General features: G+C 66.7%; 46 protein-coding genes and 2 pseudogenes (2 of these 48 only partly in view). 28 read left to right on the forward strand and 20 right to left on the reverse strand.

The annotated features are described in order from the left end of the window. The 6 genes from GFY24_RS22330 to GFY24_RS22355 all read left to right on the forward strand — a co-directional run. A protein-coding gene (locus tag GFY24_RS22330; protein WP_153807035.1) for an alpha/beta fold hydrolase crosses the window boundary here: on the forward strand, window positions 1–312 show its final stretch. The gene continues 471 nt to the left of window position 1, outside the view; the window shows 312 of its 783 coding nt (coding positions 472–783); its start codon lies off the left edge, out of view; the stop codon is at window positions 310–312. A 90-nt stretch (window positions 313–402) separates the two neighbouring features. After that, window positions 403–1,998: an amidohydrolase gene (locus GFY24_RS22335; protein ID WP_309231181.1), complete on the forward strand. Its 1,596-nt coding sequence runs from the start codon at window positions 403–405 to the stop codon at window positions 1,996–1,998. Between the two features lie 348 nt (window positions 1,999–2,346). Further along, entirely contained in the window at window positions 2,347–4,011 is a 1,665-nt protein-coding gene (lnt, locus tag GFY24_RS22340) for an apolipoprotein N-acyltransferase (RefSeq protein ID WP_309231213.1), read from the forward strand. A 348-nt stretch (window positions 4,012–4,359) separates the two neighbouring features. Further along, window positions 4,360–18,051 (forward strand): non-ribosomal peptide synthetase, encoded by a 13,692-nt coding sequence (locus GFY24_RS22345; RefSeq protein ID WP_153807036.1) that lies wholly within the window; start codon window positions 4,360–4,362, stop codon window positions 18,049–18,051. Beyond that, window positions 18,048–19,040: an ATP-binding cassette domain-containing protein gene (locus GFY24_RS22350; RefSeq protein WP_153807037.1), complete on the forward strand. Its 993-nt coding sequence runs from the start codon at window positions 18,048–18,050 to the stop codon at window positions 19,038–19,040. Before GFY24_RS22345 ends, GFY24_RS22350 begins: the two co-directional genes overlap by 4 nt. After that, window positions 19,037–19,897: an ABC transporter permease gene (locus GFY24_RS22355; RefSeq protein WP_375336080.1), complete on the forward strand. Its 861-nt coding sequence runs from the start codon at window positions 19,037–19,039 to the stop codon at window positions 19,895–19,897. The genes GFY24_RS22350 and GFY24_RS22355 overlap by 4 nt, the downstream gene beginning before the upstream one ends. A gap of 121 nt (window positions 19,898–20,018) precedes the next feature. On the opposite strand, the gene GFY24_RS22360 is transcribed toward GFY24_RS22355, so the two are convergent. Next, window positions 20,019–20,354, reverse strand: coding sequence for an RNA polymerase-binding protein RbpA (locus tag GFY24_RS22360; protein ID WP_153807038.1), 336 nt, complete (start codon window positions 20,352–20,354; stop codon window positions 20,019–20,021). Window positions 20,355–20,545: 191 nt separating this feature from the next. On the opposite strand from GFY24_RS22360, the gene GFY24_RS22365 reads away from it, so the two are divergent. Continuing rightward, window positions 20,546–20,869 (forward strand): hypothetical protein, encoded by a 324-nt coding sequence (locus tag GFY24_RS22365; protein ID WP_153807039.1) that lies wholly within the window; start codon window positions 20,546–20,548, stop codon window positions 20,867–20,869. Here GFY24_RS22365 and GFY24_RS22370 read toward each other — a convergent pair. After that, complete coding sequence (locus GFY24_RS22370) at window positions 20,820–21,875, reverse strand: hypothetical protein (protein WP_153807040.1); 1,056 nt, start codon at window positions 21,873–21,875, stop codon at window positions 20,820–20,822. The two genes, GFY24_RS22365 and GFY24_RS22370, sit on opposite strands and share 50 nt — an antisense overlap. 216 nt (window positions 21,876–22,091) lie before the next feature. Here GFY24_RS22370 and GFY24_RS22375 point away from each other — a divergent pair, with 216 nt between their 5' ends. Together GFY24_RS22375 and GFY24_RS22380 are read left to right on the forward strand one after the other, a co-directional pair. Continuing rightward, on the forward strand, window positions 22,092–23,006 hold the full coding sequence (locus GFY24_RS22375; protein WP_309231182.1) for an alpha/beta hydrolase: 915 nt from the start codon (window positions 22,092–22,094) through the stop codon (window positions 23,004–23,006). Continuing rightward, a complete protein-coding gene (locus GFY24_RS22380) occupies window positions 22,987–24,108 on the forward strand; it encodes a GlxA family transcriptional regulator (RefSeq protein WP_153807041.1) in 1,122 nt (373 codons plus the stop codon). The genes GFY24_RS22375 and GFY24_RS22380 overlap by 20 nt, the downstream gene beginning before the upstream one ends. Before the next feature lie 97 nt (window positions 24,109–24,205). Here the strand turns inward: GFY24_RS22380 and GFY24_RS22385 are convergent, their stop codons facing one another. Further along, window positions 24,206–24,895: a M23 family metallopeptidase gene (locus tag GFY24_RS22385; protein WP_153807042.1), complete on the reverse strand. Its 690-nt coding sequence runs from the start codon at window positions 24,893–24,895 to the stop codon at window positions 24,206–24,208. Between the two features lie 182 nt (window positions 24,896–25,077). Between GFY24_RS22385 and GFY24_RS22390 the strand changes: the two genes are divergently transcribed. Further along, complete coding sequence (locus GFY24_RS22390) at window positions 25,078–25,404, forward strand: metalloregulator ArsR/SmtB family transcription factor (protein ID WP_309231183.1); 327 nt, start codon at window positions 25,078–25,080, stop codon at window positions 25,402–25,404. Between the two features lie 42 nt (window positions 25,405–25,446). On the opposite strand, the gene GFY24_RS22395 is transcribed toward GFY24_RS22390, so the two are convergent. Further along, complete coding sequence (locus tag GFY24_RS22395; protein WP_309231184.1) at window positions 25,447–26,436, reverse strand: glycosyltransferase family 9 protein; 990 nt, start codon at window positions 26,434–26,436, stop codon at window positions 25,447–25,449. A gap of 338 nt (window positions 26,437–26,774) precedes the next feature. On the opposite strand from GFY24_RS22395, the gene GFY24_RS22400 reads away from it, so the two are divergent. Further along, window positions 26,775–27,125 (forward strand): hypothetical protein, encoded by a 351-nt coding sequence (locus tag GFY24_RS22400; RefSeq protein ID WP_153807043.1) that lies wholly within the window; start codon window positions 26,775–26,777, stop codon window positions 27,123–27,125. 1 nt (window position 27,126) lies between these two features. Here the strand turns inward: GFY24_RS22400 and GFY24_RS22405 are convergent, their stop codons facing one another. Next, on the reverse strand, window positions 27,127–27,846 hold the full coding sequence (locus GFY24_RS22405; protein ID WP_153807044.1) for an SGNH/GDSL hydrolase family protein: 720 nt from the start codon (window positions 27,844–27,846) through the stop codon (window positions 27,127–27,129). After that, window positions 27,843–29,294 carry an MFS transporter gene (locus tag GFY24_RS22410; RefSeq protein ID WP_153807045.1) on the reverse strand — a complete coding sequence of 484 codons (1,452 nt, stop codon included), beginning with the start codon at window positions 29,292–29,294 and terminating at the stop codon, window positions 27,843–27,845. Before GFY24_RS22410 ends, GFY24_RS22405 begins: the two co-directional genes overlap by 4 nt. A gap of 114 nt (window positions 29,295–29,408) precedes the next feature. On the opposite strand from GFY24_RS22410, the gene GFY24_RS22415 reads away from it, so the two are divergent. Continuing rightward, entirely contained in the window at window positions 29,409–30,041 is a 633-nt protein-coding gene (locus GFY24_RS22415; RefSeq protein ID WP_153807046.1) for a TetR/AcrR family transcriptional regulator, read from the forward strand. A gap of 114 nt (window positions 30,042–30,155) precedes the next feature. On the opposite strand, the gene GFY24_RS22420 is transcribed toward GFY24_RS22415, so the two are convergent. From GFY24_RS22420 to GFY24_RS22435, 4 genes are all read right to left on the reverse strand, one after another. Further along, window positions 30,156–30,491: a YnfA family protein gene (locus GFY24_RS22420; RefSeq protein ID WP_153807047.1), complete on the reverse strand. Its 336-nt coding sequence runs from the start codon at window positions 30,489–30,491 to the stop codon at window positions 30,156–30,158. Window positions 30,492–30,601: 110 nt separating this feature from the next. Continuing rightward, window positions 30,602–31,846 carry a Dyp-type peroxidase gene (locus GFY24_RS22425; RefSeq protein WP_153807048.1) on the reverse strand — a complete coding sequence of 415 codons (1,245 nt, stop codon included), beginning with the start codon at window positions 31,844–31,846 and terminating at the stop codon, window positions 30,602–30,604. Continuing rightward, a complete protein-coding gene (locus GFY24_RS22430; RefSeq protein ID WP_153807162.1) occupies window positions 31,827–32,315 on the reverse strand; it encodes a copper chaperone PCu(A)C in 489 nt (162 codons plus the stop codon). Before GFY24_RS22430 ends, GFY24_RS22425 begins: the two co-directional genes overlap by 20 nt. 380 nt (window positions 32,316–32,695) lie before the next feature. Next, on the reverse strand, window positions 32,696–33,247 hold the full coding sequence (locus tag GFY24_RS22435) for a hypothetical protein (protein WP_194852977.1): 552 nt from the start codon (window positions 33,245–33,247) through the stop codon (window positions 32,696–32,698). A 237-nt stretch (window positions 33,248–33,484) separates the two neighbouring features. On the opposite strand from GFY24_RS22435, the gene GFY24_RS22440 reads away from it, so the two are divergent. From GFY24_RS22440 to GFY24_RS22450, 3 genes are all read left to right on the forward strand, one after another. Further along, the gene (locus tag GFY24_RS22440) at window positions 33,485–34,174 is read left to right on the forward strand and encodes a response regulator transcription factor (protein WP_194852978.1); all 690 of its coding nucleotides are present in this window, start codon (window positions 33,485–33,487) and stop codon (window positions 34,172–34,174) included. A 316-nt stretch (window positions 34,175–34,490) separates the two neighbouring features. Then, entirely contained in the window at window positions 34,491–35,525 is a 1,035-nt protein-coding gene (locus GFY24_RS22445; protein ID WP_153807164.1) for an ATP-binding protein, read from the forward strand. A 121-nt stretch (window positions 35,526–35,646) separates the two neighbouring features. Further along, window positions 35,647–37,530, forward strand: a complete 1,884-nt coding sequence (locus tag GFY24_RS22450; RefSeq protein ID WP_228566558.1) for a DUF4153 domain-containing protein — start codon at window positions 35,647–35,649, stop codon at window positions 37,528–37,530. 1 nt (window position 37,531) lies between these two features. Here the strand turns inward: GFY24_RS22450 and GFY24_RS22455 are convergent, their stop codons facing one another. Continuing rightward, window positions 37,532–37,882 carry an iron chaperone gene (locus GFY24_RS22455; protein ID WP_153807049.1) on the reverse strand — a complete coding sequence of 117 codons (351 nt, stop codon included), beginning with the start codon at window positions 37,880–37,882 and terminating at the stop codon, window positions 37,532–37,534. Window positions 37,883–38,010: 128 nt separating this feature from the next. Between GFY24_RS22455 and GFY24_RS22460 the strand changes: the two are divergent. From GFY24_RS22460 to GFY24_RS22470, 3 genes and pseudogenes are all read left to right on the forward strand, one after another. Next, window positions 38,011–38,322 (forward strand): annotated as a pseudogene (locus GFY24_RS22460) (DapH/DapD/GlmU-related protein); the annotation flags it as partial. Between the two features lie 80 nt (window positions 38,323–38,402). Then, the gene (locus tag GFY24_RS22465; protein WP_153807050.1) at window positions 38,403–39,194 is read left to right on the forward strand and encodes a helix-turn-helix domain-containing protein; all 792 of its coding nucleotides are present in this window, start codon (window positions 38,403–38,405) and stop codon (window positions 39,192–39,194) included. A gap of 38 nt (window positions 39,195–39,232) precedes the next feature. After that, window positions 39,233–40,171 (forward strand): fructosamine kinase family protein, encoded by a 939-nt coding sequence (locus GFY24_RS22470; RefSeq protein ID WP_153807051.1) that lies wholly within the window; start codon window positions 39,233–39,235, stop codon window positions 40,169–40,171. Between the two features lie 7 nt (window positions 40,172–40,178). Here the strand turns inward: GFY24_RS22470 and GFY24_RS22475 are convergent, their stop codons facing one another. Continuing rightward, window positions 40,179–41,570, reverse strand: a complete 1,392-nt coding sequence (locus GFY24_RS22475) for a family 1 glycosylhydrolase (RefSeq protein ID WP_153807052.1) — start codon at window positions 41,568–41,570, stop codon at window positions 40,179–40,181. Between the two features lie 376 nt (window positions 41,571–41,946). Between GFY24_RS22475 and GFY24_RS22480 the strand changes: the two genes are divergently transcribed. Together GFY24_RS22480 and GFY24_RS22485 are read left to right on the forward strand one after the other, a co-directional pair. Beyond that, on the forward strand, window positions 41,947–42,333 hold the full coding sequence (locus GFY24_RS22480) for a VOC family protein (protein ID WP_309231187.1): 387 nt from the start codon (window positions 41,947–41,949) through the stop codon (window positions 42,331–42,333). 190 nt (window positions 42,334–42,523) lie between these two features. Further along, entirely contained in the window at window positions 42,524–43,015 is a 492-nt protein-coding gene (locus GFY24_RS22485) for a peptidylprolyl isomerase (protein WP_153807054.1), read from the forward strand. A gap of 74 nt (window positions 43,016–43,089) precedes the next feature. Here the strand turns inward: GFY24_RS22485 and GFY24_RS22490 are convergent, their stop codons facing one another. Genes GFY24_RS22490 through GFY24_RS22500 form a run of 3 tightly spaced genes read right to left on the reverse strand, consistent with a single transcriptional unit; the run spans window position 43,090 to window position 44,658 of the window. Next, window positions 43,090–43,584, reverse strand: coding sequence for a phosphoribosyltransferase (locus tag GFY24_RS22490; RefSeq protein WP_153807055.1), 495 nt, complete (start codon window positions 43,582–43,584; stop codon window positions 43,090–43,092). A gap of 50 nt (window positions 43,585–43,634) precedes the next feature. After that, window positions 43,635–44,345: a metal-dependent hydrolase gene (locus GFY24_RS22495; protein ID WP_309231188.1), complete on the reverse strand. Its 711-nt coding sequence runs from the start codon at window positions 44,343–44,345 to the stop codon at window positions 43,635–43,637. Between the two features lie 10 nt (window positions 44,346–44,355). Continuing rightward, complete coding sequence (locus tag GFY24_RS22500) at window positions 44,356–44,658, reverse strand: hypothetical protein (protein ID WP_153807057.1); 303 nt, start codon at window positions 44,656–44,658, stop codon at window positions 44,356–44,358. A gap of 156 nt (window positions 44,659–44,814) precedes the next feature. Between GFY24_RS22500 and GFY24_RS22505 the strand changes: the two genes are divergently transcribed. Both GFY24_RS22505 and GFY24_RS22510 read left to right on the forward strand, forming a co-directional pair. After that, window positions 44,815–45,561 carry a hypothetical protein gene (locus tag GFY24_RS22505; RefSeq protein ID WP_153807058.1) on the forward strand — a complete coding sequence of 249 codons (747 nt, stop codon included), beginning with the start codon at window positions 44,815–44,817 and terminating at the stop codon, window positions 45,559–45,561. 1 nt (window position 45,562) lies between these two features. After that, window positions 45,563–46,078 carry a hypothetical protein gene (locus tag GFY24_RS22510; protein WP_228566559.1) on the forward strand — a complete coding sequence of 172 codons (516 nt, stop codon included), beginning with the start codon at window positions 45,563–45,565 and terminating at the stop codon, window positions 46,076–46,078. Between the two features lie 39 nt (window positions 46,079–46,117). On the opposite strand, the gene GFY24_RS22515 is transcribed toward GFY24_RS22510, so the two are convergent. Continuing rightward, entirely contained in the window at window positions 46,118–46,972 is an 855-nt protein-coding gene (locus tag GFY24_RS22515; protein ID WP_309231189.1) for an alpha/beta hydrolase, read from the reverse strand. Window positions 46,973–47,048: 76 nt separating this feature from the next. Here GFY24_RS22515 and GFY24_RS22520 point away from each other — a divergent pair, with 76 nt between their 5' ends. Together GFY24_RS22520 and GFY24_RS22525 are read left to right on the forward strand one after the other, a co-directional pair. Beyond that, window positions 47,049–47,921 (forward strand): endonuclease/exonuclease/phosphatase family protein, encoded by an 873-nt coding sequence (locus GFY24_RS22520; protein WP_194852979.1) that lies wholly within the window; start codon window positions 47,049–47,051, stop codon window positions 47,919–47,921. An 82-nt stretch (window positions 47,922–48,003) separates the two neighbouring features. Next, window positions 48,004–49,512 (forward strand): hypothetical protein, encoded by a 1,509-nt coding sequence (locus GFY24_RS22525; protein WP_153807061.1) that lies wholly within the window; start codon window positions 48,004–48,006, stop codon window positions 49,510–49,512. An 869-nt stretch (window positions 49,513–50,381) separates the two neighbouring features. Here the strand turns inward: GFY24_RS22525 and GFY24_RS22530 are convergent. Continuing rightward, window positions 50,382–50,777, reverse strand: a complete 396-nt coding sequence (locus GFY24_RS22530) for a hypothetical protein (protein ID WP_153807062.1) — start codon at window positions 50,775–50,777, stop codon at window positions 50,382–50,384. Window positions 50,778–52,171: 1,394 nt separating this feature from the next. Here GFY24_RS22530 and GFY24_RS22535 point away from each other — a divergent pair. The 3 genes and pseudogenes from GFY24_RS22535 to GFY24_RS22540 form a co-directional block, all read left to right on the forward strand. Continuing rightward, a complete protein-coding gene (locus tag GFY24_RS22535) occupies window positions 52,172–52,735 on the forward strand; it encodes a site-specific integrase (protein ID WP_309231190.1) in 564 nt (187 codons plus the stop codon). A 336-nt stretch (window positions 52,736–53,071) separates the two neighbouring features. Then, on the forward strand, window positions 53,072–53,710 hold the full coding sequence (locus tag GFY24_RS43790) for a glycine zipper family protein (protein WP_194852980.1): 639 nt from the start codon (window positions 53,072–53,074) through the stop codon (window positions 53,708–53,710). Window positions 53,711–53,715: 5 nt separating this feature from the next. Next, a pseudogene (locus GFY24_RS22540) lies at window positions 53,716–55,312 on the forward strand (AMP-binding protein); the annotation flags it as partial. A 62-nt stretch (window positions 55,313–55,374) separates the two neighbouring features. Here the strand turns inward: GFY24_RS22540 and GFY24_RS22545 are convergent. Then, complete coding sequence (locus GFY24_RS22545; RefSeq protein ID WP_153807063.1) at window positions 55,375–56,208, reverse strand: class I SAM-dependent methyltransferase; 834 nt, start codon at window positions 56,206–56,208, stop codon at window positions 55,375–55,377. 77 nt (window positions 56,209–56,285) lie between these two features. On the opposite strand from GFY24_RS22545, the gene GFY24_RS22550 reads away from it, so the two are divergent. After that, entirely contained in the window at window positions 56,286–56,687 is a 402-nt protein-coding gene (locus GFY24_RS22550) for a helix-turn-helix domain-containing protein (protein WP_153807064.1), read from the forward strand. On the opposite strand, the gene GFY24_RS22555 is transcribed toward GFY24_RS22550, so the two are convergent. After that, window positions 56,677–57,465, reverse strand: a complete 789-nt coding sequence (locus GFY24_RS22555) for a class I SAM-dependent methyltransferase (protein ID WP_153807065.1) — start codon at window positions 57,463–57,465, stop codon at window positions 56,677–56,679. The two genes, GFY24_RS22550 and GFY24_RS22555, sit on opposite strands and share 11 nt — an antisense overlap. Before the next feature lie 117 nt (window positions 57,466–57,582). Further along, window positions 57,583–57,671, reverse strand: the 3' portion of a protein-coding gene (locus GFY24_RS22560; RefSeq protein ID WP_153807066.1) for an alpha/beta fold hydrolase. The gene runs 811 nt beyond the window's last position; 89 of the gene's 900 nt are visible here — the last part of the coding sequence; its start codon lies beyond the right edge, outside the window; it ends in the stop codon at window positions 57,583–57,585.

Consider the following 57,671-nt stretch of genomic DNA (forward strand, 5'->3'; position numbering starts at 1 on the left):
GCCATGCCGGGCAAGGCATTCGCCGATCTCACCATCGAGGTCGATCAGCGCAGGCAGAAACTACTGGACACCTACCGGGGGCTCGACTGCCCGGTCACCATGCTGCTGGCCACGAATACCGCACACGGCAACGATGCCCAGTCCGCCAAGGTGAATCGCACCTGGCGTGAAGGCGGCGAAGTTCTCCAGGCCGCGGTCCCGAGCATCGAGGTGCACTGGCTCGAAGGCGATCACAAACTGCCCTTCACCCATCCCGGGGAAATCGCGCGCGCCATCGAAGCCCTCGCCGCGAAGGTCCAGCCCGCCGAATAACCCGCCTCACCCGCGCCCGAATGTGATGCACGTCCGATGGATGGAGTGCGGTTGCGGCCGCGGCGCGGGCGTGCGGCAGACTGGAAAACCGTGAGTACCCAGTTGCTTGTCGGCGGTCGTATCTACAGCTCCAGCAATCCCGATGCCACGGCCATGGCCGTCACCGACGGGATTGTGGTGTGGGTGGGCGCGGACCGCACCGGACGAGCACTGCACCCGGACGCGGAGATCATCGACCTCGGCGGGGCCTTCGTGGCCCCGGCGTTCGTGGACCCACACGTGCACGTCACCGCGCTGGGATTGAAACTCACGGGACTCGATCTGTCCCAGGCACGTTCGCTCACCGAATGCCTGGAGCTGCTGCGCGCGTACGCCGCCGCCCACCCCGCCGGGCCGGTGCTCGGCGACGGCTGGGACGAGACCACCTGGCCCGAAGGCCGCCCGCCCACCCTCGCGGAGATCGACGCCGCCGCACCCGGGCGCAGTGTGTATCTGGTTCGCGTGGACGCGCATTCGGCCGTGGCCTCCACACCGCTGCTCGATACCGTCCCCGCGCTCACCGCGGCCACCGGCTTCACCCACGGTGAACCGCTGCGCGCCGCCGCCCACCACCTGGTCCGCCGCGCCGCACTCGGCGCCCTCGAACCCGCGCAGCGCGATCTGGCCCGCCGCGCCGCCCTCGATCACGCCGCCGCCAATGGCATTGCCGCCGTACACGAATGCGCCGGACCCGATATCTCCGGTGAGACCGATGTGCGCGAACTCCTCGCCCTCGACCACGGCGTCGAGGTCCGCGCCTACTGGGGTCAGGCCGTACGCACCGCCGACGAGGCCCGCACCCTGATCAAGGAGCTCGGCGTGCACGCCCTCGGCGGCGATCTGTTCGTGGACGGCTCCCTCGGCTCGCACACCGCCTGGCTGCGCGACCCGTACGCCGACCGCGACACCATCGGCACCTCCTACCTCGACGCGGAAACCATTGCCGCCCATGTGCTCGCATGCACCGAGGCGGGCATCCAGTCCGGCTTCCACGTCATCGGCGACGCCGCCATGGACGCGGTCGTCGCCGGCTTCGAACAGGTCGTCGCCCAGGTCGGCGGACCGGCCTTCGCCTCGCGCGGCCACCGCATCGAACACGCCGAAATGGCCGATGCCGACCAGATCGCCAAACTTGCCTCCTGGGGTGTGATCGCCAGCGTCCAACCGGCTTTCGACGCCGCCTGGGGCGGCCCGGACGGCATGTACGCCGCCCGCCTCGGCGCCGACCGCGCCGCCACCCTGAACCCGTTCTCCGCCATGGCCTCCGCGGGTATCTCCCTGGCCATCGGCTCCGATGCCCCTGTCACAGCACTGAATCCGTGGGAAGCCCTGCGCGCCGCGGCCCACCACCGCACCCCCGGCCACCAGATCTCCCCGCGCGCGGCCTTCGCCGCCGCCACCCGAGGCGCATGGCGCGCGGGCGGCGTCCGCGACGGCGTCGCCGGCACCCTGGTCCCCGGCGCCCCCGCCTCCTACGCGGTATGGGAGGCAGCCGATCTCGTGGTCGCCGCCGCCACCGACACCGTCCAGCGCTGGTCCACCGACCCTCGCTCCCGCGTCCCCGGCCTGCCGCCCCTGACCCCCGGCGCACCCCTGCCGCGCTGCCTCGCCACCGTGCACCGCGGGACCACCCTCCATGCCGTGTGATCCGGACCCGCGAACACCTTCGCGCACAGTGCTTCCCGAGTCGGCCCGCGTGGCCTCGGAGGCGAACGGCGTCGATGGTGTCATCGCTGCCGATCGTGCGGGAAATGTTCTGCCACCGGCCGCCCGCGTGCTGCCACCCATGACTTCGCGGAGACCGTCAGCGGTATCGCTGTCCTGGACGCGAGTTCGGGACCGGCCGAACGTGGTTCGCACGCCGCGCCGAAGCCGCCTCGCGCGGGACAATCAGCCGCACGCCATACGGCGTCGAAAGGTGTTGGGGTTGTGAGTGAGTCGACGGTGGACAGTGGCGATCAGACCGGTTTCGGTGGCGGCGCGGCCGAGGGGCCGGTGGCGCGCGCGGTTGGTTTGCTGCGGGCACATCCGGTCCTGACACGAATCGTCGCGGCTGTTGTCGCCGGGTTGTTGCTGTTCGCGAGTTTCCCGCCTCGGACGCTGTGGTTCCTGGCACCCGTCGGGATTGCGCTGCTGATCTTGACGGTGCGCGGAAACGGGCGTCTGCGTGGGGGTTTCGGGTACGGATTCCTGGCGGGGTTGGCGTTTTTCCTGCCGTTGCTGCCGTGGACCGGAATCTATGTGGGGCCGATGCCGTGGATCGCGCTGTCGACCGCGTTGTCGGTGTATGTCGGGCTGTTCGGGATGCTGGTGCGCCTCGTCGGGCGGATGCCGGGCTGGCCGCTGTGGGTGGCGACCGCGTGGTCGCTGACCGAGTGGGCGCGGTCCAGTTTTCCGTTCGGCGGGTTCCCGTGGGGGAGACTGGCTTTCGGTCAGGCCGATGGCTGGTATCTGCCGTACGCCATGCTCGGTGGCGCACCGCTGGTGAGTTTCGCGGTGGCACTGACGGGTGCCGGATTGGCCGCGGCGGCGGTGTGGGGAGTGGCATGCGCGCGTAGCACGGCGGGCGCGAACGCGCGTCCGAATCGTCCCAGATGGGCGGACCGGCGTCTCACATCCTGGAACCGAATTGTTGCTGTCGCAATGCTTGTGGCTATAGTTCCTCTCACCGGAGTGATCCTCCGGACCGCGCTGCCCCGCCCGGAGGACGGCAACCGGCCGATCACGGTCGCCGCCATCCAGGGCAGCGTGCCGCGGCTGGGACTGGACTTCAATGCCCAGCGCCGCGCGGTTCTCGACAATCACGTCAAGCGCACCGAGGAACTCGCCAGGGCCGTCGCGGCCGGGCGGGCCCCGCAGCCGGATGTGGTTGTCTGGCCGGAGAATTCCTCCGATATCGATCCACTGCGCAACTCCGACGCCTACGCGGAGATCACCCGGGCGTCACGAGATATCAAGGCCCCCATCCTGGTTGGCGCGGTGCTGGTGAATGACGATCGCACCACCAGCAATTCGGTGATCGTATGGACCGCCGACGGCGGCCCGGGGGAGCGGCACGACAAGAAGATCATCCAGCCCTTCGGCGAGTACCTGCCCTATCGCGGCTTCTTCCGGCACTTCTCCGAATACGCGGACCGCGCAGGCTATTTCGTCCCGGGCAACGGTGACGGCGTGGTGCATGTCGAGCCGGCGAGCGGCGGCGCACCCGTCGCCATCGGTGTGGCCACGTGCTACGAGGTTGCCTTCGATCGCGCCTTCGAGGACGCGGTGCGCGCGGGCGCGCAGATCCTGACGGTCCCCTCCAACAACGCCACCTTCGGCAAGAGCGAGATGACCTACCAGCAACTGGCCATGTCCCGCATTCGCGCGGTGGAGCACGGCCGTGCCGTCATCGTCTCGGTGACCACCGGTGTGAGCGCGATGATTACCGCCGACGGCACCATCCAGCAGCAAACCGAACAGTTTGTTCCAGCTGATTTGGTGGCCAGGTTGCCGCTGCGTACGGATCTGACACCCGCTTCCCGGATCGGACCCGCGCCGGAACGAATCTTGTGTATTGTTGCCGCGGCCGTTGTTTTGGCGGCGATGATTCGACGGCGCGCCACCAATGCGAATCCGGTCGAATCCGATGAAGTGGCCGGCACCCCTCCGGCGGAATAATTCACTGCGGGTACGTGCGATGAGGGCCGTTCCCGCTCCGGCGGTTCTGATTCGCCAACAATTAGCTTATGTCTCCTGACCAGCCGATTTGCCCGAGTTCATAGCAGTTCCTTGTGAGAGTTACGCGGCAATCGTGAGGTTTGCTGTCAGGTAGCTGTCTTAATATGCGCTCCGCCGACGCTGTTCGTTGCCGGGCAACTCGAGATCACCACCGATCCAGTCGGCGCGGTGCTCCGAATCATAGGGCGTGGATCACGTCCTACGGCTCGCGCGTGCGCGAAAGCCGATCGGGGACCAGCCACTTGGGGTTCGGGGAGTTGCGTCTTACAGCGGCAGAAGGAGTGATTGATGAGTTCATTGGCCACCGATCGTGTCGACCAATGTTCTTCGGGTGAATTCGCGGCTCAACCTTTCGCGCTGTCTCCCGCGCAATCGGCCCTCTGGTACGCGCAGCGCATCCGGCCCGACATCCCACTTACGATCGCGCAATACGTGGAGATCCACGGCGATCTGGATGCCGGCCGGCTGCTGTACGCCATCGAGCGGTTCGGCGCGGAGACCGAGGTGGGCCATGTGCGGCTGCTGGAGATCGAGGGGGTGCCGCATCAGGTTGTCGATCCCACCTGGCGGCCGGGCTGGGCGCGGATAGACCTGCGCGAGGAGCCGGATCCGCGCGCCGCGGCGCTGGCCTGGATGAACGACCACGCGAGTTCGCCCATCGATATCGAGCACGATCCGCTCACCATCAATGTGGTGCTGCGGACCGGGGATTCGGCTTACATCTGGTACACGCGCGGTCATCACATCGTCATCGACGGGTACGGCGCCATGAACGCGACCACCCGCACCGCCGAGATCTACACGGCACTGGAGGCGCACGACGAGCCGGTGGTCTCGCGCGCCACTCCACTCGCCGCCATCTACGCGGATGAGGGTCGCTATCGCGAGACCACCCGCTGCCTCAGCGACGGCGAGTACTGGCGCGAACAGCTCGAAGGTGTGAACGAGCCGCTGACCCTGTCCAATGTCAGTCTGGCCGAGGCCGGCCCGGACGCCGGACGCCGTTGCGCCACCGCGGTTCTGAGCGCGGAGGTCGAGGCGGCCGTCCAGGAGGCGGCAACGGCCTTCGGATCCAATCCCTCCGTGCTCTTCGTGGCCGCGCTGGCCTGCTATGTGCGGGCGGTCATCGGCACTCAGGACGTGGTGCTGAGCCTGCCGGTCTCCGCGCGCACCACGGTCGCGCTGCGCCGCTCCGCGGGTGTGGTCTCCAATGTGGTACCCATCCGGGTGCGCTTCGAGGGCGCGGCCACGGTCGCCGATTCGGTGCGCGCGGTCGAATTGCAGATCACCGGCGCGCTGCGGCATCAGCGCTACCGCAGCGACGATATCCGCCGCGATTGCGGTTACTCCCGGGACGCCCGCGGTTTCTTCGGGCCCATGGTCAATGTCATGCTGTTCCACAGTGAATTGAGGTTCGGCAGCCTGGTCGGCTCGCTCAATGTGGTCTCCACCGGTCCCGTCGAGGACCTGTCCATCAATCTGTACAACGGCGACGGCAATCGCATCCACATCGATTTCGAGGCCAACCCGCGGCTCTACAGCGATGCCGAACTGTCCATGCATCACGGTCGATTCCTGGACTTCCTGGAGCGCTTCCTGCGTGCCGACCCGCAGACCGTCGTCGGCGATATGCCCGTGCTCACCGATCTGGAGCGCGAACACGTTCTGCACGAATGGAATTCGACCCAGGTCGCCCGCCAGGAGGGCACCCTGGCCGGGCTCTTCGCCGATCGGGCCGCCATGTGCCCGAGCCGGACAGCCCTCGATTTCGAGGGGGAGACGCTCACCTACGCCGCCTTCGATGAGCGTGCCAATCGCCTCGCCCGCGAACTCATCGCGCGCGGTGCGGGGCCGGATACGGTGGTGGGCCTTGCGATTCGCCGCAGCCTGGAGCTGCTCATCGGCATGTACGCGATCGTCAAGGCGGGTGCGGCCTATCTGCCGCTGGATCCCGATCATCCGGTCGAACGTCTCGAACAGATTCTGGAACAGGCGAATCCGCTGTGCGTGCTGACCGCCTCGCGTGATGCGCTCGAATTGCCCTCCTCCGCACGCGGATTCGATATCGACACCGCCGATCTCTCCGCCCACGGCGGGCGGCCCGTCACCGATGCCGATCGCCGCGCCGCCCTGTGCGCCGATCACCTGGCATATGTACTGTTCACCTCCGGCTCCACCGGTAAACCCAAGGGTGTCGGTGTCTCGCACGCCGCCATCGTGAACCGGCTGCGCTGGATGCAGCACGCCTATCCGCTGGACGGTTCGGATGTGGTGCTGCAGAAAACGCCCGCCACCTTCGACGTCTCGGTGTGGGAGTTCTTCTGGCCCTTGCAGATCGGGGCGCGATTGCTCATCGCCGCACCCGACGGCCATCGGGATCCGGCCTACCTGGCGCGGACCATCGCCGAGAAGGACGTCACCGCCGCGCATTTCGTACCGTCCATGCTGTCGGTGTTCCTCACCGATACCGATGTGGCCGGCTGCACCGGTCTGACCCGGGTGTTCTGCAGTGGTGAGGCGCTGCCCGCCGCCACCGTCGCCGAATTCCACACCGCCCTCGGCACCGGCCCGCGAGCCCCGCAGCTGCACAATCTCTACGGCCCCACCGAGGCCGCCGTCGACGTCACCGCCTGGCACTGCACGCCCGGCGTGACGGAAGTGCCCATCGGCGCACCCATTTGGAACACTCGCACCTATGTGCTGGACGCGCGCCTGCAGCCCGTGGCACCCGGTGTGGTCGGCGAGCTGTACCTGGCCGGTGTGCAATTGGCGCGCGGTTACCTCGGCCGCCCCGGGCTGAGCGCCGATCGTTTCGTGGCCAATCCCTTCACCCCCGGCACCCGCATGTATCGCACCGGTGACCTGGTGCGCTGGCGCGGCGGACGCACCGGCGTGCTGGAGTACCTGGGCCGCAGCGACTTCCAGGTCAAGATTCGCGGCCTGCGTATCGAACTCGGTGAGATCGAGGCGGCCCTGCTCTCGGACCAGCGGGTCGCGCGCGCGGTCTGCGTGGCCCGGCGCGGTCACGGCGGCGATGAACTCGCCGCTTACGTGGTCGCCACCCCCGGCACCGATCCGCTCGACCCGGCCGAACTCACCGCCGGACTGCACCGGGTGCTGCCCGGATATATGGTGCCGCCGGTGCTGATGGTGCTCGACGAACTACCGCTCAGCGCCAATGGCAAGGTCGATCGCAAAGCCCTACCCGATCCGGGCACGGACCCACGTCGCACACCCCGCTCCAGCGCCGAGCCGAGTACGCCGGCGGAGCATCAGCTCACCGCCATCTTCGCCGAGGTGCTGGGCACCGATGAGATCGGTGTGGGCGACAACTTCTTCGACCTCGGCGGTAATTCGCTCAGCGCCGCCCGGGCCATCACCCGCGCGAACACCGCACTGAGCGCGGCACTCACCATTCGCGATCTGTTCGAGTTCTCCACCGTCACCGCCCTGGCCGCACGCGTGGAGAGCCTGCAGGCCGAGACCACCTCACCGAAACTCGCTGTGGCACAGCGGCCCGCGCATATTCCGCTGTCCCTGGCCCAGCAGCGACTGTGGATTCTGAACCGCTTCGCCGAGCACGCCGCCGCCTACAACATGCCCCTCGCGGTGGAATTGACCGGGTCACTGGATGTTCCGGCACTGCGTGCGGGCCTGCTCGATGTGCTCGAACGCCACGAGAGCCTGCGCACCACCTTCCCGGACACCCCGGAAGGCCCGGGCCAGGTGATACATCGGGCCGCCGAGATCCCGCTCACGCTCGAGCCGATCGACGTCGGCTCGGCCGATATCCGCACTCTCATAGGCGAATTCGCGAGCTACGGTTTCGATCTGCGCAGTCAGGCCCCGGTGCGGGTCGCGCTCTACGAGATCGCGCCGGATCGGCACGTCTTCCTCATGGTGCTGCATCACATCAGCGGCGACGGCTGGTCCATCGCCCCGCTGACCCGTGACATCATGGGTGCCGTGGCCGCGCGCACAGCCGGCACGGCCCCCGACTGGACGCCACTTCCGGTGCAGTACGCGGACTTCGCGCTCTGGCAGCGCGAATTGCTCGGCGACGAAGGCGATCCGGCGAGCGCGCTCGCGCTGCAGCTCGCCTACTGGCGGGCCGCGCTCGCGGACCTGCCCGATCAACTCGACCTGCCCTTGGATCGGCCGCGCCCCCGGCAGCGGTCCACCGACGGCGGGCGGGTGGAGTTCGCCATTCCCGTCGAGACCCGCCACCAGCTCGCCGTCGTCGCGGCCGAGCGGGGCGTCAGCACCTTCATGGTGTTGCATGCCGCGCTCGCGGCGGTGCTTGCGCGCCTGTGCAATACGACCGATATCGCCATCGGCACCCCCATCGCGGGCCGTAGCGATCCGGCCCTGGACGAGCTCGTCGGTATGTTCGTCAATACGCTGGTGCTGCGGACCCGGGTCGATCCGGCCGCCGGTTTCGATCGTATGCTCGCCGAGGTCCGCGATACCGACCTCAATGCCTTCGCCAATGCGGACGTCCCGTTCGAACGCCTCGTCGAGGTGGTCAATCCGGAGCGTTCCGCGGCCCGGCATCCTCTGTTCCAGGTCATGCTCTCCTACGACAGCACCCCGGAATTGAACTTCGGCCTGCCCGGTGTCACCGCCGAGGTACTGCCCATCGCCGTGGATATCGCCAAATTCGATCTGCAGCTCACCGTGCACGAACCGCTCGGCGCGACGGCCGACGGTGTGTCCAGTCAAGAGATGCCGCTCACCGCCGAATTCGGTTATGCCGCAGATGTTTTCGATCACAGCACGGTCGAGGCCATTGCCCGCCGCTTCGGCGCGGTACTGGCCGCGGCCGTGGCGGATCCGGCGATACCGGTCGGCGATCTGCCCATTCTGGACGCCCGCGAGACGGCCAAACTGGTGCCTATCATGGGTGCGCCCGGCGAACCCGGCAGCACCCTGGCCCGACTGCTCACCGATACCGCCGAACGCATACCCGATGCCGTTGCGGTGCGCTACCTCGCGCAGAACACCACCTACCGCGAACTCGACGAACGCTCGAATCGCCTGGCGCGCGTACTCATCGAGCACGGCGCGGGCCCCGAGGTGGTGGTGGCGGTCGCACTGCCACGCAGCCTGGACTGCGTGCTCGCGGTGTGGTCGGTCGCGAAAACCGGTGCCGCGTATGTGCCGATCGATCCGGACTACCCGGCCGACCGCATCGCCCATATGCTCGCGGACTCCGGTGCCATGCTCGGCCTAACCAGCCCGGATCGCCGGGCCGAGATGCCGAATTGGCCGGGAAACCGTGGGCGGCACCGCAAGAGCTATGTCGACTGGCTGCTGCTCGGCTCGCCCGAGCTCGCCGACGAATGCGCGCGGTTCGCCGACACCCCGCTCACCGATGTCGACCGGCATCACCCGCTGCGCACCGCCGGACCGGCCTACCTCATCTACACCTCCGGCACCACCGGCAAACCAAAGGCCGTGGTCGTCACCAATGCGGGTATCGCCTCGCTGGCGAATGAGCAGACACAGCTGTTCCGCGTCACCGATTCCGCACGCACACTGCACTTCTCCTCACCCAGCTTCGACGCCTCGGTGCTGGAACTGCTGCTCGGCTTCGCGGCCGGAGCGACCCTGGTGGTCGCGCCCGCCGGCATCTACGGCGGCGCGGAACTCGCGGAGCTGTTGCGCGCGGAGCGCGTCACGCACGCCTTCGTCACCCCCGCCGCCCTGGGCACCGTGCCCTCGGACAACCTGCCCGACCTCGAGGCCGTCATCGTCGGTGGTGAAGCCTGCCCCGAGGATCTGGTGCGCGTCTGGACCGATCCGCGATCGCGGGAACCGTTGCCGCCGCGCCGAATGCACAATATGTACGGCCCGTCCGAAGCGACGGTCGCCGCGACCGCCACCGGTCCCATGATCGCGGGCCGGCCCGTGCCCATCGGATTGCCGGTGCGCGGTATGCGGTTGTTCGTGCTCGACGGCCGCCTGCACCCGGTACCGCCGGGCGTGGCGGGGGAGCTGTATCTCTCCGGTCCCGGCCTGGCACGGGGTTACCTCGGGCGGCACGGGCTCACCGCCCAGGCGTTCCCGGCCAATCCGCACGGGCGTCGCGGTGAGCGGATGTACCGCACCGGCGATCTGGTGGTCTCCGACGGGATCGGGCAGCTGCGCTTCCTGGGCCGCGCCGACGACCAGATCAAGATCCGCGGCTTCCGTATCGAACTGCGCGAGATCGACCACGTCCTGCTCGCGCACGAGGGAATCACCTTCGCGCTCACCGTCGTCCACAATGACGAACGCGGCATCCCGCGCCTGGTCTCCTACCTGACCGCCGACACCGAGATCGATACGGCGACCGTCCTGGACACCGCGCGCGGTCACCTGCCCGGCTATATGGTGCCCTCTGCGCTGACCCTGCTGGAGAATCTGCCGGTCACCCCGTCCGGCAAACTCGACCGAAAGGCCCTGCCCGCACCCGATTTCACCGCGGCCGCACCCTCGCGCGCCCCGGAAACCGAGCTCGAACAGCGGGTCGCGCAGGTCTTCGGCATGGTGCTCGGCGCCAGAATCCAAGGCGCGGACGACAATTTCTTCGAGATCGGCGGCAATTCACTGCTCGCCACCCGGCTCACCGCGGCCCTGCACGCCGAATTCGGGGTGGAGCTGCCGGTGCGCGACATCTTCGAAGCACCCACCGTGGCGGGTGTGGCGGCACGATTGCAGGAAGCGCCCCGGACGCAACGGGCGGCGCTGGCTGTGCGTACCCCGCGTCCGGAGCGCATACCACTGTCCTTGCCGCAGCAGCGACTGTGGTTCCTCAATAGATATTCCCCCGAATCCGGTGCCTACAACATCGCATTCGTGCTGCGAATCGACGGCGATCCGGATATGCCCGCCCTGGGCGCCGCCCTCGCCGACCTGATGCAGCGGCACGAGGTATTGCGCACCGTATTCCCCGAGGACGCGCACGGCGCACACCAGAAACTCCTGGACACCGCCCGCTGCCTGCCGGTACTCGACGCCATCGAGACCGACGAGGTGGGCGCGCGCACCGCACTGCGCTCGCTCGCCCGGCGCGGATTCGACCTGACCCGCGATATCCCGCTGCGAATGACGTTGTTGCGCACCGGGAATCGCCGTCACCTGCTCGGTATCGCCATGCATCACATCGCCGCCGACGGCTGGTCGCTCGGCCCGCTCACCCGGGACCTGGCCATCGCCTACGCCGCGCGGCACGGCGGCGTCGCACCCACCTGGACGCCACTGCCGGTGCAGTACAGCGATTTCAGCCTGTGGCAGCGCGAATGCCTGGGCCAGGAATCCGATCCCGAGAGCGCCGCCGCCAGCCAGCTCGCCTACTGGCGTGCCGCGCTGGCGGACCTGCCCGAGGAGATGCCGCTCCCGTACGACCGGCCGCGGCCCGCCGAACCCACCCAGCGCTCGGGTGTGGTGCGTTTCGAGGTCCCGGAAGCTTTGCAGCGCAGGCTCGCCGAGACCGCGCGCGGTAATGCCGTCAGCATGTTCATGGTGCTGCGCTCCAGCCTCGCGGTGCTGCTGCGCGTGGTCACCGGCGGTCGCGACATCGTGATCGGCACCCCCGTGGCCGGTCGCACCGACACCCGTCTGGACGAGCTCGTCGGCATGTTCGTCAATACCCTGGTCCTGCGTTCGGACGTGGACCCGGACCGCAGCTTCGCCGAGCTGCTGCAGGCCGACCGCGATACCGAACTCGGCGCCATCGCCAATGCCGAGGTGCCCTTCGAACGCGTCATCGAGGAACTCGGCAGCGCCGCCGGCGGAATGCGGCCGGTACTGCAGGTCGCGCTCACCGTGCAGGACACCCCGCTGCCGGCGCTGCAACTGCCGGGCCTGGCCCTGCAGGCCGAAGAACTCGATATCGCGCTCGCCAAATTCGATCTCGAACTGCGGGTCCTGCCCGGCAACCAGTCCGAGGGCGATACCGCAGCCGAGGACCGGGTCTACGAATTCGTCTACGCCGCCGAGCTTTTCGACCAGCAGACGGTGCAGATCCTGGCCGACCGCCTTATCCACGTCTTCGAGGCCGTCACCGCCGACCCGCGCATCCGGGTGAGCGCCATCGACGCCCGCACCGAGGCCGAACGCGAACTCTTCACCCCCGCCTGGGGTCCGGCACCGGAACCGCAGTGCAGTCTGGCGGCCTACTTCGCCGCCACCGCACACCTGAACGCGGACCGCGAATTCCTGCGCTTCGGTGACAACGCGCTCACCTACCTCGAATCCGATGTCTACTCGAATCGCTTGGCGCGGGCCTTGATCCAGCAGGGTATCGGCCCCGGCGATCGGGTGGCCCTGGGCCTGACCCGCTCGGCCGAATCGGTGCTCTCGGCGCTGGCCGTCGCCAAAACCGGGGCCGCGTTCGTCCCGGTCGATCCCAATTATCCGGCGGACCGGCTGCGGCATATGCTCACCGACTCCGGCTGCCGGGTCGGCATCGCCATGACCGACAACGCCGACCGGCTGAACGCCGCCGCCGGCGACGACGCCATGGAGTGGATGCTGCTGGACGATGCCGAACTCCTGGACGAACTGGAGGTGCTCGACGACGGACCCATCACCGACGCCGACCGCACCGGCACGCTCTGGACCGCCGAGCTGGCATACATCGTCTACACCTCCGGATCCACCGGAAAACCCAAGGGCGTAGCGGTAACCCACGGCGGACTCTCCAACTTCGCCGACGAGCTCCGCGACCGCATGCGCGTGGACCGGGACTCGCGCACCATGCACTTCTCCTCACCCAGCTTCGACGCCGCCATCTTGGACCTGCTGATGGCGATCGGGTCCGGCGCGACCATGGTCATCGTGCCCGCCGATATCTACGGCGGTGACGAACTGGCCGCGCTCATGGAGGCCGAGGAGATCAGCCACACCTTCATCACACCGGCCGCGCTGGCCACCATCGACCGGGACCGCTGGGCGCTGCCGCACCTGCACTCGGTCATGGTCGGCGGCGAGGCCTGCGGTCCGGAACTGGTGGCGCGCTGGGCACATGGACGCGCGATGTTCAACGTATACGGGCCCACCGAGACCACCGTCGTCGTCACGATCTCCAAGCCCATGGTGCTCGGGGAACCGATCACCATCGGCTCCCTGGTGCGGGGTGCGCGCGCCCTGGTCCTCGATGAGCGCCTCTGCCCGGTGCCCGTCGGTGTGCCCGGTGAGTTGTACATCGGCGGACAGGGTGCCGCGCGCGGCTATGTCGATCGCTACGATCTCACCGCCGCGCGCTTCATCGCCGACCCGTACGGGCCGGAGGGTGCACGCATGTATCGCACCGGAGATGTGGTGCGCTGGACGCCCGACGGCGAAATCGCCTACCTGGGCCGCAGTGATCATCAGGTCAAGGTGCGCGGGTTCCGGATCGAACTCGGCGAGATCGACGCCGTGCTCACCGCGCACGCGGGAATCCACTTCGCGCACACCGAGGTTCGCGATATCGCGGGCACAAAACGCATCGTCTCCTTCGTGCTGCCCGTCGACCCGCACGCCGTCGACTTCGACGCCTTGCGCGCACACTGCGCCGAACACCTGCCCGCCCATATGGTTCCGAGCAGCCTCACCCCGCTCGACCGTATTCCGCTGACCCCGGTCGGCAAACTCGATCGCGACGCACTGCCGCAACCCCAGGTCGGCGTCGTGGTGGTCTCCCGTGATCCGCAGACCCAGACCGAACGCCTGGTCGCCGAGGTCATGGCCGAGCTGGTCGGTGCCGGACACCTCGGCGCGGACGACAGCTTCTTCGAGGTCGGCGGAAACTCGCTGCTCGCCACCCAATTGGTGGCACGCCTGGCCGCCGCCACCGGCGTCCGGCTCGAAGTACGGTCCGTGTTCGCCGCGCCCACCGTGGCCGGGCTTGCCGCGCAACTGGATTCCGGTCCGGCGGCATCGGACGCGCGCCTGGAGCCGCGTCGCCGCACCCGTCCCGAGCAGATCCCGCTCTCGGCCGCGCAACGGCGGCTGTGGTTCCTGGAGCAGTTCAATGCCTCCGGGGATCAGGGAGAAGCGCTGGGCGCGTACAACATTCCGGTCGTGCTGCGCCTGCACGGTGAACTGAACGTGCAGGCACTGCGGGCGGCATTGCACGCGGTGCAACGCCGGCATGAGACGCTGCGGACCATCTTCCCCGAGATTGGCGGCGAACCGTGCCAGCACGTGCTCGAACCGGCCGGCGCGGCGGTCCCGCTGCCGTTGCGCGCGGTGAAACCGCAAGAGGTACCCGATGAGATCCGCCGGGTCACCGCGGCCGGATTCGACCTCGGCACCCAGGTTCCCTTGCGTGCCACCCTGTTGCGCCTGACCGGCGCGGCCGGTGGCGATCGGGCCGAACCGTCCGAACATGTCCTGGTCCTGGTGGTGCACCACATCGCCATGGACGGCTGGTCACTGCAGCCCCTCGCGGCCGATGTGGCCACCGCCTACCGCGCCTACTCCGGCGGTGGCGAACCCGACTGGACCGAATTGCCCATCCAGTACGCCGATTACACGCTGTGGCAGCAGGACGTCCTCGGCGTCGAAGACGATCCCGAATCGGTGATCAGCCGCCAGCTCGATTATTGGCGGCAGGCCCTGGACGGCAGGCCCGAACTCCTCGCCGTCCCCGCCGACCGGCCGCGCCCGCCGGTGCCCAGCTACCGCGGCGGCACCGTCGAATGCACCCTGGACGCCTTCACCCACCGCGAATTGCAGGCTCTCGCAGCCGAACACGGCGTCACCATGTTCATGGTGTTGCACGCCGCACTGGTCGCACTGCTGCATCGGCTCACCGCCGGAGACGACATCACCGTCGGCACACCCATCGCCGGGCGCGGGCATCCGGCACTGGATCGTATGGTCGGCATGTTCGTCGGCACCCTGGTACTGCGCACCCACCTCGACGGGAACGCCGCCTTCGGCGATCTGCTGCGCGCGGTGCGGGACACCGACCTGGAGGCCTTCGCACACGCCGATGTTCCGTTCGAGCGCCTGGTCGAGGTGCTCAATCCGGCACGCACACAAGCGCATCACCCGCTGTTCCAGGTCATGCTGTCGGTGCAGAACCAGCCCGTACGGGTGCTGGAGCTGCCCGGCCTGCGCATCGAGAACGACGACGCCGATCCGGGCATCGCCAAATTCGATCTGCAGTTCACCCTCACCGAATCCTGGACTCCGGGCCGCGAACCCGACGGCATCACCGTCTCGGTCAACTACGCGGCGGACCTGTTCGACGACATCACCGCACAGCGGCTCGCGGATCGATTCGTCCGCATGCTCGGCGCGGCCGCCGCGAATCCGGCCACCGCCGTGGGCGATCTGGAGCTGCTGGACTCCGGCGAATGGGCGGCGCTGGCACCGGTATGCGGGGCCGAACCCGCCCGGCCCATCACCTTCCCCGAGGTATTCGAGGCCGCGGCCAATCTCAACCGGCAGGCCATCGCCGTGCGCGCGGCGGGCACCCAGATCTCCTACGATGCCCTCGACCGCTGGACCAACCGGCTCGCCCGGGTGCTCATCGGCTACGGCGTCGGCCCGGAAACCCTGGTCGCCATGGGTATTCCGCGTTCGGCCGAATCGGTGGCCGTCACCCTGGCCATCGCCAAGGCCGGCGCCGCGTTCGTCCCGGTCGACCCCAACTATCCGGAACAGCGCATCAGCCATATGCTGCTGGATTCCGGTGCGGGCGTGGGTATTACGCTCGCCGCGCATCGGGAGCGCATGCCCGACGGGGTCAATTGGACCGTGCTGGACGCGCCGTCGTTCCGGCGGCGCGTGCTGGCCGGCTCGGACGCGCCCATCACCGATGCCGAACGCACCACGCCACTGCGCATGGACAATCCGGCGTACGTGATTTACACCTCCGGCTCCACCGGTGTCCCCAAGGGCGTCGTCGTCACGCACGGCGGCCTGTCCAACTTCGCCGCCGAAACCGCACAGCGCTTCGCCGTCGGACCCGGCGCACGCGTACTGCATTTCGCCACACCGAGTTTCGATGCCGCCATGCTCGACCTGCTCTTCGCGCTCGGCGGTGCCGCGACCCTGGTGATCAGCCCGCCCGGTGTGGTCGGCGGATCGGACCTGGGCCGGGTCTTCATCGACGAGGGCATCACCCACGCCTTCATCACCACCTCGGCGCTGGGCACCGTCGATCCCACCGGCGTCACCGCGCTGCGGCATGTCCTGGTCGGCGGTGAGGCACTGCCACCGGATCTGGTCACCCGCTGGGCGCCGAGGCGCAAGCTCTACAACGTGTACGGACCCACCGAAACCACCATCGTGACGGTGATTTCGCAGCCCATGAACCCGGGCGGGCACATCACCATCGGCGGACCCATCCGCGGTGTCGGCGCGACCGTGCTGGACTCGCGCCTGCATCCCGTACCCGTCGGTGTCACCGGTGAACTGCAATTGGCCGGTGCCGCCGTGGCACGCGGCTACCTGCGGCGGCCCGGGCTCACCGCACAGCGGTTCGTGGCCAACCCGTTCGGCAAGCCCGGTGCCCGCATGTACCGCACCGGTGACCTGGTGCGCTGGGTCGAGAAGGACGGGCGCGCACGGGATCTGGAGTATGTCGGCCGCACCGACCATCAGGTCAAGATCCGCGGCTTCCGGATCGAACTCGGCGAGATCGACGCGGCCCTGGCCCGGCATACCGAGGTGGAGTTCGCCACCACCATCGGACACCGGACTCCGGCGGGGTCCACCGCGCTGGTCTCCTATGTGAAGTCACGCACCGGCACCGCGCCGAGCATCGACGAACTCACCTCGCACGTCGCGGAGTTGGTACCCAATTACATGGTCCCGCAATCGATCATGCTGCTCGACCGGGTGCCACTCTCACCGGTCGGCAAGCTGGACCGCACCGCACTGCCCGAACCGGTCTTCGCCGCCCGCGAGGGCTACCGCGCGCCGAGCACCCCGACCGAGGTGGCGCTGTGTGCCGCCTTCGCCGATGTGCTCGGCGTCGAACAGGTCGGCGTGGACGACGGCTTCTTCGAACTCGGCGGCAACTCACTGCTGGCCACCAAAGTGGTTGCGCAGCTGCGCGGCAACGGTGTGGATCTGCCGGTGCAGGCCATGTTCGGTGAATCCACTCCGGCCGCCATCGCGCGTCGCCTCGCCGACGCCGATGGCGATGCGGGCGCGGCCCTCGCCGCCGCCCTGCAACCGGTGCTGCCGTTGCGTCCGATCACCGAGAACAGTGCGGCCCCGCTGTTCTGCGTACACCCGGCCATCGGTTTGTCCTGGTGCTTCGCCGGACTGCTCGCCCAACTGCCCGCCGATCGCCCGGTCTACGGCCTGCAGGCACCGCACGTCACCGGCGGCACCGACCACGGCACCATTGCCGAAGCTGCGAAATACTATGTGGCACATATGAAATCGGTGCAGGCGCACGGCCCGTACCATCTGCTCGGCTGGTCGCTGGGCGGGCTGCTCGCGCACGAGATCGCGGTGCAACTGCAGGAACAGGGCGACGACGTGGGGCTGCTCGCGCTCATGGACAGCTACCAGCTGTCGGATCAGTTGCTCGAGGAAGCGGTGCCCACCGTCGCCGACATCATCGGCGAATTCGGCAGCGACATGCTCGGCGGCGACACCGATGTCGACCCGCGCATGAGCTTGCAGGAGGCCGCGGAGTTCCTGCGCAGCCGACCGGGACCGTTCGCGGCGCTCACCGTCGACCACCTCGAACGCCTCTACAACGGCTATGCCAATGGCGCGGTCCTGGCACACAGCTTCGAACCCCGCGTCTTCGTCGGCGATCTGCTCTTCTTCACCGCCGCCGACGACGAGATCAATCGCGCCGACCCGGACCGCAATGCCGCAGCCTGGGAGGCACACGTCACCGGAGCTGTACACGACCAACTGGTGCGCTGCCGTCATTCGGGCATGACCACGCCCGAATCCCTGGCGGTCATCGGACCGGTACTGCGGGAATACCTGGCCGCCAACGCCAACCGCACCGAACGGGAGGGGAGCCGATGAGTCTCGCGGTGGAGGTGGAGGGCCTGATCAAGTACTACGGCAAGCTCCGGGTCCTGGACGGCATCGACCTGGAGATACCGTCCGGCACCGTGATGGGCCTGCTCGGGCCCAATGGCGCGGGCAAGACCACCACGGTCCGGATCGTCACCACGCTGCTGGCCCCCAGCTCCGGCAATGTGCGGGTCGCCGGAGTGGACGTGCTCAAGGATCCGGCGCGCGCCCGCACCCGGCTGGGCCTGTCCGGCCAGTACGCGGCGGTCGACGCCAACCTGACCGGCTTCGAGAACCTGCGCATGGTGGCCCGGCTCTACGGCATGAGCCATAAACGTGCCGCCGATCGCGCCACCGAACTGCTCGCCGCGCTCGGCCTCGAACAGGCGGCCGGGCGGCGCGCCGGAACCTACTCCGGCGGTATGGCCCGCCGACTCGACCTCGCCGGAGCGCTGGTGTGCCGCCCGCCCGTGGTGGTCCTGGACGAGCCGACCACCGGCCTGGATCCCCGTGGGCGACTGGATATGTGGCGGGTCATCGGCGAACTCGTGGACGACGGCACCACGGTGCTGCTCACCACGCAGTACCTGGAGGAAGCCGATCTGCTCGCCGACCGGATCACCGTCATCGACCGCGGGCGGGTCATCGCGCGCGGTTCGGCGGATGAACTGAAGACCTCCATCGGCGGTGACAAACTCACCGTCACCCTCGCCACCGGACAGGACCCGAAACCGGCCGAACAGATTCTCGCGCAGGTGGGAATCGGCGAAGTCACCCGGGACACCGCCGCCGATCAGCTCACCATCGTGGTCGGCGACGGCACCCGCACCCTGGTCGAGGCCCTGCGCCGGCTCGACGATGCCGGCGTGCACGTCCTCGACGCCGAGGTGCACCGGCCCACGCTCGACGACGTATTCCTTTCCCTCACCGGCAAATCCCCGGATCGCAGAGCATCCGAACGCAGCAATGACACTGTGCAAGAGGAGATCCTGTCGTGACCACCGCCACCGCCGAGGCCCCGGCACCGCATAAGCCACCCGAGGACGGCAACCCGATCCTGTTGCTGCCCAGGGCGATTCGCGACAGCGCCATTGTCGCCTACCGCAACCTGCTGACCATTCTGCGCGTGCCCACCCTGCTGGTCACCGCCACCATCCAGCCGCTGATGTTCGTATTCCTGTTCGCGTACATCTTCGGGGCGTCCATGGGTGGCAGTCAGTACCGGGAGTTCCTGCTCGCCGGAATCTTCACCCAGACAGTGGCATTCAATGCCGCGTTCACCACCGTCGGCCTCGCCAACGACCTGCACAAGGGCATTATCGACCGGATGCGTACCCTGCCCATGTCACGCCTGGCGGTGCTCATGGGCCGTACTCTCTCGGATCTGGTGGTCAATATTCTCGCCCTGGCCGTCATGGTCGCCTGCGGTTACACGGTCGGCTGGCGTATCAATGGCGGAATCGCCGATGCCGTACTGGCTTTCGCGGTGATCCTGCTCTTCGCGTTCGCCATGTCCTGGGTGGGCGCGCTCACCGGGCTCATGTCACCGAGCGTGGAAGTGGCGCAGAGCGCGGGCCTGATCTGGCTGTTCCCACTGACATTCATCTCCTCGGCGTTCATTTCGGGGGAGACGCTGCCCGGTCCGCTGCGCAGTGTCGCGGCCTGGAATCCCATTACCGCCGTCTCCGCGGCGGGCCGCAAACTCTTCGACAATGGCTCCCCGCCCAGCTTCACCCCCGCCGCCGGCTGGCCCGCCGATCACTGCATCGAATACTCCATCGTGTGCTCGGTCGGCATTCTCGCCGTCGCGGTTCCCCTGGCCCTGCTGCAATACCGCAAGGTCGCCAGTCACTGAGACCGGCGTGACGCGCGTCGCAGCCTGACCGAACCCCTCCCCATCGCGGGGAGAGGGGGGTACTGTGAAAGAGACGAGGCCCCCTCCCGAATGGGAGGGGGCCTCGGTCAATTCTTACCTCTTATGCGCGGCGACGGCTCTTGATCAGATCCATCCGCTCCTGCAGAAGCTCTTCGAGCTCCTCCTTGCTGCGGCGCTCGAGGAGCATGTCCCAGTGCGTGCGCGGCGGCTTCACCTTCTTGGGCTCCTGTGTGGTGCCCTCCATGAGCACACCCTCCTGGCCATTGCGGCACAGCCAGGTCGGGGGGATTTCGGCGTCATCGGCGAAGGGAACATCGAATTCCTCGCCATTGTCCGTCCGGTACCGCGCCATCCGACGGGGCGCCAGGTCGTGGTCGCGGTCGGTCTCGTAGCTCACCGCTCCAAGTCGACTGCCCCGGAGTACGCGATCTGCCATGGGTGCGGTCCCTTCTCGCCTCTCGGCAACGTTCAAAACTTCATGTCAACGCCAATGCTTACCTAACGCATCAACGCAGGCTTCGGTTCCCGTGGAGAGAGAACCCCAACATTCTACTCGCCGGAGCCCACCGCTTTACCCCGGCGTGCCCCGCGCCCGCTCAGCGCTCGCAACCATTAATGTTTGCGACCATGTCTCGCCGCCTGATGCCTTGCCAATGGTGTGGAAGGGAGATCGCCGATAGTGAGGTGGGGCGCCGTCGGCGCTACTGTCGGCAGTCCTGTCGCCAGCGGGCTTACGAAGCTCGAAACAGTCTCAAGGGCAGTGGTATTCCCGAGGACTCGGTGGTGCTCAGCGCACCGGAGGTCGCGGATCTGTCCGATCGGTGGTTCGCGGCACGTTGTGCGGCAGAGGATGTCGCGACGGCGGTCGCGGAGGGCGCGGACTCCATCGAACTCACCGATCTCACCGCGATATTGGTGAAACTGACTCGCGACGCGGAACGGCTGCGGTGACGGGTGCGGTGAGAACCGTTGCGGTGCTTCGCCCTCGGATCGCGTAGACCAGTGCGGTGCCCACGACCAGCACGGCGGCGACCGCACCGAAGGCGGTGAGGGTGGTCGCATCGGGATGGATGAGGGCCTGGCCGCGGAATGCCTGCCAGGCGACCACACCGAAGACTCCGGCGTAGGTGAGGGCGAGCACCCAGATCATGTCGGCGCGAGCGCGTTCGGTGCGCAGCCATGGCACGCGGCGGGCCAGGCGGGGCAGCAGCAGTGCGGCCACGATCAGGATTTGAATTCCGTGCAGGCCCAGGAAGTGTGCGATTCGCAGATCACCGCCGGTGGTGCTCCAGTGCGTGATCGGCATACCGCCGACGCCATCGCGCACGGTCGGCTGCCCGGCTTCGAAGGTGTGCCCGGCGACCAGTTCCACCGGATGCCCGTAGGCGTCGGTGGTCTCCTGCTTCCCGCTGAAGCCCATGGCGTAGGCGACGGCCATTCCGGCGACCGCGATGGCCAGTCCGGCGTGAATCGCGCGGGTCATCGGGCGATCGGTGACCTTCTGCCATGAAAGTGCCACGGCGATCACCAGATTCGCCAGGAACAGGCCCGGCACGCCGGTCATGAATACCTGCTGCCCGATCACATTGAAGGCGTCGTCCTGGGAATTGAAATGACTGAAGGTGCCGCGCGCCGCCTGCATCACGATGAAGCCGACATCCAGGACGCCGGTGATCGCGAATATCGTCCCCATCCACCAGGTCAGCCGCTGCCCGCGATGCGGGAACGAGAGCAGCCACGCCAGGGTGAACGAGTAGAGCACGAAGGCGAGCGCGAACTTCATCGGTTTGAGCCAGACCGATTCGTTCAGCAGCATCCGATCGTCGAATGCCATGGCGCACAAGCAGAATAGGGCCAATCCGGCCATCACGAAGGTCAACGCGAGTAGCGGGCGATGCAGCCGCCGACGGGCGGGAGTGCGTGCGGCGGTGGGCTTTTCGGCGACACTGGTGGTCATGTCGGCGACGTTATGGCCGCATTCCCGAACCCGGCGTCCCCCGGTGGTGGGATCCGCGCGTAGTACCCGGGTATTAGTGGTGCCATCGGGTGACGATCTCTGCCGCATAAGTAACCGACTCCGCCGCACCCCTCGATCCGCGCCGCCCGCCGCCGTTCAATTCGAGCAGCACGCAACGCGTTCCGGAGGACCCGGAACCGAGGGAAAGGCAAGGCAGTGACCGAATTTGTGAACCTGAGCGGCGGCCGGATCGCCTGCGATGTAATCGGTACGGGGCCGCTGATCGTGCTCTCGCACGGGATGGGCGAGCACCGGCAGGTGTATCGGCGACTGGCCCCGCTATTGGTGGCGGCGGGTTATCGCGTGGTCAATATGGATATTCGCGGGCACGGTGAATCGAGTCTGGACTGGGTGTCGGAGACGGGCAAGGCCGCGATCAGCCGCACCGATATCGCGGGTGATCTGATCGAGGTCATCGCGCACTTCGGTGGCCCGGCGGTCATTGTGGGGCATTCGATCTCCGGTGGCGCGGCCACCATTGCCGCGGCGACCGCCCCGGAGTTGGTGGCGGGCATTGTCGAGCTCGGCCCGTTCACGCTGACCCAGCACACCGATGTGCCCGCCATGCTGCGCGATCGCCGGTACCGACGGGGCATGGTCCGCCTGGGTCTGCTCTTCACCCTGCGCAATCCGCGACTCTGGTTCCGCTACCTCGATATCGCCTACCCGACCAAACCGGACGACTACCGCGAGTACATGGCGGGGGTGGCCGCGGTACTGAACGAACCCGGCCGCATGGCGGAGTTCATGAAGACCGGTGCCACCACTCCGGCCGACGCGCACGCCCAACTGCCGAATATCGCCTGTCCCGCACTGGTGATCATGGGAACCCTCGATCCGGACTTCCCGGATCCCCGGGTCGAGGCCGAGGCGATTGTCCGGGCCATACCACCGGGACTGGGCCGGGTGGCGATGCTGGACGGCGCGGGCCACTATCCGCATGGCCAAATGCCCAGCGCCACAGCCGAACTCATCCTCGAGTTCCTGTCTGCGCGGCTCCCGGGCTGGGCCGAACGCGGTCATCGGGCCGAAGACGGTCGACAGGTCGGGCATGGCCATCGGGTCGGCTGAGGGCGTGCACGGCCGGGTGTCTCTCGAATCCGCCCGGCCGTGGGTCCTGCGCGCTCCACTCTCGCTTTTGCCGCGAGCGGTGGAGCAGGCGCATGACGATAATGGCGGGGTGGCTCCTCGTACCGTGGTTCTGGTCGTCTTCGACGGCTTCCAATTGCTGGATCTGGCAGGGCCTCTCGATGTATTGGCCATGGCCAATCGCGTGGTGGACGGTCCCGCCTACCGGTTGATCACCGCATCACCGGGTGGCACACCGGTGGCGGTGCCCGGCGGGTCGAGCATTTCGGTGGACCGATCACTGGAGGAGCTCGCGGCGGGGAGCGAGGAGATCCACACCCTCATGGTCATCGGTGGCGATGGCGCGTTCTCGCCCGAGGTGTCCGTTCGAGTGGCTCCCCAGCTGCCCGCGCTGGCCCGGCGATCGCGGCGGATCACCTCGGTGTGTGCGGGTGCGGCGCTGCTGGCGGCCGCCGGACTCCTCGATGGGTATCGCGCGACCACGCATTGGGCCGCGGCCGAGCGGCTGGCCCAGTGGTATCCGCGGGTTCGGGTCGAGCCGGATCAGATCTTCGTGCACGATCGCAATCGCTGGACCTCGGCCGGGGTCACCGCCGGTATCGATATGGCGCTGGCTTTGGTGGAGCAGGATCTGGGCACCGATGTCGCGCAGACCATCGCCCGCGTGTTCGTCATGTATGTGCGGCGTGGGGGCGGGCAGGCGCAGTACAGCACGCAGATGCGCACCCAGCCCGCGCGCACGCCCGCGATTCGCGCGGTACAGCAGTGGGTGCCCGATCACCTGCAGGAGAATCTGACCGTCGCCTTGCTCGCCGAGCGGGCGGGCATGAGCGAGCGCACCTTCGCACGCTCGTTCCACGCCGAAACCGGAAGTACGCCGGCGCTTTTCATCGAGGACCTGCGGGTGGAGGCGGCGCGCACGCTACTCGAGACCAGCGATCTCACCGTCGATGCCATTGCCCGCGCGGTCGGCTACAAGCACGGCAAGACACTGCATCGCGTGATCGCCCGGCGGCTCTCGACCACTCCGGACCGCTACCGCCAGCATTTCGCCACCGGCCGTGAGGCCGCCGAGGCGGTATAGAAGAACCCCGCACCGAGATTCTCGGGCGGGGTTCGCGGTACTGAAAAGCAGTGCGCCGGAACGGGAATCCCTCATCGATCCCCGAACCGGCCGATACTCAGTCGGTCGCGGTGCCGACATCCATGCCACGGCCGGCGAGCCACGGCAGGGGATCGATGGGCGCACCGGGGGAAATGTGCACCTCGTAGTGCAGGTGCGGTCCGGTGGAGTAGCCGCGGCTGCCGACGGTGGCGACGTCATCGCCCGCGCGCACCTGCTGGCCGGGCTGCACCAGAATGTCCTGCATATGGCCGTAGACGCCGATGGTGCCGTCATCCTGCTGGATTCGCACCCACAGGCCGAAACCGGAGGCGGGGCCCGCCTCGATGACGGTGCCGTCGGTGACGGCGCGAATGGGAGTGCCGAAGCCGTCACCGAAGTCGATACCGGCGTGCATGGCACCCCAGCGGACACCGAAGCCGGAGGTCAGCGGCCCGGCCACGGGGCGCACGGTCTTGGGGCGGGCCTGCTCGATACCGAGGTTGCGCAGGAAGTCGGTGACCTCCGGCGGGACGAACTGCGGCATCTGGGCTTCGTACGGGGTGAAGGCGGTGAACTGCGCGTCGTGCGGGGCGGCGGCGACGGTAGCGACGGGATCGCTGGGCTGGGCTTCGGCGCTCGGAACGGCGGCGGCCAGCACACTGAGCGCGGCGCCGACGACGGCGGAGACGGCCACTGCGCGAGTTGCGGCCGTCCGGTACCGGCCGTCCCACTTGGGGCTGCGAGATAACGGAACGGTTACGGGCATGCATCGAACGTACGGGAGGTCGTTACCGCCCTGAAAGCACTGTGATCACCGTCACATAGATACAAAACGCCAGGTGATTGGTCACGACCCGGTAACGACACGCGGGTAATTTCGGTATGACCTTGGGAATGGGCGATACGAGGCGTATTGACCTGATCAACTCCGCCGGGCACTCTATTTAAGTGTTCGCTAACGGAGTGAAGGTCCTCAGCGCGCTTGCCGACCCCACTCGGCGCGCGGTCTTCGAGGCATTGCCGCAAGGCCCACGGTCGGTGGGCGAACTGGCCGAACTCGTCGGCGTGAGTAGCTCGGCGGTATCTCAGCACCTGAAGATCCTGCGCGAGGCCCGCCTGGTGATGGCTCAGCCCGAGGGCACCCGGCGGCTGTACGGCCTGGACCCGCGCGGCCTGGCCGATGCCCGCGACTATCTCGAACAGTTCTGGCCCAGTGCCATCGCCTCGTATTCGGCGGCCCTGTCCAGCGCCCACGCCGATATCGCGGAGACCTAGGCCGATATCGCGGAGACCTAGGCCGATATCGCGGAGACCTGGTCAGCCCACGCGCCGATACGCCTGTTGTGCACGGCGATCCAGACCCGTCCCTGGCCACGGCCGCTTGCGGAGCTGCTTGTCGATCGCATTGACGACCTCGGGCACGCCGATCTTCAACAGCCCGGGATCGGTGGTCGGTGCGTCCGGATCACCGGTCTGCCCGGCCCACAGCACCGCATGCCGGCCGAGCAGATGCGGCGGCGGACCGCTGCGACTGGGCGGGGTCGGCCCGAACAGCAGCACCGTGCGTGTACCGAAAGCCGTTGCGAGATGGGCGACTCCGGTATCACCGCAGACCACCAGGGCGGCCTCGGCGACGGTCGCGGCGAGTTCGATGAGGTTCTGCTGTCCGGCCAGCACGCGCGCGGTGGGCAGTCCGGCTCGTGCCGCCACCCCGAGGGCGATATCGCGTTCGGTCTCGTCGCCGGTGATCACCACATCGCGGTCCTGCACCAGCAGATGCCGTACCACCGCGGCGAATCGATCCGGCGGCCAGCGTCGCGCGGCCGCGCCCGCACCGATATGTACGACCACACAATCGCGGTGACTGGTGGCGGCGACCGGCGGCACCAATCCGAGATTGCGGCGATCGGCGGTGATCCCCGCGGATTCGAGCAGGTGACACCAGCGGTCCACATCGTGCATATCGGTCTGCCAGTCCGGTCCGGCCAACTCCGGGAAGACCGGATTGCGGTAGGTCAGAATGCGTTCGGGGTGGATACGGGTGAATTCGACCATGCTGTCGGCGGTGGCACTGTGCAGATTCACCAGCAGTGCGGGCGGTGCGCCCTCCCAGCGGATTCCGGTCGGCTCCGCGGACGGGATCATCTCGTCGATGGAGGCGATCAAATCGACAATGGGTTTGAGCCGATGCGGGGCGGCCAGTGCGATGTGGTCCTGGGGCCGGGCCCGGCGCAGTGCGCGCAGGGCGGGGACCGCGGTGAGCAGATCACCCAGCCCGCGTGCGCGTAGCACGAGTACAACCGCCACTGAGTTCTCCTAGACGTCACTGCTCCCACACACGGAAGACCCTCCAGGACACGCGCGGAGAGCCACTGGAGGTGGACTACCCGCGGTATGAGCCCCCGAAACCCGTGCGCCACTCGATCGGAGATCGAACTCGCGCAGCGCCACTTCCACCCGATCGGGACGCCACGGCGCCGGCCGCTACGCCCCGACGAACTCGGTGAACAGAGCATGGCGGACTTCGTGGTCTCCGGTCTCGTCCGCGCCGGAGGCATCCCCTTTCCGTCCCGCGCCGAATCGCCGGGACCTTTTTGTACTACCGGCTGTCGTTGACGGGGGTTGATCAACTACCGTGGGTAGCTATGGACTTCGTCTACGACCTGGTGGTTGTGTCGCATTTGCTTGGTATGGCGGCGGTGGTCGGCGGGTATGTTGCCGCTCAGCCGCGGGTGTCCGAACTGATGGTGTGGGGTGCGCGGGCGCAGCTGCTCACCGGCATCATTCTGGTCGGGATGGCCGAGTCGATCGACTCGCTCGGCAAGGACCCGAATATGTCCAAGGTCATCGCCAAACTCGTTGTGGCCGTGCTGGTCGCGGGATTCGCCGAAATGGGGCGGGCCGATGCCAAGCGCGGCAAGGCCGTGCCGTGGATGACCCATGCCGCGGGTGGGCTGGCCATCCTCAATGTGTTCATCGCCGCGCTCTGGAACTGAGCTACTGCCCGCCGTGGCCGGAGTCGGCATGGCGGGCAAAGGATTTCGCGAGCTCGGCGGCGACCACCGCCTGACCTGCCATGGTCAGGTGAATGTGGTCGGCGCTGAGCCAGTCCTCACGCAGGCGCGCGGGGTGGGCCCAGAATTCGGTGAGGATGGCGTCGTGGCGGGCCGCGACTCGGCGCACGCTGTCGGCGAATCCGGCGAAGCGGGGACGCAATGGTCGCAGTGGACCGGTGAAGGCGTCGGCCAGGGTGAACATGGACAGGCGTGCGCCGGTGGCGGCGACGCTGTCGCAGAGGGCGTCGAGGTCTTTCTCGACGGCGATGAGATCGCCGTCGCGGCGTATGAGGTCATTGCCGCCGCAGGTGATATGCACCAGGTCGGGGTGGAAATCGTGGAGGGCGGCAAGCTGTCCGGCGCGCACCTCGGGGATGGTCGCACCCATGCGGCCGGTATTGAGGTAGTCGGTGCCGGGGTGCGCGGCCAGGAACCAGCGGGCCAGGCGATCGGCCCAGGAGATGGTTTCGTAGCCGGGTGAAGGGTCCCCGGTCGCCGCGGCGGTGGAGTCGCCGATGACCGCGAAGCGCCGCCACGGGGTTACGGCCAGTAGTTCGCGGGCCGTGGCATCGGAGAGCAGATAGGGGTCATCGAGGCCGATATGGGTGCGCGGGGAGTCCGGGGCGAGGGTATCGCCGGTGTGAATGTCGTTGGCGCTCATAGGTTTGTCTCCTCGGTGCGGGCCGGCAGGGCGGCGAGTGTGGCGGCGGCCAGGGCGATGACCGCGCAGATCGCGAAGAGGATGTGGAAGGCGGCGAGGCCGTCGTGCGGGTGCGCGGCGAAGACGGCGGCCAGCACCGCCACCCCGAGTGCGCCGCCGGATTGGCGGGCGGTGAGGTTCATGCCGACTCCGGCCGCGAAGCGTTGCGGTGGAAGCGATCTCGCGGCGGCGGTGCCCAGCACGGTGATCACAATGCCCACTCCGCCGCCGCCGAGGAGTGAGGCGGGCACCCAGGCGGTCCAGAGGTTCGGGGTGTGGCCGAAGGCGTCGGTGCTCATGTAGAAGGTGGAGGCGGCGAACATGAGGGCGCCGAGCACTCCCACCCAGTGCTGCGCATTCTCCGATGCGCGCCCCGCGAGGACCGCGGTCACCATGGAGGCGATGGCCCCGATCGTCATGAATCCGGCGGACTTCAAGATCGAGTACTGCCAGATATCGGCGAGCCACAGCGGCCCGGCCAGCAGCCACGCGAACATGGCCGCACCGAAGACGAAGGCGACGGCATTGACCAGCGCGTACCGGTGACTGCGCCACAGTGTCACGGCGATCGCCGGGCGCGGATGCCGGCGCGAGCGCCACAGTGCGATACCCAGTAGGACGAGTCCGCCGAGACCACAGGCCAGGGTGCGCCAGTTGTCCCAGCCCCACGGCTGGCCCTGGGTCACCGCCGCGACCACCGCGCCGATACCCAATCCGGTTGCGGCGGTACCGAACAGGTCGGGCAAGCCGTCCGCGTGCCGCACCTCGTTCCTGGTCAGGGCGAGCCCGAACCCGATGAGCACGGCCGCGATGGGCACATTGATGACGAAGACCGAACGCCAGCCGAACCAGTCGACGAGTGCGCCGCCGACCGCCGGGCCGACGGTGGCGGCGAATCCGCCTGCGGCGGTCCACGCGGCCATGGCGACACCGATGCGTTCGGTCGGGGTGGCGCTCAATACCAGTCCCAGCCCGGCGGGGATGAGGAATGCGGCGGTCGCACCCTGTAGGAAGCGTCCGGTGATCAGCCAGTCCGCGCCGGGTGCGAGTGCGCAGAGCAGTGAGGTGAGCGCGAATCCGGCCAGTGCGGCCAGGAATACGCGGCCGCGCCCGAGTGTGTCGGCGAGTCGTCCGGCGGGGGTGAGGAGTGCGGCGAAGGCGACCGCGTACCCGCTGACGACCCAGGTGAGTGTGGCGGGTGAGGTGTCCGGGTAGTCGCGGGCGATGGCGGGGAAGGCGATATTGACGACCGAAAGGTCGAGGAAGGCAACGAATGCCGCGCCGCAGGCGACGAGCAGTGCCCGCCGTGTCGATCGGTCGGCGGGCGGTGTGGGAGTGGCGGCCGGGTCTTCGGCGGCAATGGGTGTGGTGGGTGGCGCGGCGGCGGGCCGTGCGGGTGTCTCTGTCATGGCGGACTTCCGGTGCAGAAGAGGCGGGAGCAAAACTGTACGCACGATCGTTCGTATTGTTGAAAAGTACGACCGATCGTGCGTTTTGGCAACAGATAATGCGAGACTGGAAGGATGGCCGACCCGATGCACCCTGCTGAGCAGCAGATTTCCGATCAACGTCTGCTGAAGGGCGCGCGAGCCCGCGCCACCATCGCCCGCCATGCCGCCGATGTCGCCTCCGTGGAGGGGCTGACGGGTTTGAGCCTGGGCCGCCTCGCGAGCGATCTCGGGGTGAGTAAGAGTGGCGTCGCGACGCTCTTCGGCACCAAGGAGAATCTGCAACTGGCTGCCGTCGAATCGGCGCGCGAGGTCTTCATCGATCATGTGGTGCGGCCCGCGCTGCCCGAACCCAAGGGCATGGCGCGGTTGCGCGCACTCATGGACAACTGGTTCGCCTATATCGGCGCACCGGTCCTGCCGGGGGGTTGCTTCCGGGTTGCGGGACTACCGGAATTCGACAGCCGGCCCGGCCCGGTACGCGATGCTCTGGTGGCCGATCGCCAGGATTGGTTCGGCTTGCTGGAGAAGGAGATCGGTCGCGCCCAGGAGCAGGGGTACGCGACCGGACATGACCCGCACGCGTTGGCATTCCAGCTCGACGCGCTCGTGTCCGCGGCCAATACCGCGGCGCGCCTCGGCGACGAATCCGCGATTCCCACCGCGCGCTCCCTGATCGATCTGCTGCTCGGATTGCCAACGCGCTGAACGGATCCGCGTGCCGTGATCGATGAAAACGCCCGGACCTGCGCGAACTCGAATTTTCTTCGCGGAGTGCACTTTTGCGCGTAATGCGTGAATGCGCCCAGGTCAAAGCATGTTTCACGTGGAGCGAGGCGCGTACATGATGACCGCGACACCGATCAGACAGATCAACGCGCCGAGCACATCCCAGCGGTCCGGCCGGAAGCCGTCCAGGGCCATGCCCCACAGCAGTGAGCCCGCCACGAACACCCCGCCATAGGCCGCCAGGATTCGCCCGAAATTAGCGTCTGGTTGCAGTGTGGCCACGAAGCCATAGCATCCGAGCGCGATTACCCCCGCGCCCATCCAGGCCCAGCCGCGATGCTCGCGCACCCCCTGCCAAATGAGCCAGGCCCCACCGATTTCGGCGACGGCGGCCAGCGCGAACAGGGCGATCGAACGCAGGACGGTCATGCGGGACACCCTAGGACCCGGCCGGACCGCCCCTCGTGCACGGTCCGGCCGGGCCGGGTTGAGCAATGGTCACTGCGCGGCCGATTCGACGCGGCCGCACGGCGATTGATTCAGCGCTGCCGTATGGCCGCGTCGAACAGTTGCTGTCCCAGATATCCGCCCGGCGCCGGGACGCCGGGCGGAATCACGAAGACAGCGGAACCGACCGGTGTTGTCCATTGATTCAATGCGTCGAACTCGGCGAGTCGCGCCTGCACCGGCAGATACTGGGCATCGACATCGCGCTGGCAGGCCACGAACAGCAATCCCGAATTCGAGACGTGCCCGGGTGCGGGCGCGTCGTCGTAGTTGTAGCCGCGGCGCAGGAATCGCTCATTGTCGTGCGCGCGGTGTGCGCGGGCGATATGCGAGGACGGCGGAATCACCGGGATGCCGTACCGGTCGACCTCGGTGAAATCCGGTTCGTCGAATTCCTGTGTGCCGGACAGGGGTGCGCCGTTCGAATCGTGCCGTCCGAGGGTGATGGCGCGTCCGTCGGCATCGAGCTCGTCCCAGGAGTCGAGCTTCATGGCAATGCGGCGCAGCACCAGGGAGGTGCCACCCGCCAGCCACGGCTGGGTGGTGCCGTCGTCCCAGATAAGTCGATCGAAATCGGTTGTGCCCGGTGCGATATTGACGGTGCCGTCGACCTGCCCCATGAGATTGCGCATGGTTTGCCCTTTGGGGGCATTGCGGAATCCGTGCTGCACCCACCGCACCTGCACCAGCGATTTCACATGCTTGGACAGCACGCGTACCGCATGCGAGACGGTGGTGGCCTCCGTGGCGCAGATCTGCAGCAGCAGATCCGCTCCGGTGTAGGCCGGGTCCAACTGGTCGATGGTGAAGGGCGGCAACTGTTTCAGCCAGGATGGTCGCGCGTCGCCGAGTCCGGCCACGGTGAACAGCTCCGGTCCGAAGCCGACGGTTACGGTGAGCCGGGCCGGGCGCAGGGCCAATTCCGGTTCGGTATCGGCGAGCGCGGGTTTGCCCTGGGTGAGCCGGGCCGCGTCATCGGTCCAGATTTTGAGCAGACCGATAATGTCCTCGCGGTCCAGACCCGGTTTCAGATCGAACCCGACGAACGCCGCCGCCTGCGGTGGATCGGTATCGATCCCGGCCTGATGCGGACCGTGGAACGGCACCGTATCGAGTCCGGGATCGCGCTCATGGTCACGATGGCTGAGAGTGGCCGCGCCCCAGCCGATTCCGGCCGCACCGGCGACGCCCGCCGCGGCGGCCCCGCCACCGAGCAGTCGCCGCCGTGATACCCCGGTCGAGCGCGGCTGTGCCCGCTCAGCCACCGTGCGCGGCATTGGCGCCGGTGGTAGGGGCGTAATTCTCCTTACCGCCGGCGAAGTCACGCACCTGCGCGGTGATGGTGGTGCTGGACCCGTCGGAGAACACCAGGTTCAGTGTCGTCTCGGACCCGGTGCGCAGCGGCTGCGTCAAATCCATGAACATCAAATGCTCGGCACCCGGCTTGAGTGTCCACGACCCGTGTGCGGGAATGGTCAGTCCACCCTCCTTGGGCCGCATGGTCTTATCTCCACCCGCGGCATCGGCGACCACCTCGTGGATCTCCACCCGCGCCGACGCCGGACTGGACGCGGCCACCAACTGCACGGGCTGATCGCTCGCATTATTGAGCGTCCCGAACGCCGCGGACATGCCACTGTCCGCGGCCTTGATCCACTGATCGCTCATGGTCACCTTGTCCGCGGCCTTACCCGAGGTCGAACCCGACCCGGAATCGGACGAACAGGCAACAGGAAAGACAGCCATCGCCGAGAGAGCGGCAATAGCGGTGAGGCGGCGGGCAATACGAGGCGCGCGGCCTGCGAAAGAAACGGACACCAAAAACTCCGATCGATAAGGGAAGACGAGAGGACCTCGACCCGAAGCGCCGGCAAGCGCGCGAATGGAACGCGCTCGGCGAGACAGCTGTCACGACTACCTGAGACGGTGCACAGCCGATTCTGGCGTGCACGCGCGGCGGTTCCACCATGAAACGCCGGGCATACCGCACCTGGAATCACGAGACGCCGTGCAACAGCGCGAGGCTGCGCGATGACGCCGTCGGCAACAGCGACACGTTGTGCGACTGGGCCTTGGAACCTCGACGCGCTATGCGGCAAAGCGGGAAGCGATGAAACGCCGTGCGACTACGCCGGGACGAGATGAGCGGGAATTCGCGTCCGCTCGGGTGGCCCGCGCCGCGCGATGGCCGGACTCACGAGCAGCAGCCGAACCGCCGCTCGTTCATCGACCGATGTGGTGCGTGCGGGCCGCTGCGCCGGAACCGCTGTGATCCCGAGCGCGAGAATGAATCTCCGCACACTGGTGATCGCCCGCCGCATTCCGGCTTCGGCGGCGCGAATAGCCAACGCCCCGAACGGAATCGCCACCAGATGCGCGACCAGCATGCTCGGTGACATCGCGTGATGATGATGGCCCATCGACATGGACAGGGCGATATGCCCGATCCCTTGCCCGGCGGCCAACATCCCCATCACCGAGGCCACCCCATAGCGTGGCCGCACCGACGCGACCACCACCCCGATCACCGCACACACCGCGAACAGCAGCGCCAGCGCTGACCCATCCGGTGCCATGCCACCCCCGCCGAGCCCATGCGCGAAGATCGCGACCGCCCCCGAGGCTGCTCCGACGGCAGCGCCACGCAGGCGCGCGGTGTGATCCGTCGGTGATTGCACCCGGTCATACTACGGCCGGTCGTATCCACCCCGCCGCCCAGCCCGGCCCGGCACCTCCGCCCGTGATGTCCGAGTACACGGCGGTGCAGAGCGTCGGCACCGCCTCCGGTTTCGTGAATGCGGGTCGAGGTAGTGCCATCGTTTCGGCCGGGTGCGGGGCGGAAGTGGCTGGGGTCTCCACAGGATCTTCACAAGCGGCGCGAACCATCTCCACGCGGACTGCCTAATGTCACCAGCATGGAATTGAGCCAGCAGGGGAGTGCGCGGCGGATTCTCGTGGTCGAGGATGAACCGACCATCGCCGAATCCATTGCCGTGCGGCTGCGCGCGGAGGGCTTCACCGTGGATCTGGCGCATGACGGTCCGGCGGCGGTGATTGCGGCCGAGGCGTTGCTGCCGGATCTGGTGGTCCTCGACGTGATGCTGCCCGGTTTCGACGGGCTGGAGGTGTGCCGGCGGATTCAGGCGCGCCGGCCGGTGCCGGTACTTATGCTCACCGCCCGCACCGATGAGACCGATGTGCTGATCGGACTGGGGGTGGGCGCGGACGACTATCTGACGAAGCCGTTCTCGCTACGTGTGCTGACCGCCCGCATTCACGCGCTGCTGCGCCGGGTCGAACGCACCGCCACCCCCGGCGTGACGATCATCGTCGGTGATCTGCGCATCGATATCGATCAGCGCCGGGTCTGGCGGGCCGAAGCCGAAACCCAGCTCACCCCACTGGAATTCGAGCTCCTGGTGCACCTGGCTCGCCGCCCCCGCGCCGTCCTGGCCCGCGATCGGCTGCTGTCGGAGATCTGGGGGTGGCCCGACGCGTCGGGTACCCGCGCCGTGGACAGCCACGTCAAGGCGCTGCGCCGCAAACTCGGCGCGGACCTCATCCGCACCGTGCACGGCGTCGGCTACGCCCTGGAGGCGCGATGAGCACCCACACCGCTCGCGAGTGTGCAGCCAGGGCGGAAAATCGCCGCAGATACCGCCCTGACTGCACACTCGCCGGTCCTTCCGGGGGTACGGCCTTCGGGAAGTGGGATGCGCGCGCCGCAACGGGGGAAGCGATGGTCGCACAGAGGGATTCGGTCGTCTCAATGCGTGATGTGGTCGATTCATTCGAAAGTGCGGCGGTCTCGTTCGGGGGCGCGGGCATCATCGCGGGGGATGAGGGCGTGGCACGCCGCGGCGACAGGACGACGACGCGGGCCGGGCGGATTCGATGAGTGGGATCGAGCGGGAGGGTTCGATGACCGGGGTGGAGTCGGTGCGGGTGCTGGCGAATCGGGTGGCGGCGCGGTTACCGCGGCCGCTGGATCGAATGCGTTCGATCAAATTGAAGCTCGCGATTCTGATGGTGGCCTCGGGGACGGTGGCATTCGCGTTCTTCGCATTACGGATCGGCTGGCTGCCGCCGCGCACCACGATCGCGGCCATGCTGCTGGCGCTGGTGCTGTCCCAGGTGCTGGCGCACGGTATGACGCTGCCGCTGCGGGAGATGACCGCGGCCGCCAAACGTATGGCGCAGGGCGACTATTCGCGCCGGGTGCGCGCCACCTCCCGGGACGAGGTGGGTCAGTTGGCGGAGGCGTTCAATCAGATGGCCGCCGACCTGGCCGCCGCCGATCAGCAGCGCCGCGATTTCATCGCCAATGTGTCGCACGAATTGCGCACTCCCATAACGGCTTTGGGCGTGGTGCTGGAGAACCTGGTCGATGGTGTGGCCGAACCCGACCCGGCGACCCTGCGCACCGCGCTCGCCCAGACCGAACGCTTGAGCCTGCTGGTCACCGAATTGCTCGCTCTGTCGAGTGTGGAGGCGGGCGCGGTCGCCCTGGACCGGGAGACCCTGCCGCTGGAGCCGCTGTTGAAAGAGGTTGTCGCCGAAGCCGAGGTGATGGCCGCCGCGGTGGATCGCCCCGTCCGCTTCACCATCACCACCACCCCCGGACTCACCGTCCACGCCGACCGCGCCCGCCTGCACCAGGTCCTGCTCAATCTGTGCGATAACGCCACCCGGCACGGCCCCGCCCGGGGTGAAGTCCGCGTCACCGCCCACCCGCTGCGCGAACACACCGTCATCGAGGTCGAAGACGACGGCCCGGGCATCCCACTCGCCGAACGCGCGCACGCCTTCGAACGCTTCACCCGGGGCGGCCGCACCAATAGCGGCGGCACCGGCCTGGGCCTGGCCATCGCCCGCTGGATAGTCGACCTGCACGGCGGCACCATCGCCGTCGCCGCCCCCGGCTCCCGAATCCGCCTCACCCTCCCCAACCCCTGACCCTTCCTCACACACGGGTTCGTCTCCGCACCACTCCATTTCGCACGTAGCCCATTTCGCACTCCGGCCCGGCCGCTCGACGCGCCCCGGGACGGTCCCGCACGCACCTCGGAGGTTTCGTATGCCCGACACACCCACATCCGCCGATCCCACCCCGGATCCGCTGCCGATCGAACAACCCGGCCCGGATCCGGCTGCCACATCCGCAACGACAGTGAATGCTGCTGCCACCCAACAGGTTCCGTCAGATGATCCGACTGCGGCGCAGGTGGCTGCCCGCCCGTCACCTTCATCAGCGATCGCGGGCGATCCGGAACAGCCGGCCGCCAGGAGCTCGGAGGCCGAGCCGATGGGTTCGGTGGCGATCGCCGACGGTCCGGAGTGGGTGACGGCCGGCAGCTCAGACGGGGTGCTGTCCGGCGGCGCACCGGCTTCGGGCGCGTGGCCGGGCGCTCAGCCGTATCCGAGGAGTGCTCATCCCGTGCGTATCCCGCCGAGGTCCGCGCTGATACCCATGCCGCGTGGGACGTTCACCGCGATCGGGGTAGCGGGGTTGGCGGCGGCGGTATTCGTTCCGGTGGATCGACCGGGGATCGGATGGTTGTTCGCGGCCCTTGCCTCCGGAGGTGCGGTCTATGCCGTGGATCGCACCGCACGCCGCCGTGGGGAGGTGGTCGACGACGGGGTCGTACGCTCTAGCGAAGTCGCGAATTCGGCTGTGCTCGAACGCTTCTCGTCGCTCATCGCCCGGTTTTCGAGGCAGTGGTGGGTCGCGTTGGCTATGGCGTTGGTCGCGGTAGGGGCATTTCGGGCCGCGCCGTGGCTGTTCATCGTATGTCTGCTGGGGGCGGGGATGGCCGGATCACTCGCGGTGGTGGGGCAGCGGTCCGCGTACGGGTTGTTCTTCGATGTGCTGTCGGTGCCGTTCGGGGCAGTGACCTCGGTGCCCTGGTTGTACCGGTGGGCGGGGCAGGCGGAGTCGGCTCGGGGCAGGGCGAGTCGGCGAGTGTGGTGGTCGGTACTGGCCACCATGGGCTTGCTGCTGGTGTTCGTGCCATTGCTGGTGGGGGCCGATGCGGTGTTCGCGCGACTGGTATCGGAGGTGGTGCCCTCGCTACACGGGCGGGATCTGTGGTTGTGGGGATTCGTGTTCGTGGTCGCGGGGTCGGGAGTGGCGGGGGCGCTGTATGTGCTGGCCGGGCCACCGCCACCGGCCGGAGCGGAATCGATGGTGGGCGGCTTGCTCGATCAGGCCATCACAGGGACGGAATCCGGTGGCGTGCACAGTGTTCGGCGACTGTCGCGAGCCGAGTGGGGACTGCCGATGGGGGCGCTGACGGTATTGTTCGCGATCTTCCTGGGAACCCAGTTGGCCGTATTGTTCGGTGGGGACGGATATGTGCAGCGCACCGCCGATCTCACCTATGCGGAGTACGCGCGCAGTGGCTTCTGGCAATTGTCGATGGTGAGCATGCTCGCGCTGCTGGTGATCGCGCTGGTGCAACGCTGGGCGGCGCAACACGAGCCGAAGGATCGCCTGTGGCTGCGCATCGCTGTCACCGCGGTCAGCGTGCTGACACTGGTGATCGTGGCCTCGGCGCTACAGCGCATGTGGACCTATCAGCAGGCGTACGGATTCACGGTGCTGCGCGTGCTGGTGGAGGTATTCGAACTCTGGATCGCTCTGGTGTACCTGCTGGTGCTGGCCGGGCTGGTGCGGCTGCGCCGGGAGTGGGTGCCCCGCGCGGCCATCGGCGCCGCGGCGATGACCCTGCTGGTGCTGGCGGTGGTGAACCCGGAACGTCTTGTCGCCGACCGCAATATCGACCGCTGGCAGGCGGGTAAATCCCTGGACAGCGGATATCTCAGCGGCCTGTCCACCGATATCCTGCCCGCCCTGGACCGGCTGCCGCTGATACGGCGCGAGCAGATCCGCAGTGCGATGAACCTGGAGCACGATGACACCTGGCAGGGCTGGAATCTCTCCCGCGCCCGAGCCCACTAACTCAGTGACCGCCGCGCTGTGCTGCCAGCAGTGCGGCGGTCCGCCCGATCAGCTCATAGGGAATCGGCTTGTCCAGCAGGAACTTCAACGTCCCCTTGCCCGCCTGATACGGCGCGATCGCCTGTATGTAGTCAGCATCGCCCGCGGGCACGGGGTACACGCTGATGTGCTTGTTCCACCCGGCGAAGTACACGACGGCCTTTGCGCCGACCCGCACCGTGGGCACCTCATAGCTGATCGTCTCGGTGCCGTCGGGGAGAACCCCGTGAATGGTTTCGCGAACCTGTTCGAGCACCTGCCGGACATCGGCGGGGAATCCCGCGATGTACTCGTCGACGGTCGAAGCCACCATGCCTGCCACCTCCGGTGATCGGATCCAGCGCAGCTGCCGACCTCGACCGTACCGGGCACACCCGGACCCTGAGCGATCCGGCGGCGATTCCCGGCGCGCCCGGCCGTCAGCCGCGCAACCGCCGCATCCTCAACTATGACGCGATCCTCATGGATTGCGCACCGATCACCATCGGCAATGACGTATCCATCGGCCCCCGCGCGCAACTGCTCACCGCCCTGCACCCCATGGAAGATCACGAACTGCGCAGGCAACGCTGGGAAACCGCCACACCCATCACCATCGGTGACAATGCCTGGCTCGGCGGTGGTGTCATCGTCTGCCCCGGAGTGACCATCGGCGCCGACACCGTGGTGGGTGCGGGCAGCGTCGTCACCCGCGACCTACCCGAGAAGGTCTTCGCCGCAGGCAATCCCGCCCGCATCATCCGCCAGCTGTAGCCCCGCTCGAGCTGCGACGGACAGCGCGCATTACCTGACGGGTAATGGTTACGGGGGAGCGGGATTCGTACGATCTGGGTATGCGTACACAGACGGCCGGAGACCTGCTGCGGCACTGGCGAGTCACTCGACGGCTCAGCCAACTGGAGCTGGCCGGACGGGCCGAAACCTCCACCAGACACCTCAGCTTCATCGAAACCGGGCGCGCCACACCCAGCCGGCAGATGATCCTGCACCTGTCCGACGAACTGGAAATCCCACTGCGCGAACGCAATCGGATGCTCCTCGCGGCCGGGTACGCACCCGTCTACACCGAACCGGAGCTGGACACACCCGCCATGGAACCCGTACGCAACGCCATCCGGCAAATCCTCGCCGGACACGAACCACACCCGGCACTCGCCGTCGACGCGGGCTGGAACATGGTCGACGCCAACGCCGGAATCGCACTCTTCCTCGAAGGAGTCGACCCGCGACTGCTCGCACCACCGGTGAACGTACTCCGCCTCAGCCTGCACCCCGACGGGCTCGCAAGCCGCATCATCAACCTCGCCGAATGGCGCGGACACCTCTTCGAACGACTCCAACGCCAAATCGACGTCAGCGGCGCCCCCGAACTGATCGCCCTGCTGGCCGAACTGCGCGCCTACCCCGGCGGCGAAGAAGCACCCGGCCTACCCGAACCCGACCAAGCCGTTGTGCCCATGCGCTTCCGCTACGACGGTCACGACCTCGCCTTCATCAGCGTCACCACGGTCTTCGGCACCCCCATGAACGTGACCGTCGCCGAACTCGCCATCGAAGCCTTCTTCCCCGCCGACGCCGCCACCGCCACCCTCCTACGCGCCCGGATCGCCATCCCCGCTGACTGACCCTCCCCATCCGCGCGCATCGGCCAGAATCAAACCCCATGGACGTGACCGCGCACCTGACCCGCCTGACAGGTGCCCCGATCACGCACCTCGAACGCCTCGGCCACAGCCACGCCTGGACGCTGTACCGAGCCGAACTCGCCGACGGGCGCGAGGTTTTCGTCAAAGCGCTACCCGATGCCGCCGAACCGACAACGCGAAGCCTCGAGCCGCAGCCGGAGGACTCCGAGCCCACCACCGCAAACCCTGATTCGCAATACGAATCACCCACGGCATCGGGAGCACTCCGAGCAGAAGCGGCAGGTCTGCGCTGGCTGAGCGAGGCCGACGTCGACCTTGTACCCCCGGTACTCGCCGCCGACCCGACAATGCTCGTACTGCCCTGGCTGACAACCGAATCCGCGACCGCGCCCGTCGCCGAAAAATTCGGCCACGACCTCGCCGAAATGCACGCCCGTACACCGGCGACATACGGCGCACCCTGGCCCGGATACGTCGCCACCCTCCCACTGGACAACACACCTGGCACGGGGGATTGGGGGAGCTGGTACGCCGAACGGCGACTCGCCCCCTACCTGCCCGCAGCGGCACCAACTCTGGGCCGAGCGGGAGTACGCCTGATCGAAGAGGTCATACGCCGCATCGACGACCTCGCCGGACCAGCGGAGCCACCGAGCCGCATCCACGGCGACCTCTGGTCCGGAAACCTGCTCTGGACCGCCGACCGAGCCGTACTCATCGATCCCGCCGCGCACGGCGGACACCGCGAAACCGATCTGGCCATGCTCGCCCTCTTCGGCGCACCACACCTCGACCGCATTGTCGCCGCGTACCACGAACAGATGCCCCTGAGCTCGGGCTGGCGGCAACGGATTTCGCTGCATCAGCTGCACCCGCTGTTCGTGCACGTGGTGCTGTTCGGCGGCTCGTATCGCGGGATGCTGCTCGCCGCCGCGGCCGCCGCCCTCAGGGGCTAGCGCGTACTCACGGGACCGATACGGGGCGCAGGCAGCTGTCGAACGGAAGGACGATCGAGCACACGGCAGGCTCACGGGTGGGCCGGTAGTCGGCGGGCACCCCGTTCACCGCGGTGATGCTCCGGAATGCCGCGACCGCATCGGTCGGGCGGCGGGTCAGCGTCGGGTCCGTCTTCACATCGACCGTGTAGAGGCCGAAACGCGGTGCGTAGCTGCCCCACTCGTAATTGTCGGTCAGACTCCAGTAGTTGTAGCCGATCACATCGATGCCATCGGCCTTCGCACGCTGAATCCAGTAGACCGTGTCCCGCAAATGATCCGCCCGGTCGTAACCGTCAGCGCGCGGCAGCCCGCTGTCGGTCGGCATACCGTTCTCCACCACATACAGCGGAAGCCCCGGGAACTTCTCGGCGTAGGTGCGCAGGTCGTAATAGATGCCCTCGGGTTCGATCGCGTTCTTCCACAATTCGTCACCCAGCAGCGCCGTGGTCGGCGGATTCGACAGTGACGCACCGTAATAGAAGTCGAGGCCGACGTAGTCCAGCTTGCCGTGCACTCGATCCGCGAACAGCATGTCGGTCAGGTCCTGAATTATCGGATACTGCGCGATATTGCTGGTCACCTGCGCGCCCGGCTGCCGCTGATGGATGTAGTCGTAGATCGCGCTGTGCGCCTGCACCAGCCGGTCGAACATCGGCAGCGCGTCGAGCACCCCGATATCGCCGATCTCGATCGACTGCGCGACATAGCCCATCGGCTCATTGATGGTCACCCACAGCGGGTTGTACGAGGCGTAGCGGTCCACCACTCGCCGCATATTCGCCAGCCAATCCGAGACCATGTTCTTGCTCTTCCAACCGCCGCGGTCGAGTTCCCAGCCGGGAATCGCCCAGTGGTCGAGGGTCAGCATCGGCCGCATTCCGGCCGCGCGGATCTTCTCGACGACATTGTCGTAGAAGCGGAAGTTGTTCTCGTCCCACACATCCGGCTGCGGTTGCACCCGAGCCCACTCGATGCTGAGCCGATACACCTTCACCCCGAGACCGGCCGCCAGATCGATATCGTCTGCGTAGCGGGTATAGAAGTCCACCGAATCGCCATATGTGTCGCGCGCCTTCCCCGACTTCGCGTAGCGACTCCAATTACTGTCCGGCGCATGGCCTTCGGACTGGAATCCGGCCATGGCCACGCCCCACATGAAGCCCGAACCCAAGGCCGGCACTGTGGCGGGGGCATTGCCCGCACTACCGGACCCGGACCCACTCGCGCTCCCCGACCCCGATCCACTCGAACTCCCGGATCCACCACTGCCGGTCGGTACCGCACCAACCATGCTGGACCCGGCAACGGTGATGGCGATCGCAGACAAGAGCGTGCAGACCAGTCGAGAGCGTCTCATTCCAGTGCATCCTCCAGGACGATCCAGCACGTCCCCGACGGCCGCGCATGGTGCACCAAACCATACTGGTCATGCGTCCAATATGTGCACCTTTTCGCGCAATGACCGGCTGGGAAGTGATTGGACCTGGGGCGGGGTGAGTCGACGGGGGGTGTGCGGAAGTCGGCGGTAGGGGTTTGTCGAGCCGCCCGCCATCGTGAGCAGGTCGGGATCCGGCAGTGTATTTCATGTGAACATGGAAATATGCGCATCTTCGAATGTGAAAGCACAGTGTGTCGCAGTCCGGCAAGAGGAAGCCAAACGAATAAAAACCTGCCTTGAGGAGAGGGAGAGTGGCTGCGGGGTGTTGTCGGTGGGGTGGGCTAGCGTCGGGCGTGTGGAGTTGCAGCGGATACATCACGTCGCGGTGATCGCCTCGGACTATGCGAAGTCGAAGGCGTTCTATACCGAGGTGCTCGGGTTGAAGGTGCTCGCCGAGAACTATCGGGCCGAAAGGCGTTCGTACAAGCTGGATCTGGCACTACCGGATGGCGGGCAGATCGAGTTGTTCTCGTTCCCGGGCGCACCGCCGCGGCCGTCGCGGCCGGAGGCGATCGGTCTGCGGCACCTGGCTTTCGTGGTGGCGGATGTGGGGGAGGCGCTGGCCGAGCTTGCGGATAGGGGAGTGGTGGTGGAGAAGGTGCGGATCGATGAGTACACGGGGAAGCGGTTCGGCTTCTTCTTCGATCCGGATGATTTGCCGCTGGAGCTGTACGAAGCGTGAGCTCGACACCTCCTCCGGAATGGGTAGAAGTGTTAGATAATGGAAATATGCGCATCTACGCATGGCCTGCTATTTCAAAAGAAACATGAACTCGCGGACAACGGAACCTCACCTGCACTCCAATCCCGTTGAACCGCAGCGAAGGATGCCGGGCGGTCGCCCGATTCGGCGCTCCCATACGATGGTCGCCATGACCAAAGTGCTCCTGAAGACCTCCGCCGGGGATATCACCCTGGAACTCGACGAGGCCAAGGCGCCGAAGACAGTCGCGAACTTCGTCGACTACGTCAAGGCGGGCCACTACACCGATACGATCTTCCACCGGGTGATCCCGGGTTTCATGGTGCAGGGTGGCGGCTTCACCGCCGACATGCAGCAGAAGCCCGCTCCCAACAAGGTGGAGAACGAGGCGAACAACGGTCTCAAGAACGACAAGTACACGATCGCCATGGCGCGCACGATGGATCCGCATTCGGCGAGCGCGCAGTTCTTCCTCAACTCCAAGAACAATGATTTCCTGAACTACCCGGGCCAGGACGGCTGGGGCTACACCGTTTTCGGCAAGATCGTGGACGGCACCGCCGTCGTCGACGCGATCGAGGGCGTGCGTACCGGCTCCAAGGCCGGGCACCAGGATGTGCCGGTCGAGGCCGTCACCATCCTCTCGGCCGAGCTGGTCTGACACCTTCCCGCTGAACAAGAACGCCCCGGATTCGAGAGTCGAATCCGGGGCGTCGTGCTGTGTGGGGTCAGCGGTCAGGCGTCGAGGACGCGCACTTCTCGTTTGACGACAGGCGGTTGCACCGACCACGGGAAGTTGATCCACCGGTCGGTGTGCTTCCACACGTATTCGCAGTCGACCTCTGATCGCGGCTTCTGGTAGATGACCGCGCAACGTACTTCGGCGACATGGTCTTCGCAGAAGTCGCGGACGAGTTTGAGGGTCGCGCCGGTGTCGGCGACGTCGTCGGCGACAAGGACTTTCGCGCCGGTGAGGTCGACGACGCTGGGTACGGGCGGCAGCATGACGGGCAGGTCGAGGCGTTGGTCGACGCCGGTGTAGAACTCGACGTTCATGACGTGCAGGTTCTTGACGTCGAGGGCGTAGCCGAGGGATCCGGCGACGAAGAGGCCGCCGCGGGCGATGGAGAGGATGAGGTCGGGTTCGTAGCCGTCGTCGGCGATGGTTTGGGCCAGTTCGCGTCCGGCGGTGCCGAATAGTTCCCAGCTGAGTTCTTCCCGATCGCTCATTCTCGGCTCCTTTGTCTGCCTGTCTGCCGTTCAGGCGATCATACGAGGGCTCAGGGCTGGTGGGTGATGGTGTAGAAGAGCAGTGCGAGGGTGCCGAGCGCGAAGAGGGGGACGAGGACGAGGGTCTCCATCTTGTTGCCGGTGTGGTCGATGATGGGTACGCGGGTGCGGATTTTGAGGGGCCAGAGCAGTCGGCAGCCGCGGTCGGTGAGGCAGTCGCCGATCAGGTGTGCGAAGGCGCCGAGTCCGACGGAGAAGGGCAGCCAGGCGGGTTTGTCGCTGATCCAGTGGTCGATGGCGAATGCGCCGCAGGCGGCGAGGATTACCACGGTGCCCCAGGCTTTGACGTTGTCGCCGGTGGGTGCGAGGTTGAGGGCGCGTACGGCGAGAGCGAGTAGGAAGAACACGAGCGCGAGGGTGAAGTTGCGCCCGATCCAGTGTTCGCCGGCCCAGGTGCCGTAGGTGATGAGGGCGACGAAGGCGAAGGAGTGGGTGCCGTGGCGGTGTCCGCCGGAGATGGCGGAGATGCCTTTGCAGGCGTAGTGCGAAACCGGGCCCAGCACATGGGAAATGGTGCCCGAGGGGTGGTCCGCGTCGGGCAGCAGGGCGGCGCCGGCGGTGAGGAAGGTACCCATCACCAGGTCGACTGCCCTGATATTTCCGGATTGCATTGCGGGATAGGTCAATACGGTGAGCGGTAGCGCTGCGGCGGCCGCTGACCAGGCGAGCGCGCCACTGGTGGCGTGTGAATGTCCTAGCACCGCGAGAAGGTTAGCGCATCTGGCCGGTCGCTCGGTCAGGTCGAGGTGTGAGCTGAGGTACGTTGGGCGGCAGGGGTTTCCGGCTCGGTTTGGGTACGGGTTCGGTGCCGGTCATGGTGGTGGGGTCGGCGGGGCCGTTCCATCCGCAGGGTAGTCCGCAGGTGGCGACGATTTGTTCTTCGGTGCTGCCGTCGTCGAATCGCGCGGTGTAGGTGGAGGCGCGGGCGGGGTAGCCGCAGAGTGGGCATTTGCCGAAGTAGTTGAGGATTTCGCGCACGTCGGAGGCGGTGACGGTTCTGCGTGGGGCGGTCATGCTGGCAACACCTTTCGTTGCCTGCCCAGGGTAGCGATTATCGAATTCTTGTGCAGCCACGAATATTTCGGCGGTTGGTGGTGGGGGGAGCGGGGCTGCTGCGAGGCGGTGAAATAGTCTCGGGGGATTGCGCTTTCCGCTCAGAGAGGAACGGACATGTCGGTGGCGTCCGCGGTGAAGGATCAGATTCAGCAGATCGGCGGGGGGTTCATGTTCTCCCGGGAGGCGAAGGCGTTCGCGGCTGGTCTCGGCGCGCAGGGGTTCATGCAGGGGTATACGCGGGGCCGGGGTGGGGTGCTGGGTGATGTGGATGCCGATGTGGTGACCGCGGCGTTCGGTTTCTTCCCGGCGGATTCGGTGCGGGTGGCGTGGGAGGCGACGGCGGAGGTGCCGGCGGCGAAGGCGGCCCAGGGCTATTTGCAGGCGTGTCAGGATTTCGGTCGTCGCAGGCTGGCGTCGTTCGCGGATTCGGAGCGGTTGGCGGAGCTATTGGATACGGTTGTGTCGGCGGCGGATCCGGCGGGGGTGGTGTTGTTCGCGGGGTGGCGGGCGCTACCGCAGGCGGAGGATGCGCCGGCGCGGATTATGCATTTGATTCATGCTTTGCGGGAGTTACGCGGTGGTTTGCATTTGATGGCGGTACGGGCGGCTGGTTTGGCGCCGCGGGATGCGGTGTTGATCGCGGGTTCGCCGTTGAGTTCAGGTCCGGATCAGGCGCGGTTTTATGGTTGGCCGGAGCCGTTCGGGGAGATCACGCCGGAGTTGAAGGGGCGGTGGATGCAGGCGGAGGCGTTGACCGATGAGTTGATCGCTCTGGTGTGGGCGGTGTTGGATGAGGCGACGGCGCAGGAGTTCGTGGCGTTGTTGACCGCGTGTCATGCGACCGTGTTCGGGCCGCGCTGATATGTCGCGGGTGGCGCATCTGCGGGCGTTGATCGAGCATCCGGGGACGGGTGCGGATGAGCGGGCGGCGGCTCAGCGCATGCTGGATCGCATTATGTCCAAGCCGGATGTGCGGGCCGCGGGTGATGAGCGCAGTTATGGCCCGCGGTATACGCGGGTGGGTAAGCATGCGGATTTGGAGTCGATCGCGGAGTTGATTCGTGACGATATCGCTTTTGTGCGTGTGGTTTTCGCGGATGCGCCGCAGACGAGTGAGCTGCGCGTGGCGGATGCTATTCGGGATGCTCCGGCGGAGATCACCTATTCGGTGGTGGGTTTGCCGCAGGAGAACAGTATCGAGATCACCATCGAGGGTGTGCCGGCGGAGTGGGGTGGTGCGGAGGGGGTGAGTCCGCAGTTGCGGCAGTTGGCCGATGAGCTGGTGGATTTGCTGAACAGCTACAACCATGAGGGTGCCGCGATCGGTCGGCGGTTCTTCGCGCGGGTGCGTACGCCGCACGAGACGCTGGTGTGGTGACCGTGGTGCGGGTCGGTGGGCCCGCACCACAGGTTTGTTTCAGCGGCGCAGGAATTCGAGGCTGACGCGTTCGAAGGCTTGTTTGGCTTCGATCATGACCCAGTGCCCGCATTTGGGGAAGATGTGGAGTTCGGAGTCGGGGATGAGGCGCAGCGGCATCATGGCCATGTCGGGTGGGCATTGCCGGTCGTCTTTGCCCCAGGCGAGCAGGGTCGGGCATTTGACCTTGTGCAGCATGGCCCAGTAGGGCGGGGTGGGGGAGTTGGCCATGAATTGTTGTTGTAGCGCGAATGATTCGGATCCGTACATGGCTTTGAGGGCCTGCTGGGATTCGGGGTTGTTGGCCAGGTCCCAGCGTTCGTCGATGATGTCTTGGGTGACTGTTTTGGGGTCGTAGACCATGCAGTTGAGCCAGCGGATCAACGCTTCGCGGCTGGGGGAGTCGGCGAATTCCTGGAGCAGGCGGGTGCCTTCGCTGGGGTTGGCGCTGAATATGCCGGTGCCGACACCACCGATGGAGATGATCTTGCTGATGCGGTCGGGGTGTTTCACCGCGACATTGACCGCGACGACGCCGCCCATGGAGTTGCCGACGAGTGGGGCATTGTCGATGCCCAGGGCATCCATGAAGCGGATGACGGAGTCGACGGCGGCCAGTACCGGGTGTGCGCCGGGGACGGGGTCGCTGATGCCGAAGCCGGGGAATTCGATGACGTAGCAGTGGAAGTGCTCGGCGAAGACGGCGAGGTTTCCGCGATAATTGCGCCAGCCGCTGACGCCGATTCCGGAGCCGTGGAGCAGGAGCAGGGGTGGGCCGTCACCGGCTTCGTGGTAGCGGATGACCCCCTGGTCTGTTCGGACTTCGCGCTGGGTGTTCTCGTAGGTGATGTCCACCCTGCCAGGGTAGAACACGTTACAGTTTCAGGGTTCGATGGATTCCATTGGGCGAGTGAGGAAATGCGGGGAAAGCATGTCCGACGGTAAGATGTTGCGAGTCGCGCAGCTCAATATGGGCTCCCTGCTGGAACCGCACTGGGATCGGCGGCGGCTGGAAATCCTGGCCTGGCTCGAACGCCTCGACCCGGATGTGGTGTGCCTGCAGGAGGTCTGGGAGACCGGGCCCGGCACCAATACCGCGGGCTGGCTCGCCGACCATGCCGCACCCGGGCGCTGGCACTGGTGCTTCGGCGGGTATCCACTGCCAGAGGAGGCATGGGCGGACCGGAGCCTGCTGTTCGGTTCCGCGATTCTGAGTCGCTGGCCCATCGAGCGGCACAGGGTGTTCGCGCTACCGGTGGATCTCGCACCCGCGGACCCGCATCCGTCCTATCGCATGCAGGCCGAGCTGCTGCACGCGCACACCGCCGGAATCGACGCCTACAGTACGCATCTGGCGCCACCGCCCGCGCAGGCGTATCACCGGGTGCGGCAGGTGCTGGCCATCGACGAGGCGATCCGCGCCACCTGGGACCCCGCCACCGCGATGCCCGCCATTCTCTGCGGTGACTTCAACGCCAAACCGCAATCGGATGAAATGCGGTATCTCAACGCCAATGCCGTGATCGAGGGCCGCAGTACCTATTACGTCGACGGCTGGGCGACGCTGCGTCCCACCGAGGCTGGGTACACCCTGGACCCGCTCACCAATCCGCAAGCGCGGTTCCTGAACGTGCCCGCGCAGCGCATCGACTACCTCCTGGTCGGTGATCCTTTTCTGCGGCCCGGGGGAGCGGGTCGAATCCTGAACACCGACTTGGCCTTTCACGAATCGCTCACCGGGCCCCTGGCCAGTGATCACTACGGTCTGGTCGCCGATATCGCCTGGCCGCAGCGTCCCGACTAGACCCGATTTGCCAGGTATGGCACAGTTCGACTCGCCGTAGGATGGCGGTGCAGGGGCCGCCGAAGCAGAGGGGTGCCCGGCTGTGTCCCAGTATTCGGTGACCGGGGAATCCGGTGAGGTCTACGAGATCGCGCTGGGGGACATCGGGATCGGCGGTGGACTGCGCCGATGCCGCGACCGCGATGGACGCGAGCGCATATACAAGGAGTACCAGACACCGGTCGATGAACCGGATCTGCTCGGATTCGCCGAACAGGCACTGCTTCTGGGGCGCGAGATCGTGCTCGCCGCCGAAGCCGAGCCCGAATCACGGGAATGGGCCGCGGCCTCCATCAACTGGCCCATCGACCTGATCATGCGGGACCGTGCCCTGACCGGGGTGATACTGCCGCTGATTCCCGCCGAATTCCTGGACACCGACGGGACGGCGCTGACCCTGGAACAACTCGTGGGGGAGCACCCCGCCGAAGCGTATTTCCGTGTCGGAGTACTGATTCGGGTCTGCGATGTCTTCCTCGTGCTCGAGGAACGCTATTTGGCGCTCCCCGGCATCGACGAGCGGAACCTGGCCTGGAGTCGCGCGCAACCGCGAGCGCACCTGATCGACTGCGATGGGCTGCGACCCGCGCTCGGCGCCGACGAATACAGCGGCAGACTCGCACTGGCCAACCTCATCCGCTGCGGATTGTTCCTGGCCCCTGGGATTCCCGAAGACCTCGACATCGGGCTGCGCCTGCTCTTCGAACGCGCCGACACCGCCGCCCCCGAACACAAACCCAGCGCCCAGCACTGGCTGAGCGGTTTGAAAGCCGCGTTCCTGACCGCCGACGCCGCCGCCTACCGCACCGACATGCTCAAGATCATCGATCGGCCCGCCCCGCCGCCCTTGCGTACCGGCGCATTCCCGCAGCCGCCCAAGCACTCCGGTGGCCGCGTAGCCGGAATCCTGCTGGCCGTGGCAGGTCTGATCGCCGTCATAGCGCTCATTGCCCTGCGCGCGGGCGACCCCGGCACCACCGAAGCCGTGACCCCCACCCCGACCACACCGGCTTTCGACCCCGCGATTCTGGACGTGGCAGGCACCGACACCACCCCCTTCACCGCCGACGCCCTGCTCCCGCCCAGCTTCCGGGATGCCCGGAATGTCGAATACACCCGCCGCGCAGGGGGAGTGAAGGACTGCATCACCCAGGGCATGTCCCAGAACGTCAAACAAATCCTCACCAGCTACCACTGCACCCACCAGGTAGCGGGCTCCTACCTGGACCAGTCCAACCAAATCCTGGTCTCCCTCAACGTCATAGCCCTGCCCACCACCGCCGAAGCCACCACCCTCTACAACACCATGAAGGGCCGAACCCAAGACTGGACCATCTGGTGCCCCACCTCAGGCCCCGGCACCACCCTCTGCGACAACGACGCCGGCTCCGCCACCCGCACCGCCTGGGGCTCCACCTCCCACCGCTACATCTACAAATCCACCGCCCTCTACCTCAACCTCACCACCGACCCCACCGCCAAACAATGGCTGGCCCCCGCCGCCGAAGCCGCCGTCAAAGCCGCAGGCCCCACCAACTATTGGCATCAGTAGGCCGGTGGGGGTGCGGAGGCCAACTCCGGCGGGCGCACCTCCCAGACCGTAACTTTACATAATGTCGATTATCGGTAGTTTTACGGCGCTGGGCGGAAGGGGTTGATGATCTTGTGCGACAGGCGATTTTGTTCGGTCCAGGAAAAGTTGAGAGTAATCCACCAAGGAGGAGAGTGCTTCGGCATCGGGCGTGAATCCGGGAAAGCTTGGGTGCTGGGCCGGGTTTTATTCATGGGTGCGCATATTAATTCAAGGGTCAGTTGCGTCACTGTGACGTATGTTGCTGGTGTTTCTGGTGTTTCTGGTGTTGCTGTTCTCGCTGGGCCAGCTGCAATTCTCCTGTGTTCTGGTCGAAGCCACGCAGCGGTTCACCATGTGGCGGAAGCGCATGTCTCCCCGGCCCCGGAAGGCTGACCGGTCCCCCGTCGGCCGTACCGACGCCCCAGTCGGTCCGACGACTGCGTTGCACCTCGAAATCGCTGTGCTCGAACTCCTGCGAGAGCCACACCTGACTCCGGTCGATGAGGGCTGGCCCGCGTTCGCCCGTGCAGTCGCCGCCGCGGCCGCCGCTGGCGAAATCCGGTGGCCGCTACTGGAATCGGTGGCATCCGAGGAACGGTCCCGGACTGCACGCGACAATTTGGTGACACTGACCTCACGGCTCCGATCCCTGGAGTAACCGCCTCGGTCGGCTCAGCGGCGTGAGGGGCGGACGAGTCGCAATCGGGCGCTACGACAGAGCCGCAGGCGCCGGCCGAATGGCGCACAGGAAGTATCGCGGGGCGAATTGCGGGCAGTTGGTTTGTTTCCACGAGGACTCAGAGCCCAGAGGTCTGTTCGGGGGTGTGCGGAGACAGTCTCGCCGGTGTTCAGGGCGCCAGCAGTACCGCTCGTGTGGCAGCGGCGAGAAGAACGATCGGCGGAATCCAGTCACGAATGCCCGGACGAGCCACCCATCCGTCGTCCGGCCCGAATGCGAGAAGGTCGTAGTGGATGTTGGCGGCGTATCCCTGGAGATACGCAACCGCAGACGGTGCTCTGTTGGCACCGACTGCGAGGTGAATGATCAGGTTGCCTGCCCCGGGAACAACTAGTTGCGGACCACTCAATCTATTCATTTCCAGATAACGAGCTACAGCTGTGGCGACCTTGCCGCGAAACTCTACGCCAGCGACATCGACCATCGCCGATGCCGGCCGATTCTTGCGGGATGCAGGATCGTTGTACGACTCGAAACAATTCGTCTTAGCGCCTTCGATGAGCATGGACCGTGGATCGCCACCGCGAGTTGCAGTGTTAGCGCTTCGGTAAAATAGGGGTCCGATGGCACGAAAGCGACCAATCGGGCGAGATGGACTTTAAAATCGAACAAAAGGTGCAAATTTTCATCCAAAGTCGACTCAAAATATGGCCATATGACGCTTTTCTCTCAAAATGGACTTAAGATTTTTTAGGAGAATCGCTGCGGCAAAACACGCGTAGGCGCAACCTCTCCGCTATATCCTCGCCCTATGAGTCACCTGGAGATTAGTCCTCGAGTCGGGTGTGATCGGTTCGCTAGGGAATTGCGACCCAGTGAGAGGTTGCAGCTATCGAGAGCGTCTTTCGAAGTCGCCGTCGGCATGGCTGAACGCCTCAGCGGCGGACCTGGGACAGGGGATCGGTCCGACAGCGGCCTTCTGGACTCGGTCGCTGTCAGAGAGTTTCAATTGAGCCTCCTGCACGTCTGTAGTGTGTTGTCGGGAGAAATTCAAGGGTGGATCGCAGCCGCAGTCGAATGCGCACTGGACCACTCGGCGGACCTCGGTGATATCGCATCGGTGACGGGAGTCAGCCGAACCGAGGCCTACGAGCGGTGGCGTCGCGACGAAACCACCAGGGCATCGCTTATCGTCCTTTCACAACCGTGGACAGATGCCTTGTGCCTCGATAACGATCGATATGAGAATGACCGCGGATGGTGGCGTGTGGGGTCGAATGTCCGACACGACGCACGGTATGCGATCGTCGTGGTCGACCGGAGGGTCAGCCGTGTCTACCTGATAGACCCGACAGGATGGGAACCTGATGGTTCGGGTGGTAGGTGGCGGTTTCAAGCATTCGGCGCGACCCCTCTCACCGACAAACAGGTCGCGTCTGCGGTCACGCGCGGTCATTTGCCGGCGCGGATCGGTGATTACTTTCCCGCTCCTGCTGATAGGGGTTGCACGCCCTGGAGGTTTGCGAATTCTTCGACTATATGGAACGGCCCACTATGACGGCGCCATCGATGGAGATGTGCTCAGACCTGCGTCCGGCGTGTACCGCGAGGGAAGCTGCGGAGCAGTTCCTGTGCTCGATCGACTCGTTCAACACCTTCCGCGCCTACCGTATTGCAATACTCCGGACGGTCGAGTGGGTCGAAAACCACGGTCCGGCCGACACCTATGGAACGAATCGTCTCCTGGCGTCGGTTACCCCCGAGGAAATCGGTCAGGCCATGGTTTCGTTATGGTCGGCGGCGAGGAGTAGTACCTGGAACGCGCGTCGCGCGGCAGTACTCTGCTGGTTGAGTTGGTGCCGCGAGCGGGGCTGGACAGTACCTACGGTGCCGGCAGACCTGTCCAGAGTGAAACCTTCGCCCGAGCCGGTGACTGTGACTGTGACTGTGCTTTCGCGAGTGGCGATCGAAAGTCTCACCGCCCGTGAGGCAATCCACCTGCGCGAGAAGACTCTGTGGTGGATGATCTACGAGACGTGCGCTCGCCCCCGCGAACTACTTCAGGCCGATATCGAACACCTCGACCTGGTGGAGCGTAGCTGCCGAGTGCAGTCGCGACGGTCGGGTAACGGCAGTGGCCGCCTCGTGGAGGCGACAGTGCATTGGGGGCCGATGACCGACCAGTTCCTTCCTCGGTTACTGCGGGACCGGACGCAGGGCCCGGTATTCGTCACGCACCGTCGGCCCCGCGCGGGCAAGTTCGTGGGCTGCGGTGATCTGTGTCCTCACACTGGTCTGGCGAGGCTGTCGTATGACCAGGCCAGATATCTGCTCGACAGCGTAACTGCGGTGGACGGACTCGGTACCGGATGGAGACTGCATCACCTTCGTGACTCGGGTTTGGCCCATCTTGCTGCCTCGGGCATCGACGTGGATGAACTCATGAGCAAGGCCCGCCACAGCAGACCGGGCCAGCTCCGCCGTTACGTGATGCCGTCCGAATCGAAGCTCATGGAACTGTAGTCGTGCGCATTCGTACTCAGGAGAAGACATTCGGACTCAGCAGAAGGGTCGGTCAACCGCGGTCGACTCCACCGAATCGGTCATGCCGTCATCGAGCAAGACCGGCTCTGTTCGGGAAACTGGCCTGGCGGGCCGCGAAGCCGAGCGGGATCAAGGCACGGCGGATCGGCGCAGGCAGTTCTGGAGTATCCGGACGGCGTGTCGGTTTGAGTCTGTTACGCAATTCATCACAATTCGAAAGAGAGGTCATTCATGGCAGCACGGCATGTGGGTTGTTCGACCAGGCGATTCGGGTGTGCTCGATCGTTCTTCGTCCTCGCGGCGGTTCCGTTGTCGATGACGCTGTTCGAGATCTCCCCGGCCTTGGCGGAAGCGAGCAATCCGCCAACGGCGACCAGCCGCAACGATATGAGTGGCAAGCGGCCTGTGCCTGATGGCAGCCTCGCGCCGGTCGACCCGTCCAGTCTGCACCTGCCAACTGCCCTCGCCCTGCCCGTCGCGCCGATCCAGGCGCAAGACGGGACCATTCGTATCGGCTCGGTTTCGATCGGACGGCCGGACTGGGTCGATCCTGGGCTGACCGCAGGAATCAACGACTCATACGGGCAGACGGAGGCCATTTTGGCCCAGGGATTCGACTCGCTCGGATTCGCGCCGACGCGGTCGGACCGCATGGCCGCCGACGCTCTTGTCGGTGCACTCGTAGGCAATTTGGTGGCGGGGGCCGTGATCAGCCCGTTGACCTCCACCGGTGCAATGGTCGGTGCCGCCGCCGGTTTCATTGCCGGCATCCCCTTCCTCCCAGCGGGTTTGGTAGTCGTACCGGTAATCGGCGCTGCCATTGGTGCCGCAGTGTTCGCGATCCCTGCGGCCGTGGTCGGCTCGGCGATCGGGGCGGGTGTGGGTGCCCTTGTTGGTGCGTTGGAACCCGCGGTGCCGAACCTGCCCGCCGATCAGACGCCGCTGGACCTATAGCCACTATTGGTGCGCAGCATGCCGGGGCGACCTCGTTCTCGGTGTACAACACGCTCAGTGCGCAACAGTTGAGGTATGTGTTCGAGAATGCTCGGAATCGTATTGTGCTGTGTGAAGCCCAAATACGTGGACCGGATTCGTGCTTCGGGAGTGCCGATCGAGACCATCGTGTGCGTGGACCACCCGGTGCCCGGGACTTTGACGGTGGCGCAACTGACCTCGCTGGTGCGGCACGACTTCGATTTCGACGCCACCTGGCAGGCCGTCACACCCCAGGACATCGTGACCCTGTGCTACACCTCCGGCACCACGGGCAATCCCAAAGGCGTGGAGATCACGCACGCGAATCTGGCCTTCGAATGTCGGGCGTACGCCTCGGTGATGCCGGTTGAATTCGGGGATCGGATCACCTCGTATCTGCCGAGCGCGCATATGGCGGACCGGGTTACGAGCCTGTATCTGCACGAGTTCTTCGGCAGTCAGATCACCACCGTGCCGGATCGGGCGCAATTGGGGGCCGCGCTCGTCGACGCGCGGCCCACCATTTGGGGTGCGGTGCCGCGGGTGTGGGAGAAACTCGAAGCGGGCGTGGAGTTTTCGGTCGCCAATGAGACCGATCCCGCTCGCAAGGCCGCGCTGACCTGGGCCCTCGAGGTCGCCGGACGCAAAGCCGCAGCGGAGTTGGCGGGAGTGCCGCTCGATGATGTGCAGGCCGCCGAATGGGCCAGAGCCGATGAACTCGTACTCTCCGCGATACGCGCCGAACTCGGACTCGACCAACTCCGGTGGGCGCTCTCGGGCGCCGCGCCCATTCCCGCGGAAACACTCGGGTTCTTCTTCGGGCTCGGTATCGCCATCTCCGAAGTGTGGGGCATGTCCGAACTCACCTGTATCGCCAGCGTCAGCCCGCCCGGCGAAGCGGTGCTGGGGACCGTCGGAAAACTGTTGCCCGGACTCGAATCCAGAATCGACGAGGATGGCGAATTTCTGGTGCGCGGGCCCTTGGTGATGCGTGAATATCGGTGCGAGCCCGGAAAAACCGCTGACGCGCTCGACGCGGACGGCTGGCTGGCCACCGGCGACATCATCACTCAGGACGACCGGGGTTACCTGCGGGTGGTGGACCGCAAGAAGGAACTCATCATCAACTCCGGTGGCAAGAACATGTCCCCGGCCAGTATCGAGAACACCATCAAAGCCACCACCCCGCTCATCGGAGCCCTGGCCACCATCGGCGACCGGCGATCCTACAACACCGCACTCATCGTGCTCGATGCCGAATCCACCGAACCCTATGCCGCACAACATAATCTGGCCGACGCCTCCGCGGCCGCGCTCGCCGCGCACCCCGACCTCATCGCCGAGATCGCCCACGGTGTCGCCGCCGGGAACGCGCACCTGTCCCGCGTGGAACAGGTGAAAAGGTTCATCATCCTGCCCACCTTCTGGGAACCCGGTGGCGATGAGGTCACCCTGACCATGAAACTGCGCCGCAACCCCATCGCCGACAAATACGCCGCCGACATCGAACGCATGTATGCGGTCGCACTCGCCGACGGAGTACACGAACCTCTCTCAGAGCAGGCCCCCGCGACGGCGTGAAGCTCACGGCCGCAACCGAACTAGCGATCCGAGAACCATCCTGATCCAGGATGGGCCGGCGATCAGGCGTGGGCTTCGACCATCCAGCAGGCGGCGGTGTAGCGGACCTGATCGCCGTGCACGAACGGGTCGAATGCCGCGCGCACGACCTCGATCACCCGGGCGCGGGTCTGCTCGTCGGTGTCCGGGAGGGCCAGCCCGACGGGGCCGAAATTGGTGAAGTAGTGGATCAGCGCGTCCTCGGGCATCACGCACTCCACATCGGCGCGATGAACGCGGATATCACCCCAGCCGCTCTCGGTGAGAATCGTGCGCACGCGCTGGTCATCGGCGAAGGCGAACTGGCCGGGCTGATTCGGTTCGCGTGCGAGCAGATTCGGCAGCAGTGGCGCGGCGGCGCGTTCGGCGGTGGTCATGAACGGGTTCTCCCGCACGCCCCGCCACACCAGCATGCGCAATGCCGCACCCGGGCGGGCCGCGGCCCGCAGGTTCGTGAACGCGGCCACCGGGTCCGGGAAGAACATCACTCCGAACCGGGACATGATCAAATCGAAGGACGCCGGTTCGAACACATAGGTTTGCGCGTCACCGAGCAGGAAACTCACCGGCAGATCCGAATCCTGGGCGTGTGCTCGTGCCGCGTCGATCATCGGTGCGGAAATGTCCACGCCCACACAGCTACCCGGGGTACCGACCCGGTGTGCCGCGGCGAGAGTGGTGGCACCGCCGCCGCACCCCACATCCAGAATCCGCGCGCCCGACCCCGCGAGCACCGGTTGCACCAGCAACTCTTCCAGGGGTTTCATCACCTGGTCCAGCAGTCCTTGCGACTGTGCCCATACCTGCCCGGAGCGGCCGTTCCAGCGGGTGTTCTGCTCATCGGTCTCGGTAGCCATGGGGTTCTCCTTTACGTGCCGGGAACTTCGGTGCCACACTCCACCATGTCAGTTCAAGCCGACTTGAGGTCAAGGGGATGAACGTGGATATCGGTGAAGTCGTCGCCCGCTCGGGCGTGCCCGCGTCTACGCTGCGCTACTACGAGGAACGCCACCTCATCCGCTCCACCGGCCGTCGCGGGCAACGCCGTCAATTCGCGCCCGAGGTCCTGCCGCAACTGGCTCTCATCGCCGTGGGGCGTACCGCCGGGTTCTCCCTCGACGAGATCGCCCGCATGTTCACCGCCGACGGCCACCCGGCGATCGACCGAACCCAGCTCACCGCCAAGGCCGACGACCTCGACCACACCATCGCCCGGCTCACCACCATCAGCGACGCCCTGCGGCACGCCGCTGCCTGCCCGGCCCCCAGCCACATGCAATGCCCCACCTTCCGCACCCTGCTCGCACAAGCCTCGGGCATCGCGCTCACTTGGTGACGGCCCGGAAAACCAAGGTGCGCAACGGCATATCGAACTCTCCTGCCGCGGTCTCGGGACAGGTCCGCAGATAGGAGGTGATCCGGTCGAGCACTTCGGCGCGCTCGGCCGCGGACACCACCAAAGTGTGGGAATGGGTGCCGATCGTCGCGGTCAAACTCTCGGCAGTGCGCCGCTGCACATGCGGAAAATGCGTGCGCTCGAACGGATGGAACAGCGGATGCGCCGGAACCCGCTCCGCCAACGACCCCGCGGAGGACACCGAGGACCGGGACACCCGATCCAACCCGGCGACCCACTCCACCGACGTGTCATGGGCGTTCCAGAACGCGGCTACCACTCCCCCGGGGCGCAGCACCCGCGCGATCTCCGGTAGCGCCCGCCCGGGGTCGAACCAGTGGAAAGCCTGCCCGGCCACCACCGCATCCACCGAATCATCATCCAGCGGAATCGCTTCCGCCGTCCCCGCCAGTACCCGCACCTCCCGATAGCGGGCCGTGAGCGCCGCACACATCTGCGGGTCCGGGTCCACCGCGGTCACCCGGGCACCCGCCGCAAGCAGCACCCCGGTCAGCTTGCCCGTTCCCGCCCCCAGATCGAGCACCTCGAGGCCGGCGCGGTCGTGCGATTCGACCGCGCCGGACACCGGTGCCAGCGCCCACCGCACACCCGCTATCGGATAATCCGGCCGATGCGCGTCATACCCGGCCGCCGCCGCCCCGAACGAGCGCGCCCGGCGCGCGAACAACACCGAATCGTGTTCCCTGCCATCACCCATCACACCACCCCGATCTGTCAGGCACTCGCGTGTACTGCGACTGATCGGACCACACCGGGCCGGGGCAGGACAGCGAATATCCGCCGAGCCGCAGGAAATCGGTCGGCGGAAGAACGCTCAGCGAGAGTGGGCGTGCAGGTGCGGTATCAGGTGGGCGGCCGTGGCAGTGGGATCTTCGGCGTGCAGGAAATGACCCGTGCCGGGGA

Origin of the sequence: Nocardia sp. SYP-A9097 (assembly GCF_009649815.1) — a bacterium.
Lineage (GTDB): Bacteria > Actinomycetota > Actinomycetes > Mycobacteriales > Mycobacteriaceae > Nocardia.

Bases quoted from the DNA above. Each gene is read 5' to 3' on its own strand.
- GFY24_RS22490 (WP_153807055.1), bottom strand. From the start codon at position 43,584: ATGAGCGATCGGGAAGAACTCAGCTGGGAACTATTCGGCACCGCCGGA.
- GFY24_RS22455 (WP_153807049.1), bottom strand. From the start codon at position 37,882: ATGGTGGCTTCGACCGTCGACGAGTACATCGCGGGATTCCCCGCCGAT.
- GFY24_RS22545 (WP_153807063.1), bottom strand. From the start codon at position 56,208: ATGGCTACCGAGACCGATGAGCAGAACACCCGCTGGAACGGCCGCTCC.
- GFY24_RS22510 (WP_228566559.1), top strand. From the start codon at position 45,563: ATGTCGCGGGTGGCGCATCTGCGGGCGTTGATCGAGCATCCGGGGACG.
- GFY24_RS22420 (WP_153807047.1), bottom strand. From the start codon at position 30,491: ATGACCGTCCTGCGTTCGATCGCCCTGTTCGCGCTGGCCGCCGTCGCC.
- GFY24_RS22400 (WP_153807043.1), top strand. From the start codon at position 26,775: ATGGACTTCGTCTACGACCTGGTGGTTGTGTCGCATTTGCTTGGTATG.
- GFY24_RS22550 (WP_153807064.1), top strand. From the start codon at position 56,286: ATGAACGTGGATATCGGTGAAGTCGTCGCCCGCTCGGGCGTGCCCGCG.
- GFY24_RS22370 (WP_153807040.1), bottom strand. From the start codon at position 21,875: ATGACCACCAGTGTCGCCGAAAAGCCCACCGCCGCACGCACTCCCGCC.
- GFY24_RS22505 (WP_153807058.1), top strand. From the start codon at position 44,815: ATGTCGGTGGCGTCCGCGGTGAAGGATCAGATTCAGCAGATCGGCGGG.
- GFY24_RS22430 (WP_153807162.1), bottom strand. From the start codon at position 32,315: ATGGCTGTCTTTCCTGTTGCCTGTTCGTCCGATTCCGGGTCGGGTTCG.
- GFY24_RS22440 (WP_194852978.1), top strand. From the start codon at position 33,485: ATGGAATTGAGCCAGCAGGGGAGTGCGCGGCGGATTCTCGTGGTCGAG.
- GFY24_RS22425 (WP_153807048.1), bottom strand. From the start codon at position 31,846: ATGCCGCGCACGGTGGCTGAGCGGGCACAGCCGCGCTCGACCGGGGTA.
- GFY24_RS22500 (WP_153807057.1), bottom strand. From the start codon at position 44,658: ATGACCGCCCCACGCAGAACCGTCACCGCCTCCGACGTGCGCGAAATC.
- GFY24_RS22380 (WP_153807041.1), top strand. From the start codon at position 22,987: ATGGCCATCGGGTCGGCTGAGGGCGTGCACGGCCGGGTGTCTCTCGAA.
- GFY24_RS22530 (WP_153807062.1), bottom strand. From the start codon at position 50,777: ATGCTCATCGAAGGCGCTAAGACGAATTGTTTCGAGTCGTACAACGAT.
- GFY24_RS22345 (WP_153807036.1), top strand. From the start codon at position 4,360: ATGAGTTCATTGGCCACCGATCGTGTCGACCAATGTTCTTCGGGTGAA.
- GFY24_RS22485 (WP_153807054.1), top strand. From the start codon at position 42,524: ATGACCAAAGTGCTCCTGAAGACCTCCGCCGGGGATATCACCCTGGAA.
- GFY24_RS22450 (WP_228566558.1), top strand. From the start codon at position 35,647: ATGCCCGACACACCCACATCCGCCGATCCCACCCCGGATCCGCTGCCG.
- GFY24_RS22410 (WP_153807045.1), bottom strand. From the start codon at position 29,294: ATGACAGAGACACCCGCACGGCCCGCCGCCGCGCCACCCACCACACCC.
- GFY24_RS22405 (WP_153807044.1), bottom strand. From the start codon at position 27,846: ATGAGCGCCAACGACATTCACACCGGCGATACCCTCGCCCCGGACTCC.
- GFY24_RS22360 (WP_153807038.1), bottom strand. From the start codon at position 20,354: ATGGCAGATCGCGTACTCCGGGGCAGTCGACTTGGAGCGGTGAGCTAC.
- GFY24_RS22350 (WP_153807037.1), top strand. From the start codon at position 18,048: ATGAGTCTCGCGGTGGAGGTGGAGGGCCTGATCAAGTACTACGGCAAG.
- GFY24_RS22365 (WP_153807039.1), top strand. From the start codon at position 20,546: ATGTCTCGCCGCCTGATGCCTTGCCAATGGTGTGGAAGGGAGATCGCC.
- GFY24_RS43790 (WP_194852980.1), top strand. From the start codon at position 53,072: ATGACGCTGTTCGAGATCTCCCCGGCCTTGGCGGAAGCGAGCAATCCG.
- GFY24_RS22445 (WP_153807164.1), top strand. From the start codon at position 34,491: ATGACCGGGGTGGAGTCGGTGCGGGTGCTGGCGAATCGGGTGGCGGCG.
- GFY24_RS22465 (WP_153807050.1), top strand. From the start codon at position 38,403: ATGCGTACACAGACGGCCGGAGACCTGCTGCGGCACTGGCGAGTCACT.
- GFY24_RS22555 (WP_153807065.1), bottom strand. From the start codon at position 57,465: ATGGGTGATGGCAGGGAACACGATTCGGTGTTGTTCGCGCGCCGGGCG.
- GFY24_RS22475 (WP_153807052.1), bottom strand. From the start codon at position 41,570: ATGAGACGCTCTCGACTGGTCTGCACGCTCTTGTCTGCGATCGCCATC.
- GFY24_RS22520 (WP_194852979.1), top strand. From the start codon at position 47,049: ATGTCCGACGGTAAGATGTTGCGAGTCGCGCAGCTCAATATGGGCTCC.
- GFY24_RS22470 (WP_153807051.1), top strand. From the start codon at position 39,233: ATGGACGTGACCGCGCACCTGACCCGCCTGACAGGTGCCCCGATCACG.
- GFY24_RS22415 (WP_153807046.1), top strand. From the start codon at position 29,409: ATGGCCGACCCGATGCACCCTGCTGAGCAGCAGATTTCCGATCAACGT.
- GFY24_RS22385 (WP_153807042.1), bottom strand. From the start codon at position 24,895: ATGCCCGTAACCGTTCCGTTATCTCGCAGCCCCAAGTGGGACGGCCGG.